Source organism: Paracholeplasma brassicae, from assembly GCF_000967915.1.
GTDB lineage: Bacteria > Bacillota_I > Bacilli_A > Acholeplasmatales > UBA5453 > Paracholeplasma > Paracholeplasma brassicae.
This window is the reverse complement of record NC_022549.1, coordinates 1-57671: the sequence shown is the minus strand read 5'-3', so window position 1 is coordinate 57671 and position 57671 is coordinate 1. Positions and strand designations below refer to the sequence as shown.

The 57671-nt window shown below is 36.4% G+C and carries 42 protein-coding genes and 1 other annotated feature (1 of these 43 running past the window's edge); of the genes, 4 read left to right on the top strand and 38 right to left on the bottom strand.

What is annotated here, in order from left to right:
- The 8 genes from BN853_RS00210 to lplA form a co-directional block, all read right to left on the bottom strand.
- Positions 1 to 118, bottom strand: the beginning of a protein-coding gene (locus BN853_RS00210; protein WP_030003937.1) for a DUF1667 domain-containing protein. It extends 227 nt beyond the left edge of the window; only the first 118 of its 345 coding nucleotides appear in the window; the start codon lies at positions 116 to 118; the stop codon falls past the left edge of the window.
- Positions 115 to 1371, bottom strand: coding sequence for an NAD(P)/FAD-dependent oxidoreductase (locus BN853_RS00205; protein WP_030003936.1), 1257 nt, complete (start codon positions 1369 to 1371; stop codon positions 115 to 117). Before BN853_RS00205 ends, BN853_RS00210 begins: the two co-directional genes overlap by 4 nt.
- On the bottom strand, positions 1368 to 2807 hold the full coding sequence (locus tag BN853_RS00200; RefSeq protein ID WP_030003935.1) for an NAD(P)/FAD-dependent oxidoreductase: 1440 nt from the start codon (positions 2805 to 2807) through the stop codon (positions 1368 to 1370). Before BN853_RS00200 ends, BN853_RS00205 begins: the two co-directional genes overlap by 4 nt.
- 186 nt (positions 2808 to 2993) lie before the next feature.
- On the bottom strand, positions 2994 to 4451 hold the full coding sequence (gcvPB, locus tag BN853_RS00195; RefSeq protein ID WP_030003934.1) for an aminomethyl-transferring glycine dehydrogenase subunit GcvPB: 1458 nt from the start codon (positions 4449 to 4451) through the stop codon (positions 2994 to 2996).
- Positions 4435 to 5757, bottom strand: coding sequence for an aminomethyl-transferring glycine dehydrogenase subunit GcvPA (gene gcvPA / locus BN853_RS00190; RefSeq protein WP_030003933.1), 1323 nt, complete (start codon positions 5755 to 5757; stop codon positions 4435 to 4437). Before gcvPA ends, gcvPB begins: the two co-directional genes overlap by 17 nt.
- A 9-nt stretch (positions 5758 to 5766) precedes the next feature.
- Positions 5767 to 6144 (bottom strand): glycine cleavage system protein GcvH, encoded by a 378-nt coding sequence (gene gcvH / locus BN853_RS00185; protein WP_030003932.1) that lies wholly within the window; start codon positions 6142 to 6144, stop codon positions 5767 to 5769.
- On the bottom strand, positions 6137 to 7231 hold the full coding sequence (gcvT, locus tag BN853_RS00180; protein WP_052591077.1) for a glycine cleavage system aminomethyltransferase GcvT: 1095 nt from the start codon (positions 7229 to 7231) through the stop codon (positions 6137 to 6139). The genes gcvH and gcvT overlap by 8 nt, the downstream gene beginning before the upstream one ends.
- A complete protein-coding gene (lplA, locus tag BN853_RS00175; RefSeq protein ID WP_030003930.1) occupies positions 7209 to 8207 on the bottom strand; it encodes a lipoate--protein ligase in 999 nt (332 codons plus the stop codon). The genes gcvT and lplA overlap by 23 nt, the downstream gene beginning before the upstream one ends.
- A gap of 122 nt (positions 8208 to 8329) precedes the next feature.
- Here lplA and BN853_RS00170 point away from each other — a divergent pair, with 122 nt between their 5' ends.
- Positions 8330 to 8743 carry an acyl-CoA thioesterase gene (locus BN853_RS00170; protein WP_030003929.1) on the top strand — a complete coding sequence of 138 codons (414 nt, stop codon included), beginning with the start codon at positions 8330 to 8332 and terminating at the stop codon, positions 8741 to 8743.
- Positions 8744 to 8795: 52 nt separating this feature from the next.
- On the opposite strand, the gene BN853_RS00165 is transcribed toward BN853_RS00170, so the two are convergent.
- From BN853_RS00165 to BN853_RS00110, 12 genes are all read right to left on the bottom strand, one after another.
- The gene (locus tag BN853_RS00165) at positions 8796 to 12491 is read right to left on the bottom strand and encodes an AAA domain-containing protein (protein ID WP_030003928.1); all 3696 of its coding nucleotides are present in this window, start codon (positions 12489 to 12491) and stop codon (positions 8796 to 8798) included.
- Between the two features lie 146 nt (positions 12492 to 12637).
- On the bottom strand, positions 12638 to 14014 hold the full coding sequence (glmU, locus tag BN853_RS00160; RefSeq protein ID WP_030003927.1) for a bifunctional UDP-N-acetylglucosamine diphosphorylase/glucosamine-1-phosphate N-acetyltransferase GlmU: 1377 nt from the start codon (positions 14012 to 14014) through the stop codon (positions 12638 to 12640).
- A complete protein-coding gene (locus BN853_RS00155) occupies positions 14011 to 15321 on the bottom strand; it encodes a phosphohexomutase domain-containing protein (RefSeq protein ID WP_030003926.1) in 1311 nt (436 codons plus the stop codon). The genes glmU and BN853_RS00155 overlap by 4 nt, the downstream gene beginning before the upstream one ends.
- A gap of 10 nt (positions 15322 to 15331) precedes the next feature.
- Positions 15332 to 17110, bottom strand: coding sequence for a glutamine--fructose-6-phosphate transaminase (isomerizing) (gene glmS / locus BN853_RS00150; RefSeq protein WP_030003925.1), 1779 nt, complete (start codon positions 17108 to 17110; stop codon positions 15332 to 15334).
- Between the two features lie 43 nt (positions 17111 to 17153).
- Positions 17154 to 19016, bottom strand: coding sequence for a polysaccharide biosynthesis protein (locus BN853_RS00145; RefSeq protein WP_030003924.1), 1863 nt, complete (start codon positions 19014 to 19016; stop codon positions 17154 to 17156).
- 428 nt (positions 19017 to 19444) lie between these two features.
- Positions 19445 to 20713, bottom strand: coding sequence for an adenylosuccinate synthase (locus tag BN853_RS00140; RefSeq protein WP_030003923.1), 1269 nt, complete (start codon positions 20711 to 20713; stop codon positions 19445 to 19447).
- 1 nt (position 20714) lies between these two features.
- On the bottom strand, positions 20715 to 22136 hold the full coding sequence (locus BN853_RS00135; RefSeq protein ID WP_052591073.1) for an NAD(P)/FAD-dependent oxidoreductase: 1422 nt from the start codon (positions 22134 to 22136) through the stop codon (positions 20715 to 20717).
- Between the two features lie 232 nt (positions 22137 to 22368).
- Complete coding sequence (locus BN853_RS00130; RefSeq protein ID WP_030003921.1) at positions 22369 to 23292, bottom strand: mechanosensitive ion channel family protein; 924 nt, start codon at positions 23290 to 23292, stop codon at positions 22369 to 22371.
- 1 nt (position 23293) lies between these two features.
- The gene (locus BN853_RS00125) at positions 23294 to 24259 is read right to left on the bottom strand and encodes a hypothetical protein (protein ID WP_030003920.1); all 966 of its coding nucleotides are present in this window, start codon (positions 24257 to 24259) and stop codon (positions 23294 to 23296) included.
- Positions 24260 to 24378: 119 nt separating this feature from the next.
- Positions 24379 to 25296, bottom strand: a complete 918-nt coding sequence (locus tag BN853_RS00120) for a D-2-hydroxyacid dehydrogenase (RefSeq protein WP_030003919.1) — start codon at positions 25294 to 25296, stop codon at positions 24379 to 24381.
- 1 nt (position 25297) lies between these two features.
- Positions 25298 to 28372: an AAA family ATPase gene (locus tag BN853_RS00115; RefSeq protein WP_030003918.1), complete on the bottom strand. Its 3075-nt coding sequence runs from the start codon at positions 28370 to 28372 to the stop codon at positions 25298 to 25300.
- The gene (locus tag BN853_RS00110) at positions 28362 to 29549 is read right to left on the bottom strand and encodes an exonuclease SbcCD subunit D (RefSeq protein ID WP_030003917.1); all 1188 of its coding nucleotides are present in this window, start codon (positions 29547 to 29549) and stop codon (positions 28362 to 28364) included. Before BN853_RS00110 ends, BN853_RS00115 begins: the two co-directional genes overlap by 11 nt.
- A 127-nt stretch (positions 29550 to 29676) precedes the next feature.
- Here BN853_RS00110 and BN853_RS00105 point away from each other — a divergent pair, with 127 nt between their 5' ends.
- Positions 29677 to 32073, top strand: coding sequence for a PD-(D/E)XK nuclease family protein (locus BN853_RS00105; protein ID WP_030003916.1), 2397 nt, complete (start codon positions 29677 to 29679; stop codon positions 32071 to 32073).
- Positions 32063 to 35320 (top strand): UvrD-helicase domain-containing protein, encoded by a 3258-nt coding sequence (locus BN853_RS00100; RefSeq protein ID WP_030003915.1) that lies wholly within the window; start codon positions 32063 to 32065, stop codon positions 35318 to 35320. The genes BN853_RS00105 and BN853_RS00100 overlap by 11 nt, the downstream gene beginning before the upstream one ends.
- 53 nt (positions 35321 to 35373) lie before the next feature.
- Here the strand turns inward: BN853_RS00100 and BN853_RS00095 are convergent, their stop codons facing one another.
- From BN853_RS00095 to BN853_RS00055, 9 genes are read right to left on the bottom strand one after another with little or no spacing between them, the layout of a single operon-like run.
- Positions 35374 to 35742 (bottom strand): hypothetical protein, encoded by a 369-nt coding sequence (locus BN853_RS00095; protein ID WP_030003914.1) that lies wholly within the window; start codon positions 35740 to 35742, stop codon positions 35374 to 35376.
- Between the two features lie 47 nt (positions 35743 to 35789).
- Positions 35790 to 39218: a transcription-repair coupling factor gene (mfd, locus tag BN853_RS00090; RefSeq protein ID WP_030003913.1), complete on the bottom strand. Its 3429-nt coding sequence runs from the start codon at positions 39216 to 39218 to the stop codon at positions 35790 to 35792.
- Between the two features lie 39 nt (positions 39219 to 39257).
- Positions 39258 to 39830 carry an aminoacyl-tRNA hydrolase gene (gene pth, locus BN853_RS00085; RefSeq protein WP_030003912.1) on the bottom strand — a complete coding sequence of 191 codons (573 nt, stop codon included), beginning with the start codon at positions 39828 to 39830 and terminating at the stop codon, positions 39258 to 39260.
- Positions 39830 to 40804, bottom strand: a complete 975-nt coding sequence (locus BN853_RS00080; RefSeq protein WP_030003911.1) for a ribose-phosphate diphosphokinase — start codon at positions 40802 to 40804, stop codon at positions 39830 to 39832. Before BN853_RS00080 ends, pth begins: the two co-directional genes overlap by 1 nt.
- Positions 40805 to 40844: 40 nt before the next feature.
- On the bottom strand, positions 40845 to 41669 hold the full coding sequence (gene ispE / locus BN853_RS00075; RefSeq protein ID WP_030003910.1) for a 4-(cytidine 5'-diphospho)-2-C-methyl-D-erythritol kinase: 825 nt from the start codon (positions 41667 to 41669) through the stop codon (positions 40845 to 40847).
- Positions 41666 to 42478 carry a 16S rRNA (adenine(1518)-N(6)/adenine(1519)-N(6))-dimethyltransferase RsmA gene (gene rsmA / locus BN853_RS00070; RefSeq protein WP_030003909.1) on the bottom strand — a complete coding sequence of 271 codons (813 nt, stop codon included), beginning with the start codon at positions 42476 to 42478 and terminating at the stop codon, positions 41666 to 41668. Before rsmA ends, ispE begins: the two co-directional genes overlap by 4 nt.
- Positions 42459 to 43004, bottom strand: a complete 546-nt coding sequence (rnmV, locus tag BN853_RS00065) for a ribonuclease M5 (protein ID WP_030003908.1) — start codon at positions 43002 to 43004, stop codon at positions 42459 to 42461. The genes rsmA and rnmV overlap by 20 nt, the downstream gene beginning before the upstream one ends.
- On the bottom strand, positions 42997 to 44205 hold the full coding sequence (locus BN853_RS00060) for an HD domain-containing protein (protein WP_030003907.1): 1209 nt from the start codon (positions 44203 to 44205) through the stop codon (positions 42997 to 42999). Before BN853_RS00060 ends, rnmV begins: the two co-directional genes overlap by 8 nt.
- A 36-nt stretch (positions 44206 to 44241) precedes the next feature.
- Positions 44242 to 44832 (bottom strand): phosphate propanoyltransferase, encoded by a 591-nt coding sequence (locus BN853_RS00055; protein ID WP_030003906.1) that lies wholly within the window; start codon positions 44830 to 44832, stop codon positions 44242 to 44244.
- Positions 44833 to 44929: 97 nt separating this feature from the next.
- Here BN853_RS00055 and BN853_RS00050 point away from each other — a divergent pair, with 97 nt between their 5' ends.
- Complete coding sequence (locus tag BN853_RS00050; RefSeq protein WP_030003905.1) at positions 44930 to 45346, top strand: HIT family protein; 417 nt, start codon at positions 44930 to 44932, stop codon at positions 45344 to 45346.
- Here BN853_RS00050 and BN853_RS00045 read toward each other — a convergent pair.
- The 9 genes from BN853_RS00045 to dnaA all read right to left on the bottom strand — a co-directional run bounded on the left by BN853_RS00045 (position 45330) and on the right by dnaA (position 57596).
- On the bottom strand, positions 45330 to 46670 hold the full coding sequence (locus BN853_RS00045; protein WP_030003904.1) for a sensor histidine kinase: 1341 nt from the start codon (positions 46668 to 46670) through the stop codon (positions 45330 to 45332). The two genes, BN853_RS00050 and BN853_RS00045, sit on opposite strands and share 17 nt — an antisense overlap.
- Entirely contained in the window at positions 46670 to 47323 is a 654-nt protein-coding gene (locus BN853_RS00040) for a response regulator transcription factor (protein ID WP_030003903.1), read from the bottom strand. Before BN853_RS00040 ends, BN853_RS00045 begins: the two co-directional genes overlap by 1 nt.
- A 162-nt stretch (positions 47324 to 47485) precedes the next feature.
- A complete protein-coding gene (gene serS / locus BN853_RS00035; protein ID WP_030003902.1) occupies positions 47486 to 48763 on the bottom strand; it encodes a serine--tRNA ligase in 1278 nt (425 codons plus the stop codon).
- 66 nt (positions 48764 to 48829) lie between these two features.
- Positions 48830 to 49030 (bottom strand) — a binding site (T-box leader).
- Positions 49031 to 49069: 39 nt separating this feature from the next.
- Positions 49070 to 51640, bottom strand: coding sequence for a DNA gyrase subunit A (gene gyrA / locus BN853_RS00030; RefSeq protein WP_026661151.1), 2571 nt, complete (start codon positions 51638 to 51640; stop codon positions 49070 to 49072).
- 12 nt (positions 51641 to 51652) lie between these two features.
- Positions 51653 to 53581 (bottom strand): DNA topoisomerase (ATP-hydrolyzing) subunit B, encoded by a 1929-nt coding sequence (gene gyrB / locus BN853_RS00025; protein ID WP_157869915.1) that lies wholly within the window; start codon positions 53579 to 53581, stop codon positions 51653 to 51655.
- A complete protein-coding gene (gene recF / locus BN853_RS00020) occupies positions 53556 to 54614 on the bottom strand; it encodes a DNA replication/repair protein RecF (RefSeq protein ID WP_026661141.1) in 1059 nt (352 codons plus the stop codon). Before recF ends, gyrB begins: the two co-directional genes overlap by 26 nt.
- The gene (yaaA, locus tag BN853_RS00015; protein WP_026661137.1) at positions 54611 to 54820 is read right to left on the bottom strand and encodes a S4 domain-containing protein YaaA; all 210 of its coding nucleotides are present in this window, start codon (positions 54818 to 54820) and stop codon (positions 54611 to 54613) included. The genes recF and yaaA overlap by 4 nt, the downstream gene beginning before the upstream one ends.
- Positions 54821 to 54967: 147 nt before the next feature.
- The gene (dnaN, locus tag BN853_RS00010; protein WP_026661132.1) at positions 54968 to 56098 is read right to left on the bottom strand and encodes a DNA polymerase III subunit beta; all 1131 of its coding nucleotides are present in this window, start codon (positions 56096 to 56098) and stop codon (positions 54968 to 54970) included.
- Positions 56099 to 56231: 133 nt separating this feature from the next.
- Positions 56232 to 57596 carry a chromosomal replication initiator protein DnaA gene (gene dnaA / locus BN853_RS00005; protein ID WP_026661123.1) on the bottom strand — a complete coding sequence of 455 codons (1365 nt, stop codon included), beginning with the start codon at positions 57594 to 57596 and terminating at the stop codon, positions 56232 to 56234.
- Positions 57597 to 57671: the final 75 nt, after the last annotated feature.

Below are 57671 nucleotides of genomic sequence, written 5' to 3'. Positions count from 1 at the left end.
AAAGTTCTTGTCGTGCGTACTCGTAGCCTCTTTTACAACGATTGCCTGTGATTTCGTTATCGTGAATCATTAATTGACAGCCGATTGGGCATCTGATACACGTCATGGTTTTAGTCATTTAATCACCTCAAGGGTCATCTTAATTGCTTGTTTACTTTTTAGTGCTTCTTTCTCGATCGTGATTTTTTCCATTTCCGATGGTATAGCGAATTTGATGCGTTTGTCTTTTATTTTCAGCTCACCTTGAAAAACATGAATGAGGATTTCTTCGTGTTTTTCTTTGACCCTAAAACTGATCTCAAAGTCCTCATTTAGGTCATTTAAATCAATGGTTTGCGGGACAACGTAGGTTAGATGATCATCGATATCAATCTCTATTTCTTCTTTTTGATGAAGCTCTTTTTTTAATACGTACTTTTTAGCGCTTCTTCCAGCAATCGTCCCTTCCTTAGAAACAAAGTCCACCAAATCGTGTATTTGTAGGCTGTTCCCGCAAACAAATAGACCATCAATTGATGTTTGGTAGGTTTGATTAACGATGACACTTCTTGTTTTTGTGTCTTTTTTTGGCTTAATTTCATCTAAAAGAGAGATCTCTGGAATTAAACCAACCGAAAGTAGAAGTGTGTCACATTCAATTAGAAATCGATCCGCTTCTATTGGCCTTAAGTGCTCATCGACTTTAGATACTTCAACCGCTTTTAAGGATTTATCCCCATAAATGTCACTGATGGTGTGCGATAAATAAAGTGGGATATCAAAATCTTCTAAACAAGAAACAATGTTCCTTGTTAGACCATTTGAGTGTGCCATTAACTCAACGACGGCTTCTACCTTCGCCCCTTCTAGGGTCATCCGTCTTGCCATGATGAGCCCGATGTCACCTGAACCTAAAATGACTACTTTTTTACCAACCATGTAGCCTAACTGGTTCATGTATCTTTGCGCACTACCCGCTGAAAAAATGCCTTTTAGGCGTTTACCAGGTAGATTAATTTGACTTCGTGTTCGTTCGTAAGAACCCGTTGAGATGATCACTGATTTGGACTTAATCATTTGAATACCCTCTTGTTCACTTGATAAGGTCAAATGAAACAAATTGTTTTCTTTGATTAGACGAACAACTGAGGTGTTTAATGAAACCTCAATGTCAAGGGTTAGCTCGTTTTGAATCCGTTCTGCGTACTCAGGACCCGTTAATTCTTCTTTGTAGTGGTGGATACCAAACCCACTGTGGATGCACTGATTAAGGATGCCACCAAGCTCATTGTTTCGTTCAATGAGTCTGATTTTTAGACCCTCTTCATAGCTATTTTTCGCACTAGCGATACCGGCGGCACCGCCACCAATCACACACACGTCATAGATCATTTTTCCACCTTCAATTCTTCAATTAAAATTGGGGTATCTTCTTCATAGTAATTGATTTCACTCAAATCTTTATTGGTTGCTGCTGCGATAATCTCCAAGATTCTTGACTCGCAGTACCCACCTTGACAAACCCCGGCGGTCGCCCTGGTTCGTTTTTTAATGGCTTTGATTGAGGTTGCAGGAATTAACCCCGTTACCTCATTGAGTATTTCTTGTTTCGATATTTTCTCACAGCGACAAACAAGTTCACCATAACTTGGTTCTTTTTGCCATCTCTTTTGCTTATTTTCTTCACTGTCTAAGAAAAAAGGTAGCGCTCTTTTTCTTGTTTTTACGACGTTTTGTTTTGGTTGTAGCACGTAATCTTCTTTGATTAAATCAATGACGTATTTGCCTATGGCTGGTGCGGCGGTTAATCCAGGGGAATCAATACCCACCAAGTGATAGACGTGTTTGTTTTTGGTTGAGCGATTAATGTAGAAATCATCACCCTTTATTTTGGCTCGTAAGCCGGCAAAGTTTTTGATGTTTTCTTTAAACGGTAGTTCGGTAGACAAGCGCATCGCTTGGTTTTTAATATCATTTAATCCTTTAATCGTCGTTTGGTTGTCCTCTTTATTTAATACATCTTCTGCGTTTGGACCGACGAGTAAATGCCCATCGGGTTGTGGTGTAATTAAGACACCTTTACCTAGCTTCGATGGTACTGGGTAAATGACCTTATTAATAAACCCCTTCACCTCATGAGAAAGGGTGTAATATTCACCTCTTCTTGGGTAAATCTTGATTACGTCATCTTCTAACATCGCCATCACCTCATCACTATAAAGCCCCCCCGCGTTGATAATGCCTTTGGTTAAAATCGGCGGTTGGTTTTTAAAATATACCTCGTAATGATCCAATCGCTTATTAATCCTAGTGACCTCGTGATTTAGTTTTAGTGTTAACCCATTCGTAATTGCATTTTCAAGCATGGCTCTAGCGGCTTCCCATGGCACCGTGGTTTTGGTTGAGGGAAGTGATAGACTACCTAAGAGTGTTTCGTTCAGGTTTGGCTCAAGACTTAGCGTTTCTTCTTTAGTTAGAAAACCCACTTCTTTTACCCCATTGTCTTTCGCTCTTTTGTATAAAACGTTTAAATAATTCATCTCTTCATTGGTAAACGCAACAACGAGCGCACCAGTTGTAAGAAGCGGAAAATCGAGCTTTAATGCTAAATCCTCATAAAGCTCATTTCCTTTCACACAAAGCCTAGCTTTTAATGAACCTACTTTTGGATCATGACCACTATGAATGATTCCACTATTGGCAATCGTCTGTCCATTGGTAATGTCTGATGATTTTTCTACTAAGCAAATAGCACCTTCAAAGAAGGAAAGTTCTCTTGCGATGGCACTTCCAACGATGCCAGAACCAATGATTAAATAATCGTACATAATGAACACTCCTTTATCACTTATAGTTTATCATGAATGCGCTTTCAAGTAAACATTTCATACCAATAGATTACTTCTAGACTGCGATTTTAATCTAGCTAAATAAAGAAAAAACCAAGATTATTGCATCTACTTCATATGCAAATAACCTAGGTTTTATTCATTGATTATGGTTGTAAAAATTCTTTATACAATGTCTTTGTATTTTACAATTGGATTTCTTGCGGCTTTAACTTCATCTAAGCGTCTAACGACGGTATGATAAGGCGCATTTTTTACCAATTCTGGTGTTTCTTTTGATTCTTTAGCGATTTGTTTTAGGATATCAATAAACTCATCTAAGGTTTCTTTTGATTCGTTTTCGACGGGTTCAATCATTAAGGCTTGGTGAAACACCAGTGGAAAATAAATCGTTGGTGGGTGAATCCCAAAGTCTAGCATTCGCTTAGCGACGTCTAAGGTGGTAATGCCACTTGATTTGTCTTTTAATCCATCAAAAACGACTTCATGCATGCAATGTTTTTTGATTGGCAATTGATAATCGTCTTGAAGTGATGCTTTAATGTAGTTTGCATTTAATACCGACAAACGACCGACTTGCTCTAAGTTTTCTTTACCAAGGCTTCTAATAAAGCTGTAGGCTTTTAAAACCACCGAGAAATTGCCATAATAGCCTGAGATTCTACCAATGGTATGCTTTGGTTTTTCAAACACGTATTTGCCACGTTTTTGATTGACGGCTGGGTAGGGTAGGTAGTCTTTTAACTTCTTTACCACACCAACAGGACCTGAACCTGGTCCACCACCACCGTGTGGTGTTGAGAAGGTTTTATGAAGGTTCAAGTGGATGATGTCAAAGCCCATATCCCCAGGTCTTGCCACACCAAGCAAGGCATTTAGATTAGCCCCATCGTAATAGAGTAACCCGCCTACCCCATGGATGAGTTTTGAGATTTTTAAAATGTCTTTTTCAAAGATCCCTAAGGTGTTTGGATTAGTAAGCATGATCCCAGCGACTTCATCACTTAAAACTTCTTTTAGTGCTTTTAAGTTAACTGTGCCATCTGGATTTGATTTTACTTCAATGATGTCAAACCCACAAACCGCAGCGCTCGCAGGATTTGTGCCATGTGCACTATCAGGAACGATGATTTTTGTTTTATGCGTATTGCCTTGATGCTCATGGTAAGCTTTAATGATCATTAAACCCGCAAGCTCGCCTTGAGCACCGGCAAACGAATTCATACTAAATGCGGCCATGCCTGTAATTTCACTAAGCATTTCTTGGGTTTGATAGTAAAGTTCAAGGCTGCCTTGCGTACTTTGTTCTGGTTGAAGTGGGTGAATGTGCTTAAACCCATCAAGGGATGCCATTTCTTCATTAATTTTTGGGTTATATTTCATCGTACAAGAACCCAGTGGATAAAATCCGGTTTCAACCCCATGATTTTTTCTTGAGACATTTGAGTAGTGTCTAACCACATCAAGTTCAGAGACTTCTGGTAGATTTGCCTGTGCTTGACGTTTAAGGTTTATAGGTAGTTCATCTGCTAAATTAAACGACGTTTCTAGCGGTTTATCGAGTTGATAGCCAACACGACCGGTTTTAGATAATTCAAAAATTAATTTATCGTAGGGTGTCATGTTCAAACCTCGCAATCTCACACACAAATTGGTCAATTTCTTCTTTTGTTCTTCGTTCAGTGACGCTAAAAATCAGTTGCTTTTCTTCCAGCATAATGCCTGATAAAAATCCTTTTTTAATTAGATAGGTTTCTAGTTTGTTACGGTCAAGCGTGGTTTCAATCACAAATTCTTTGATGTAGAACCCTTGATAGACACGCTTGAAGCTTTCTAGTTTTAAGAGTTGTTCTTCTAAATAGTGACTATTCTTATAGCATTGTTCATTGACTTCTTTTAGACCCTGTTTACCCATCAAAGAAAGATAGACGGTTGCCCAAAGTGCCATTAAGGATTGATTTGAACAAATGTTCGAGTTGGCTTTTTCTCTTCGGATGTGTTGTTCTCTGGCTTGTAGTGTTAAGACAAACCCACGTTTGCCATCGATGTCGTTTGTCAGTCCACAAATACGGCCTGGCATTTTTCTGATGTGTTCTTTGGTGGTTGCTAAAAAGCCCGCGTGAGCACCACCAAAAAACATTGGCATGCCTAGGCTCTGAAGATGACCGATTGAAATATCTGCGCCCATCTCTCTTGGTGATTTGATGAGACTATGAACTTGTAAATCACTATTGATAATCATTAAGCCTTTATGTTCTTTAACTTTTTGTGCAATCAAAGAAAAGTCCTCAATTAAGCCGTATTTATTAGGCAGTTGTACGATTAATCCGGCAATGTCTTCTAAGTGTGATAGATCAAGAGCTAAATGCCCCTCTTTTGATGGTACTTCAATGACCTCAATTTGGCGGTATTTGGCGTAGGTTTTAATGACTTCTTTGACGCCATCAAATAACGCCTCACTGATTAATATTTTTTTACGTTTGGTGATTGCTGTGGCCATAAACATCGCCTCGGCTGATGCGGTTGCCCCATCGTACATCGAAGCATTTGAAACGTCCATGCCTGTAAGTTCACAAATCATGCTTTGAAACTCGAAAATGTATTGAAGCGTCCCTTGCGCAATTTCTGGTTGGTAAGGCGTATAAGACGTTAAGAATTCTTCTCTTCTGACAATCTCACTAATCGCCGATGGGATATAGTGATCGTATATGCCACCACCTCTAAATGTAATTAAGGGTTGGTTCTTCTTTTCTAATTGTTTAAAATGGCTTCTAAGCTCATTTTCAGACATCGATCTTGGTAGGTTATAGTCGTATTGGTAGCCTAGCTTCGAAGGTATACTGTTAAACAGTTCATCTACCGAAGCAACGTTTGTGACTTCTAACATGTCTTTAATGTCTTTTTCTGTGTGTGGAAAGTACTTAAACATGTTCTTTTCCTAGTGACTTTCTTTTAAGTAGGTGCTTGCGTCCATCAATGAAGATAAGTCAGGTGCGCCTTCAAGTTCAACCTCTAGAATGAAATTTAGGTAAGGATCTTCATTGAGTAACTCCGGTTGATCTAGTAGTGCTTCATTGACGCTAGTGACTTTACCCTTAATAGGCATTAGTAAGTCAGAAGCCGCTTTAACGGATTCAACAGCCCCAAACACTTCATCTTTTGAAAACGAATCACCAACGCTTGGTAGGTCAACAAAAACTACCGCACCTAGGGATTCTTGTGCGTAGTCACTGATACCCACAAACGCTTTATTCCCTTCAATCTTAACCCACTCATGGGATTTGCTGTAAAACAATCCTTCAACTACTTTAGCCATTTTTCTTTTCTCCTCTAACGTATTTTTTATCGTAAAATTTGCGATTTCTTAGTTTTGCTTTTACCATTTTATTTCTGATTTGAACCTCAACAACCTCACCTAGTTTTACTTGTTGATCAATGTAAGCATTCGCGTATACATTTGATGTGCCTGGAATCATATACCCCGTGGTGATGTAGCCAATATTGATGCCATCTTTATAAATCATATAGCCTTCTCTTGCGATATTTCTTTCTAAAAGTTCAATGCCGATTAAACGCTTAGTGATGCCTTCTTCTTTTAATTTAAGTAGCGCTTCTTTACCGATAAAATCTTTATCATACCCACAAAAACTATCTAGTCTCGATTCGATTGGTGTGGTAAATCCATTGATTTCATGACCATACAAGGGCAGCCCTGCTTCAAACCTTAAAGTATCTCTTGAACCGAGCCCACATGGAGTCACTTGGCTTGTTTCATATAGACGTTGATAAATTGACTTTATCACTTGTGGTCCACCATATATTTCAAAGCCATCTTCACCCGTGTAACCACTTCTTGAAATCAAGCAAACCTGATTGTTATATGTAAACTCATCAAAACTCATGAAAGGTAACTGACCAACACCAGGTATCAGTGCTTCAAGAACATCTTTGGCTTTTGGTCCTTGTAATGCAATTAATCCGTAAGCCTCAGATACATTTTTCAAATTTACCTCAAATACTTCCTTTAATTTGTTTAACTGTTTAAAGTCTTTATCAATGTTTGAGGCATTAACAACAAGCAGGTACTTATTTTCAGCTAGACGGTAAACCATCAAATCATCTAAAATAAACCCTGATGAATCAAGTAATAAACTGTAACGTTCTTTTTTTACCTCAAGGTCATCAAACTGGTTAGATAATACGTAATTTAAAAACTTCAGTGCGTCTTTTCCCTCAACGACAAATTCACCCATGTGTGAACAGTCAAACATACCTGCCTCACTTCTAACGGCTTGGTGTTCTTTAATAATAGAGCTAAATTGCTCAGGCATTAAATAGTTGGCGTACTCAATCATTTTTGCGCCATAAATTAAGTGTAAATCATAAAGTGGTGTCTTTTTCATCTTGACCTCTTTCTATTGGAAACAATTCATAAAATTCGTTATTTGATAACCCGTTGATGTAATCCGATACTTCAATGTCTTTAAAGAGTTCTCTTGCCTTTAAAGATTTAAAGGGTTGTCCAATCAGTATTTGTTTGATCTCATCTAATTCTTGATTTAAGAAAAAATCCCCATAAAAGAACACATCGGTGATGATTTCTTTTTTAACCTCGATGGTTAAGCCCACACTCCCACAGCTAAATCGTTTTTCTTTTTGGTATTGGTAAGGTGGGTTTTTCTGAAAAATAAATGCCTCACTGTGGTAAGTTTTTTCTAACGCTTTAATCCGTTTTATTTGATCTTCTGTTAATTCAATGACGCCATCGCATAGTCGATTAACTAAAATCATTTCAAAGTCCTCTTGGTTAAGCCCAACCACGTCTTTCATATTAATGACTCGGCTTCTAACAGATGTTATACCCTTAGAAATCAGTTTTTCATCTGAAGGACTAATCGAACGAACCAGTTTTTCAAAGTCAGTATCATATAGAATCGTGCCATGCAAACATGACCCGTGCTTCGTACGGTAATAGGCGTTGCCTGAAAATTTCTTGTTCTCATACAAAACATCATTTCTGCCTGAGATTTCTACAGGAATTTTTAAATAATCAAAAACGCTTTTTATTCTTTCTAACTTATCTTTAAAGACGGTCTCTTTATTAAATTCTTTTGTTATAAAACTGTATTTGATGCATCCGCGATCTGAGAAGACAGCGCCTCCACCAGATAAACGTCTAAAAATCTTTATCTTATTTTCTGTCGTATACGATTGATTCACTTCATTTTGTAGGAGTTGGTGTTTCCCAATAATCACCGCATCAAACACGCGCCATATAAAGAAAACATCGTCATCTAAATCTTCTAATAAAACCGATTCTACGGCAAAGTAAAAGGGATCTTCCCTTCTGCCATAGGAATCCAACTGCACGTATTTCATAAGCATATCCTCCCTACATTCATTATACAATAAAAGTGCTTACAAGAAACCCATAAAACACAAGAAACTAAAAGGGATTATTTACTGATTTTGTGTTATCATAAAATTAAAGAGGTGGTAGTATGGACAAACACATGACCCTAAAAAGCTACAGTGAGGCCATACAGGTTCGCTTTAAAGACATTGATATATTCGGACACGTCAATAACGCCGTTTATAATGAATATTATGAAGCACCCAGGTTATCTTTATTAATGTACCAACAAGAGCCACTTGTTGATATTGGTGCCTATTACGTATTAAGACACATTGAAATTGAGTTTATTAATGAAATTACTTACCCAAGTACCTTAAGAAGTTTTTTATACATTAAATCCATTGGCAACACCTCCATCACGTTTAACCAAGCACTCTATCTTGGCGATGTCATGGTCTCAAGAGCTGTTTCAACAGTGGTTCAACTTAACAAAGAAACAAAGAATAAACAACCCTTAAGCCAAACATTAAAAGAAAGATTAATGCCCTACCTATTCTAGATTATGTCCTTCATTTATAAGTAAAAGTCAAACAGAAGTTTGACTTTTTTTGTTAAATTGACTTTAATTTGTCTTTGATTCGTTTTAATTCCTTGTTTTGATCTTCATACCAGTTACTATGGAAGATTCTAACGGTTTGCCAACCCCTGGATTCTAAAAATTTCTCATGGTGTAGAAGTGAAAGTCTTGCGTTTGATGGGTTTTCATCTAAATCACAAATCACCCCTAAGACGTATTTATTTTCGACTGGGTCTTTAATTGCTAAATCAAGTTTGAACTGTCCAATGCCTAAGTCATGTTCTACGATGTACCCAAGCTTCTCAACACGCGCTTTTATTTCTTCAGTCATTCTCTTTTCGATGACAACTTTGGTACTTGACTCACTACTAGATAGTTGTAATAAGACTTCTTTAGCTAATTCTTTTTTCCCAGTTGATATGTAGTAACAATACCGCATAAAGTCTTTGAGAAGTTTTGGACCCTTGCCACTTAAATCGTCTACTTTTAATTCTTCTGGGTATAAAGAGGATACAAAATAGATTTTCTTTTTCGCTCTTGTAATCGCAACATTTAACCGGTTCTGTCCACCTTCATGGTTTAACCATCCAAAACGACGTTTGACAACACCCTTGTCGTCTTTAGCATACCCCATCGAAAAAATGATGATGTCACGTTCATCACCTTGAACGTTTTCGATGTTTTTGACAAAGAGCGATTGATCTTCTTGATCGCTTTTACGGTAAACTTCTTTTTCCAGTAGTTTTTGATAACCGTTGCCTTTAAAGAGTTCTTCATCAATTAAATCGGATATGACGTCTCTTTGTGTTGAATTAAACGTAATGATACCAATCGTTTCTTCTGGCTCTTTTTCTTTAAGAATCTTCTTTAAAAGTGTGATGACTTCTTTGGCTTCTATTGGGTTTCTCTTATTGATAAAAGAACCATCCTTCGCATAAACGTATTCGATTGGTGGTTTTTTAGGTGTCTCTACGTTTGGAGAAACAATCAACTTTGAGTCATAAAAGGCATGGTTTGAAAATAAAATCAATTCTTCATATTTAGATCTGTAATGGTAGTTTAGCAAGGTTTCTTTATAACGATATCTTGCAAGGTCTAATAAACTTTTCGCATCAATTGTGATGTCTTTTAAGAGTTCACCATCATCTAAGTCGTCATCTTCTTCAATACGACCAACACCAAGTGAGGATGGTCTTAACTGTTTAGGGTCACCAGCAATAACGACCTTTTTCGCTCGGTAAATCGCAGGAATACCGCGTTCAACGTATAGCTGTGAAGCCTCATCAAAGATGACCAAATCAAACAGTCCTGTTTGAAGTGGTAGTAACGCACTGACCACCTCAGGCGTTAATAACCAAACTTTAATGTTTGAGGTGAGTTCTAAGTGAAAGACATCAAAGAAGGCTTTCATACTTGGCTTTTTATCCGCTTCTAAAATACGTTTGATGTCCATGATGCGTTTGGTATTTGATAATTTAAGTGCGTTTTGATAAAGAGACATCACAAACGACTCTAAGGACACTTGTCTTTTTTCTTCAATCAATACGCGAAGCTCGTTAATTCTTTTTTCATAATCATCAAAAATATACAAGTACTTTTGATTCAGTGCTTTCAAGTTTTCTAAGTATCCAGTGTAATATGCATCAAATAAATAGGTTCTTAGTTTGTGGGTATCACTTAATTCTTTAAGACGTGAATCTGCGACAAACAAATGTAAGAACCTGACTTCTTTTTTATTAAACCCTAGGTAAACGGTTCTTAGTTTGTTTAGCTTGTTCATCATTTCTTTAACGTAGGTGACAAAACCAAGGTCTGATTCAAATGCTTTAATTAGTTTTTTGTCCTGATTTTTCTTATTGGTCAAATAACTCAATTTTGTTTGATTTTCTTTGATGAATGCTCTTTTCAAACGTCTTTTCTTAAAGTATCTTGAGCCTACTTTTTCTTCATGATAACTTAATATGGTTTGATACAAGTCATTAAATTCCATTTTTGAGGATCTCGATATTTTAGTTTCTAAGGTTAAGAACCAAGGATATTTGATCAAATACCTGTGGTAATCAATGTATTCTTTTAGTTTAGAATCTTTATCAAACGTTTGTTCAATTTGATCTAGTTCTAAGAATGTCGGTTTCTTTAACCCTTCTTTAAATAACTCCAAGACTATCTTTGGGGTAAGGGCTAAATTAATGTCTTTGTCTTTTAAATAACGTTCATAAAAATGATAGACTTCTTTATGTCCAAGCTTGTCTTGGTATAGCAAGCGAATTGATTGATTAAAGGTTTCGTTTAGTTGATCAATTTGTTCTTCTAATTTATAGGTGTCATTGTTTTTGGTTCGTTTGGGTGGGTTATGATCAATCATGTGAGAAAGTTTTTCATAGAATGGTTGTTTATTTGATACATCATCTAAGAACATCGTATATTTTTTCGCTTCTTCAAGCCGGTTATAAATGACTTCAAGCGCTACTTTTTTCTCGCTGACGACTAATACGTTTTCACCTTTTAACACACTTGAGGCGATTAAACTTGTGATGACTTGGCTCTTACCAGTGCCAGGTGGCCCCCAAATAACCATTTTCTTTTCACTGTTGATTAGTTCAATCACTTTTTCTTGTGAGAAATTTAAAGGGTTGATGTAGGTAATGTTTTTTTCATTAATATCTTTTTTCGAAAGCGTCGTGTCCGTTGGTTTTTCTGGGGCATCCAAGTTTTTTTCATCGATTAACCCTTCTAATAGGTCATTGTATTTTTTGTCATTCAATATTTGAGCCATATCTTTTTGAATCATCGATGAATACAGATGATACCTGCCTAAGGTAACGTAAGGCAGGACTTCAAAGATACCTTTCTTACGTTTAAAAAAAGATTCTTTTCGTTCATTAACAAATGGCATAAACGGATTGAAGTCGTCAATTTTTAGTTCAATGCCGTGGTTATTGTAAAATGGCAAGATAATTTCGCTCAACGTTTTTTTAGATATATTATCTATAAATGGCATGTCAAAATCAACCTGATTCTTAGCGATCTTAGAAGCCGCAAGTAACAAGTCACGGTTTAATGTGATGTCTTTTGAGAGATCACGATCAATCGTAAATGTTTGCTTATTTCTTGTAAGTGTCACCGGAATATAACAAAGCGGGGCTTTGATTGTAAAGTTATCTTTCTTAAAAATACCTGTGACATAAGGATAAGCGACGTATAAATGATAACCACCTGTTTCTTTATAGTCTTTTAATAATTCTCTATGTAGCACAACTAAGTGTTTGTATTCAGATTCTTTAAGCGGTAGCGTCAATTGATTTTTCTTTGATGAAACAAAGTGATAAAGCTCTTCTTTGATTTCTTCAAATGCCAAATCAAAACTTCTAATTTGATCAATGCGTCCCATGTAGAGATTTGGGTTAGTTCTTGATATATTGGACAATCGGTCTTTGTAATGATCTAAGACCTTATAGGCTTCTTTTGATAATTTGACGGTTTTAGATTTTTCACTGTTGTGTTTTTTGATCACACTTAAAAAATCAATCGCATAGACCTCAATGAAATTCGAGTCTAGTCCTTGAATGGCTAAAAAATCACTCTCTTTAAGCGGGTGTTCGTTACTCATTTCCAACAATGCATCATCGCTACAAATGGAAGGTACCTTTATGCCAGTTGTGTGTTTAATTCTAAGTTCTTCTCTTAATTTTAGAAGATCATCTAGTAATTTATTTCTTTTAAATGCCATCGTTAAATCCCCCTTGCAGTCTACTCTAATTCTACCATAGATGGGCTAAAGAAACATTAAATTTCATTCTAAGTTAAACGTAGGACTGGGCTTGTTTGAATAGAAAAAAAGATGCCTAAGCGAAAAGCCTAGACACCAAATTAATTTTATTTATCGTTTTTTGGTTTAATCAAATGTTTGTAGTAATCTTCTTTATTGATTTGCTGGTTTCTCGCGATAGAAAGCGATCCTTTAGGAATGTCTTTGGTTACCGTAGACCCAGCGGCAATAAACACTTCATCTGAAACCGTCAGTGGCGCAACCATGTTGACGTTACAACCAATAAAGACGTCATCACCAATGTTGGTCTTGTGTTTGTTTACCCCATCGTAGTTGACGGTAATTGAGCCACAACCAAAGTTGACACGGTTACCAACGATTGCATCACCAATGTAGGATAGGTGTGCCGCTTTGGTGTCTTTACCGGTCGTCGAATTTTTCACTTCAACGAAGTTACCAATTCGGTTATGTTCGCCAATGTCTGTGTGGCCTCTTAAATGAGCAAATGGTCCAACGGTCGTGTATTTACCGACCTTTGAATCAATGACAAGTGAGTGTCTAATTTCCGCGTACTCATCAATGATGGAGTCTCTTACCTCAGAATTCGGTCCGATTTTCGCGTACTTTTTGATGATGGAATCCCCAACAATCGTTGAGTTTGGATAAATCCATACCCCTTCTTCGATGATGACGTCATGACCGATAGTCACCGTCTCAGGGTTAATAATTGAAACACCATTTAACATGTGAGACTTATTAATGTGATCTCTAAGAATCTTTTCTGCAATTGAAATGTTGTATAAGTCGTTAATGCCCATCGTCACACGCGGATCACGTACCGTAAATGTATTTACCTTATGTGTTTGGTGCATCAATTCAACAATATCCGTTAAATAGTATTCGCCTTTTCGGTCGTTCTTTTTTACTTTTTTTAGTGTTTGAAATAACGCTTGATTATTAACCACATAGACCGAAGAGTTCACTTCCTTGATTTGTTTTTGTGCGTCATTACAATCAATTTCTTCGACGATTGAAGTAACCACACCATACTCATCTCTAACGACTCGACCATAACCTTTCGGGTTATCAAACATCATCGAAACGATGGTAAGATCGTTCCCCATTTCTTCGTGAGAACGAATGATTTTATCCATCAACGGGTACTCCATTAATGGCATATCACCAGGTAGAATAAACGTAACACCTTCTTTATCCTCTAAAAGGCTCGCGGCTTGTAGAGTGGCGTGACCTGTTCCTAATTGTTCTTCTTGTATGGCGTAAGTTGAACGTTCTTTAAGTAGGTCAGTAATGACTTCCTTTTTGTGTCCGACAACCGTGACAATTTCATCGATTTGTGATTTTTCTAGGTTTTCAACGATGTATTCAATCATCGGTTTACCTAGAATTGGAAATGCACATTTTGGTAACTCCGTTTTCATTCTGGTGCCTTTACCGGCAGCTAATATTAATGCGTACTTTTTCATGATAGGGTTCCTTCTTTCTTAATTAAATCAACGAGTTTATCCACACAGTCATTGACAAGCGCGGTATTTGGATGAGAGATGGTGACACGAACGAGGGGTTCGGTTCCACTTGGTCTAATCAAGACAAGTGAATCTTCGCCTAAAGTCTGTTTAACCTCTTCAATCAGCGCTTTAACCACTGTTTTTTCCAAGACTTTTTTATCGATGTTCTTTAAGTTAACGAGTGTTAATGGATAAAGTTCAATGTGGTTAATTAAGTCTTCGAGTTTGATTTGTTTTTCTTCTAAGATTTTAAGTAAGTATAAGGATACTAACAACCCGTCGCCTGAATGCATCAAATGATTTAAGATGATGTGTCCAGAGGCTTCCCCACCAAGTGAGTATCCATAGTCATTCATTTCTTTAAACACGTATTTATCACCTACGTCAGTTAGACTAAAGGTGATGCCTTGATTTTTTAACTCTTTTAACATCCCTGGGTTACTCATCTTCGTAACTACCAAATGGTTTTTATTTAGTAAGCCTTTTTCTTTCATATAGGTCGCAAACACATACATCAACAAATCCCCATCGATGAGTTTGCCATTTGAATCACTAACCAAACAGCGATCACCATCCCCGTCATAGGCAAAGCCAATGTCAGCTTGTTGTTCAACGACTTTTTGACTGATGTAGTCCATGTGTGTTGAGCCACATGAAACGTTAATGTTATACCCGTCTGGTGTGTTATTGTATTGTATGGCATTTGGGTAGTAGCGATCAAATATCGTTTTTGCGATTTCATAGTTTGCGCCATTCGCGCTATCGTAAACGATTTTTAGTGTGCTTGGTTTTAATCCTAATCCTTCATAAAAATCCAGATAGGCTTTCCTTACGTCTTCTGTGAGTGTTAACTTACCAAAGACAGCTGAGGGCGTAAATGGCCCATGATCGATGACGTGTTCTAATTCTAGTTCAAGGGCGTCTACTGTTTTATATCCCTTATTAAATACTTTAATACCATTATCCATGTAAGGGTTATGTGAGGCCGTAATCATCACGCCAATGGTTTGATGTATTTCGCTATAATAAGCAATCATCGGTGTAGAGACAACCCCAGCAAATAGCACATCAACACCTTGACTCATTACCCCTGCGGATAAGCTGTAAGCAAGCATGTCTTTTGATTTTCTGGTGTCTGTCCCTATCACAATTGTTTTAGGTTTGATGACTTGCCCAATCGCTACGCCAACTTTAAAAGCCAACTCAGCGGTGAGTTTTTCAAACGCGACCCCACGGATGCCATCCGTTCCAAAATATTTTCCCATAATTTTACCTCTATTCTACCGTGACACTTTTAGCTAAGTTTCTCGGTTTATCAATATCATAACTACGGACAAGTGCCGCATAATAACTAAATAACTGTGTTGGTACGACCATCACCATGGGCGATAAGAGTGGATACACGTCATCAAGCACAATATCATCGTCTTTTTGACTTGCTTCTTTCATTGAGATAATCAATGTTTTTGCGCCTCTTGCTTCAACTTCTTTTAAATTACTTCTGGTGTTTGAACTAATCGAAATATCTGAAATAATCGCAACCACTGGTGTGTCTTCTTCGATTAAGGCAATCGTGCCATGTTTTAATTCCCCTGCGGCAAACCCTTCGGTATGGATATAGGAGATTTCTTTTAATTTAAGTGCGGCTTCTAGTCCAATGTAATAATCGACGCCTCTACCAATATAGAAACACTCTTTTTTAGTAAACATTCGTCTCGTGATGTCCAACGTTTTTTCTTCACTTAGGAAGTTCTCAATCGCAAGCGCGACTTTGGTTAATTCTTGATAAAGATTAATTGGACGAGCCCCAAGTTCATTGGCTAATATCGCAAGAAGGCCAACTTGAGCAACATAAGCTTTTGTTGATGCCACCGCAATCTCAGGTCCTGCAAATAACTCAAGTGCGTAGTTGGCTTCTCTTGCTAAGGTCGAGGTGATGACGTTTGTGATGGTTAGAATTTCGTAATTGCGTTTCTTGAGTTTGACCAAACAAGCCCGTAAATCCGCGGTTTCACCACTTTGTGAAACTAAGACAAAGAATGGATTTTTGGTCAAAAGAGGCATTTGATAGGCAAACTCACTTGCGATGTGAACCTCGGTAGGAATACCCGCAAGCGATTCAAACAAGCGTTTACCGATGAACCCGGCGTGCATCGATGTGCCTGCCGCAAGTACGTAAATGCGATCGGATTGTCTCATCTTTTCAATTAGGTTTTGATCAAATGTGTAAGTATCGTTTAAGTAGTTAGACACAAGTCTTCTTACCACACTCGGTTGTTCATGGATTTCTTTTAACATGAAATGCGCGTACGCACCCTTTTCAACACTTGATTCATCGAGTTCTATTTTTTTAAACGTCGGATGGATTAAATGGTGATCCAAATCATAAAACCTCGTCGTTGTTTCATATGACACAATGAACGTTTTGTCTTCGATTGGTACGTAAGTGTCCGCATAACCAACTAAGGCCATCAAGTCACTAGCAATTGTGATGCCTTCGTTTGATTGTCCTAAGATTAGCGGACTCTTATGTTTTGCTGCATACAAAACTTCTGGACTGGTTGTGTCTAGAATCAATAACGCGTAAGATCCTTTTAGTAATTTTAGGGTAGTTAGGATTGCATTTTCGACGTTTAAATTTTTCACAAACGTCTCAATTAACTGAGCAATGACTTCGGTGTCTGTTTCACTTTCAAAGATTGTATTGGTCAAATACTGAGCTTTTAACTCTTGGTAATTTTCAATTACCCCATTATGTACAATCACAAACCGTTTGGAATGTGACTGGTGTGGGTGCGCATTTATCTTGCTTACTTTGCCATGCGTTGCCCACCTGGTATGGCCGATACCAATGTTTGAAAATGCACTCGATTTTGATATTTCTCTTAGTTGATTAACTCTTCCTATGTCCTTATAGATATCAAATATTTGATGTCTTTGATTAAATATCGATAACCCCGCCGAATCATAACCACGATACTCTAGTCTGGTTAATCCCTCAAGGATGATTTCTTTTGCCTGTCTTTTACCTACATAGCCAACGATTCCACACATATTATGCCCCCTTTTATAATTAATATTTCACAAAAGACGCAAACTAATTTGCGTCTTTCCCATTCATTTTATACGTCTTTACAATCGATTGAACCATTTGTTTGACTTCATCGACGTTCATGTCTTCTAATTTTTCTTGAATCAACTCTAATTGTAACTCTTCATGAGTCACTTCTCTTTGTTCCTCAACAAAAATCTTTTTATTTTCTGTCCGTTTGTTCGTTGAATGATCAATTAACAACTCTTCGTATAATTTTTCACCAGGTCTTAGCCCAGTAAATTCAATTTTAATATCAATATCAGGTTTTAATCCCGCCAAACGAATCATCTTCTTCGCTAAGTCCGTAATCTTCACAGCCTCGCCCATATCAAGGACAAAGACTTCCCCACCATCCGCGTAAACCGCGCATTGGAGGATTAGACTTACCGCCTCAGGGATCGTCATAAAGTATCTCGTAATCTCAGGGTGTGTGACCGTTACAGGTCCACCATCTTCAATTTGTTTTTTAAATAGCGGAATCACAGACCCATTTGACCCAAGAACATTACCAAAACGCACCGAGGCAAACTTTGTCAGATTTAAATTGTTATGTGATTGAATAATTAGTTCTGCAAAGCGTTTGGTTGCTCCCATGACGTTGGTTGAACGAACCGCTTTATCACTTGAAACTAACACAAATTTTTTCACGCCGTATTTGTTAGATAGTCTTGCTGCGTTGTTTGTTCCAATCACGTTGGTACGAACCGCTTCCATTGGGCTATCTTCCATTAGTGGCACGTGTTTGTAAGCCGCTGCGTGAAATACCACGGTTGGGCGATACGTCTCAAACACATGTTCTAATCTTTTTTCATTATAAACAGAGCCAATCAACACAAGTAAATTCAATTCACTTGGGTCACCATTTTTCTTAAACTTTCTTAATAATTCTTGTTGAATGTCATATGCGTTATTTTCATAGATATCAAAAATGATCAATTGTTTTGGCTTAAAATCCGTAATTTGTCTGCAGAGCTCACTACCAATCGATCCCCCACCACCTGTGACTAAAACAACCTCACCCTTAATAAAGTCATGAATCAAAGCGTTATCAAGTACGATTGGTTCACGGTTTAATAAATCTTCAACTTTAACATCAACGATTTTAGGGCTTTTATTAGATACGTCACTGTAGGTAATTAAGCGACTGATCTTAACATTCTTCTCCGAGATTTCTCTCATTAAACTGATGATGCGTTCTTCATTGCCGTGATTGATTGCGATGATGACTTCTTCAATTAAAAGTTCATCAATGTATTCTTTAATCCTTGAGCTTGGCCCAACAATTGGGATGTTATTTAACTTAGAACCGATTTTAATTTGGTTATCATCGATATAGGCGACCACATGATTCGTTAAGTCTCTGTTACGATAAATTTCTCTTAACGTCAATTCGCCTGCAGAACCTGCACCGACAATCAGCGTACGTCTACCTTGGTTTTGATTGATCACGTTCATCTTAAAATAAAGTATCATTCGATTAGCCACACGTGGTATGGTAAGCAAAATTGCTTCAAGTGCCGTAATGTAGATAAATGCCGTTTTAAACATAAATAAGTTTTTACTAAGTGCAATATATAAAACAATTAGGATATTCGTCAAAGCTACCACAATCGAAATTCGCATCACATCTTCAAAACCCACGTGTTTTGGTAACATTTTATAAAAACCAGTAAAATAGAAAATCACTAATTTAAAGATAACAATGAATGGCAATGTCATACCGATTATTTTGATATCCAATTCTATATTAATCACGTTAAACATAATGACGATAAATAGATAACTCATGATGATCATAATGGTATCTAGAGCCATGCCGCCTAACGTCTGAACGATTTTCTTTCCTTGATAATAATTGCCACTCATTATTAATTCCTCCAGTTCGATAAAAAACAAAAAAATGCCTGTAATAGACACCTTAAAGACACTTAATTTCCTTGAAACGGAAAAGGGGCTTTGATAGGCGTCTTTTGGACTACTTTCCTATAATATACAAAAAAAACAATCCAAAATCATTTTTTAAGCTTTGTATCCCCACTAATACTTAATCATTATAGCACACCTATCTACTAATTATCAAAATCGAACAAATTGATGGAAACGCTTACAGCATAAATTTTTATAAATAGTATTTCATTTATACTTCAAAAATGAAAAATCGATAAGTATTTAGACTATTAATAATAATTCTATTTAAAAACGAACAATTCTGTCACTTCATTATTTTTAAGGCTTTTTCCTGTCATTTCCTAAAAAAAACGTCACTCAACTTGATGAGTGACGTTCTTTCTATATTAAAAGATATTTTTTCTAAAAATCGTTTGTTTACGGTCTGGTCCCACTGAGAATATGTCGACTGGAACACCCACTTGTTCTTCAATAAATAACAAATAATCTTGTGCGTTTTTAGGTAGTTCGTCAAACGAAGTCACGTGTGTGATCTCTTCTTGCCAACCAGGTAAGGTTTGATAAATTGGTTCAACCCTCTTTAAATCATTGATGTCGGTTGGGATGTCTTTTAGTTCTTTGCCTTCCAACCGGTAGGAAACACAAACCTTAAGTTCATCAAATCCAGAAAGAACATCCAGTAACGTTAATGCAATCGAACTTAAACCTGAGGATAAGGCGGCGTGTTTGATGATCATCAAATCAAGCCAACCCACACGACGTCTTCTGCCGGTGGTTGTTCCGTATTCGTGGCCACGTTCAACAATTCTTTCACCTATCTCATCAAAGAGTTCCGTTGGCAGTGGTCCTTCACCAACGCGTGTGGTGTAAGCTTTAGTGACACCCACAGCACCCTCGATGAGCCATGGCGCTAAACCTGTATTGATTGGTACGCTTGCGGCGGTTGGACTAGATGAGGTGACAAACGGATAGGTCCCATGATCTAGACACAACAAGCTGCCTTGCGCGCCTTCAAATAATAGTTTCTTGCCTTCTTTGACGTAGTTGTTTAATAAAAGTGAGGTGTTACACACGTAAGGCTTTAAGGCTTCTGCGTAAGCTTTGTATTCAAAATAAACGTCTTGGACCGATAGCGGTTCTAATCCAAAGTTTTTTAATTGTTCGTTTTTGTAAGGAATCACTTCTTCGAGACGTTTTAAGAAAAGTTCAGGATTGATGAACTCACACATGCGTATGCCACTTCTTTCGGCTTTATCTGTATAAGCCGGTCCGATGCCTTTTTTTGTTGTACCGATTTTTTGTTTAAGTTTGTTTTCTCTTGCCCCATCAAGCAGTAGATGGTAAGGCAAAATCACATGGGCACGATCAGAGATGTGCATGTGGTATTCTCTACCTTCTAATTTTTTCATTTCTTCTAATAAACCTTTTGGATTAATGACCATACCGTTAGCTAAAACGTTATGAATGTGAGGTGACAAAATTCCCGATGGGATGGTGTGAAGTGCAAACTTTACGCCATCTAAGACAATGGTATGACCGGCGTTATTCCCGCCTTGATATCTCACCACCACGTCAGAACGTTGAGCGAGAAAATCAGTAATTTTACCCTTACCTTCGTCGCCCCATTGTGTACCAAAAACCACTAATCGTTTCATGTTAATTATCCCCTTTTAATCTCATGATGTGTCTGGCGATGTAAACGCCATTGGCGCCTGCTTGTGCTAGGCCTCTTGTGATACCTGCCCCATCACCTGCAACAAATAAGCCTTCAATTTTTGTTTCAAATTGATTGGTAATCTCTGGTCTTGCCGAATAGAATTTCGTTTCTACCCCATAAAAAAGTGTGTGTTCACTGGCAATCCCTGGTGTGATATGGTCAAGTGCTTCGACCATTTCAATCAAGGATTTCATGGTTTTATAAGGAAGCACTAAGCCTAAATCACCTGGGACTGCTTCTTTAAGAGAAGGTTGTACAAACCCCTCTTTTAAGCGTTTTTCAGTTGTTCTTCTACCGAGTTTAATGTCTCCATATTTTTGGACAATGATTGATCCCATGGAAAGTTTATTTGCCAATTGACCAATCGCGTGTGCGAATTCATTTGGTTGATCAAACGGTTCTTTAAACTGATGAGATACGAGTAATGCAAAGTTTGTATTTTCTGTTCCAAGTTGTTCATCTTTAAATGCGTGCCCATTCGCAAGCATCGTGCCGTTATGGTTTTCGACAACCACGTGACCAGAAGGGTTTGAACAAAACGTTCTAACTTGTGTGCCCACGGTGGTGTTAAAGATGAATTTCCCTTCGTATAAATGTTCATTAATTTCTTCCATGACGATGTTGTTAGTCTCTACCCTAACCCCAATATCGACTTGGTTATTGGTCATTTTTAAGTGATGCTTTTGACAAAGTCTTGATAGCCAAGTTGCGCCTTCTCTACCGACCGATAAAATCACTTTGTCGGCGTATATTTCTTCGTCATTTTTATCAAGGATAACGCCTTTGATTTGGCCATCTTTGACAATAATGTCTTTGACTTCGGTTTTAAATTTCATTTCAATCTTACCAATCATTGATTCGTAGATTGATTTCATAATAAGTAAGTTCTGTTCAGTCCCTAGATGCCTTACTCTGGCACGAAGTAGTTTTAAGCCTACCCCTAGTGCGCGTTTTTCGATTTGTTTGACTTCTTGAGTCGTTGGGTCTGTGATGTTATCGGTTGCCCCATGTGATAAATTAATACCATCGACGTATTGGATTAAATCCTCAACTTCTTGAGCTGCCAAATAGTCCGTTAACCAACCACCAAATTGGCTTGTGATATTAAACTTTCCATCCGAATATGCCCCTGAACCGCCAAAACCACTGGTGATTGAGCACGCTGGATAACAGCCCGCAACACCGGTTTTGTCAATTGGACACTTGGTTAATTTACCCATTAAAATCGGACATTTTCTGTGATATATATCATGTCCTTTTTCAATTAATAATACGTTCATGTCTGGTCGTTTATGCGCTAACTCATAAGCCGCATATAAACCAGCAGGTCCTCCACCTACAATAATGCAATCGTACTTCATAACCCACCCCGTCATCTATTTAATTTATTTTTAAAACCAAAACGGATTTTATCATATCTAGATGATTAATTCAATAGCGCGATTTAGGGGTTTGTTTAGATATTCAAACTTGTAATAACGATGTCGTGTTCTTGATGAGATTTAACAGAACACAGGTATTTTTAGTATTAGAAAAGCACCCACCTAAAAAAGGGTGAGTGCCTTTTGAAAAAGAGGGTATGAAACCACTAGACTATTCTTTCATATGAACGTCTAACTGATTAAACGGAATTTCAATCTTATTTTCATCAAAAATGAGTTTAACTTCTCTGTTTAAAAGTCGTCTGGCTTGATACTTATCAGTCTCTTCGGATTTGGCGTATATTCTTAAAATCACACTAGAGTTGCCAAGCTCTTGAACACCAAAGTAAAACGGGCCTTCTTTGATTTGTGGAATAGCTTTTTTGATGCGTTCTAGATTTGACTTGATGACCTCTTCTACCTTAACCAAATCTGCCCCATAACTAATTGACACATCACATATCACTGGTGAGTATTTATAAGAGGTATTGATTGCGCTTCTAATGTCTGAGTTATTGATGATTTGAACGTCACCATTGACGTCTTCAAGTTTGGTGGTTCTAACCCCCATCTCAATGACACGACCTCTAAAATCAGCGACTTGAATGATGTCGCCAACCACAAATTCTTTTTCAAAAATGATGAACAACCCAGCAAGAATGTCTTCAACCAGGCTTTGAGCACCAAAGCTAATGGCTAGGGCTAAAATCCCTGCTGAGGCGAGTAAGGTTGGTGATGACACACCCCAAGCAGATAAGATTAAGAAAATACCAATGATGACACTACCGTATTTGACGACTGATTGTAGGAGATCACCAATGGTTTTACTACGTTTGCCACGCTTAGTTACTACATTAATTAAGAGCGTAAACAAATACGCAACTACCCATAAAAACACTATGACTGCAAGTGTTTCTACAATGGGATCTACGTTGTTTTTGAAAAAATCAACGACACCAAAGAATTTACCGATGTTATCTCTGGATAATTCATAAAGTGTACTGCCTTCTTCAAAGATGTATTGTCCAAGACTTGCGAAAACCAAAAACAATAAAGCCAATCCTAAAAATACAAATTTTACCACGTTTTTTTTCATCTTAAATGCCCTCCTCTGTGTATCTTGTGATTTTTTGTTCATAAACTAATGTTCGTTTGTTAGAAACACTCACATAGACCCTAGCTACATAGTTGTCTTTTGTGTAACCAGGTAATTCATTAAAAATTTGAAACTCGGTATCTCTGTCATGTTCGATCAATTGAATTAATTGATTGTTTTGATAAATTTCTACGGTGATGATTGGTGAGGTGATACTTTCAAACAGATCTTCGATGTATAAGAAGTAATTGAGTACGTCATCCATCAGATAGAACTCACCATGAACGCTTGGGTTGGTTGAGGTTGTGATTGATTGTTCGTCTAGTAAAACATACGTCTCATTAATCGAGGCTTCTAATTTAATCTGATAGGTTGTAGCGCTTGGATCGATCGCTTCAAGATACCCATAACCACTTAGAATACCCTCGGTAAATACCTCTGGCACCGGGCCTTCTTGAATCAGTTGATTGTTTTTATATATACGCATTCGAACGTGTCCATCGATCCGATTGTAATAATCATAGACCTCATAGTTATAAGATAGGCTTGATCCAAATTGTTCTAGGTATGTTATGTGTCCAGTTGGCTCTTTAGTCAGTTTGTATCTGGTCTCTTTGATAGTCTGTATACCAAAACCCAGATCGGCTTTCACTTTAATCTCATAGTTTCTACCAACCACAAGCTGATCAAATACGAGTTGATTTTCACCTAGTGGTATTGTTTGTTGATACGTATCATAAAGCGAGGTAACCTCAACAATCACCTCACTCAAATCATCTTTTGTTTCGAGGTTTAATTCAATGTAGAGGCTCGATTCAAGGTTATATATGGCTAAAAAAGACACCTCAACTTGTTTGATCAACGTAAAAGAAGCGACAACAACGACGCTAACGGTCAAAAAGCCTGCAAGGAGTCTTTGATAGATTAAATTAAATCTTCTTTGATTGACTTTCGATGAACGCTTCATAGAAATCAACTCTCTTCACCCTCATTATATCGCTTTAAGTCAAAAAGAAAAGACAAAAAAAACAAAAACATATGCTTTTTTCATAAAACGACTGTTTTTGTTCTTTAAGTCAGCTAAATTTAGTAATTAACTTCATTGACCATTGGGTGATCGGTTAAATAGGCTTGAATGTTTTTTACAATCAACGATTGAAGCCTTTTTGATTGATGAATTGAAGATGGTGCGTTGTGTGGTGTTATATAGACGTTATCAAGTGTCCATAAGATGTGATCTCTTGGTAACGGTTCGGGGTAACACACATCAAGTCCTGCGCCTCTGATTTGTTTTGTTTGTAGTAATTCTATTAGATCATCTTGAACAATGACCTCACCACGGCCAACATTGATTAATAATGCACTATTTTTCATGTGCATTAAACGTTCTTTTGTCAGTAAACCATTGGTTTCTTCGTTTAATGGTAGGGTGACAATCACGTAGTCACTTTTGGTTAAGAGTAAATCTAGCCCGTTTTGATCGGTATAAATTTCTTGAAACTTTGGGTCTTTTTGAGTACTTCTACGATAACCTAAAAATGTGCAATCAAACCCTTCAAGCCGTTTAACTAGGGCATTAGAAAGCGAGCCCATACCAATGAAGCCAACGGTGGTGTTATATAGTTCGTACTCGTTTTTGTGTCTAACCCATGTACCTTCTGTCATTTGTTTGACGTAGTTTTTTACGTTTCTGTTTAACACGAAAATCTTAGTTAAAATGTCTTCAGCAATCGTATCTGAGTAAACGTCTTTTGCGTTATATAGGTTAATTCTATGTTGTTTTAACTTTGTAAGATCCATTTGATCATAGCCTGCAGTAACTAACTGTATATGGCTTAGATTAGGCGTTTTAGATAATTCATCATCGCTAACAACAAACGGTAACATCACCCTGTAGGTCACATCAGACGATAGTTCTTCGGTGATTAAATGACTACCAAATTGCTTTTTTAATTCATCAAACATACGTTGTCCGATGGCTTTTTTATCTAGGTGTATTTTCACTTTAATCTTCCTTTCGTATGGTACTGCCTGTTTTACTTACCTCAATTTCAATTTGCGTTTCAATCACGCTTTTTAAATCCCCGACGTGACTAATTAAACCAACGATGCGTCCTTCTTCATTTAGATTCATTAGAACATCAATCGCTTGGTCAAGAGACTCTTGGTCAAGTGTGCCAAAACCTTCGTCGATAAACATGGTATCCATTTCAATGCCACCACTGGTTTCTTTGATGACCTCAGCTAAACCTAAGGCCAAACATAGAGAGGCTTTAAAGGTTTCACCACCAGATAGGGTTTCAACGTCTCTGACTCTCGTGGTGTTTCGGTCATAAATTTGCAAGTCCAGTCCAGAGGTTTGGTTGCCCCTTGATTTATCTTCTTTTCGTTTGAGATAGTACCTGTTTGAAGTCATAAAGGCTAACTTCAGGTTTGCTTTTCTTAGTATTTGATCAAAGAAATAAGATAATACATAACGTTCAAAAGAGACCTTATTATAAGTTAGACCCCTGGATAAATCCGAAAGACGCTTAATTCTTTCAAAGGTTTTACCATAGGCAATGTAGGAATCATACGTGGTTTTAAACTCAACGACTCGCTTAGCTGTTTCTTCTAAATAGAAACCCTCGTTTTGAATAGCGACTTGATTATGCTTAAAGGATTGTTCAAGGGAAAAAAGTGATTCTTTTAGTGTCTCTAAATCAACTTTTTGATCGATGGTTATAAGTGACATCAGTTTATTCAAGGAAGTTTGGAGTTCAATTTCTTTTTTGGTGTATTCGTTGACTTTTTGTTGTTTTTCCTTAATGTCTTTGGTCGAAAGTATTTGTTTAAATGTCTCTAAACTCATCTGCTTACGCTCTAAGAAGCTATCTAATACTCGCTTTGATTGTTTGTTTTTCGTTTGTTGTTCTTCAGCGCGTTTTTTTGTGTTTGATAGATTCAACTCTACTTCTTTATAGATGAGCTCTTTCTTTCGATGGTCTTCATTTAGTGTTTTGATTGTTTGCTCAATTTGTTTGATTTGTTCATCAATCGTATTTAATTCTAAAACAACCATTTGATCGTCTTTATTTTTTAATTCATTTTGGTATTTTAAAATCAGTTCGTTTTGTTTTCTTATTTTTTCTTGACTCTTGGCTTTTAGAAGTTCGTTTTGATGAACTGAGTGATTAATCGATTCAATTTGGTTAAGTAGACTTTTTACCGCGCGATTTTGATTCTCAATTGTTTCTCTTAAGTGTTCTAAGTTTGTAATCTCTTGCTTAATTTTATTGACATGCGCTTTTTTAATTTCTAAGTCATTACTTATACTTTCTTTTTCGTTTGGAAGCTTCAATTCTAATGCTAAAATGACGTCTCTTTTTTCATTTAGGGATGTTTCTAAACGTTCTTTTTGTTTTAATGATTCTAAGTAAATCGATTCTGCTTTCATGACTTCTTCTTTGGTTGGAAAAGAGCGTTCTTTAGTTAATGCTTTTTGTGGGTGATTGGTTGATCCACAAACAGGGCATGGTTCATTATCGACCAATTCTTTTCTTAGCACGTCAACGAGCGAGTGATGATAGGCTTGTTTGGTTGTTTCATAAATTGTTCTTGTTTCTTTAAAGGTTTTATCTTCGATATCAAGCTTAGAAAGCAGTTGACTGTAACTCTCTTTTTCTTTAATATAGGTGTCATATATTTGACTTAGTTCTTCTAACTTTTTTTGTTCGTTTGTTTCTGTTTCAATTGTTTGATAAAGTGGCCCTATTTGTTTGATTTTCAGTTCTGATGTTTTTATGGTTTCTTCAAGCGCTTGTTGGGATTTTTTCTTAAGTGCGACATCTTTATTAAGTTCAAGACTTTGTTTTTCTAGTTGTTCAAGTTCATCGTTGAATCGTGTAAATTCTGCTTCATCGTTTTTTAAGTCTTTAAGCTTTTGAAGTTCACGTTTCAAATCACTTTCTATGTTTCTTTGATTATCTCTTTCTTTTTCAAGCGTTGTAACGGCTTTTTGTGCCTCTTCTGCTTGAAGAAATGCCTGTTTGGCTTCACTTAATTGTTTATGTAATGCCTCTACCATGATGTTCAGTCTATTAATCTCTTCATTTGAATTAACATAGTCTTGATAGGTTATGACGTGCGCTCTGGTTTGTTCGTATTGATCTAGTTCGATTTTGAGTGATTCAATGAACTGTGATTGGCTCTCTAAGCTATGTTTTTGTTGTTTTAGGGTTGCTTGTTCATCTAGGTATTTGTTTTGTTGCTCGTTGTATTGATATGATTGACGCGCTTGATTTAGAAGAACTTCTTCTTCTTTTAATGCGTCTTTCTTTATTTGAAGCGCTACTTGTTGTTTTTGTAAGTAGCTATCAAGTTCTTTTATCATGTCTTCATAAGACACAGCTTCATTATCTAAAAGTAGACTCAGTGGTTCTGATGAACTGCTTAGCTGTTTTTTGATGAGTTCTAGTTGGTTAATGTCTTTTTCGATTTGTTTGAATGCGTTATTTCTTTTTTCAAATAGTCGATTCTGAAATTCTTCAAAACTTTCGGTCTGAAATATTTTTCTAAAAATTTCAGTTTTATCGTCACTTTTTGACGTCAGTAGTTTTTGAAACTCACCTTGAGGTAGCATGACAATTTGTCTAAACTGTTCGTAGGTTAGACCGATGACTTCTAAGATTTTTTGATCGACTTCTTGTATTTTAGTTAAGATTCCGGTTGGTTGATTTAGGGATTTAAATTCGATGGTTTGATTTTTTGACACATAGCCCTTGGTCCGTTTTGAATAGCGTTGTTGTTTGGGATACCTTTTGATTTCATAAGTTTCTTTATTGACCTCAAAGATCAACCTGACATACGTATCGAGTTCTTCTATTGCAAAATGACTTCTAAGATTTTCAGGTTCATTTCGTTGTGAACCTGAGGTTTTACCGTATAAGGCGAAACAGACGCTATCAAAGATGGTCGTTTTGCCTGCACCGGTATTCCCGGTTATTAGGAATAACTGTTTCTTATTGATTTGTTTAAAATCGATGGATTCAAATCCTCCAAAAGGGCCAAACGCTTGAATATCTAATTGTTTAATTCTCATCGTTATTCCCCCTTATGAGTTCTTCGATGGTCTCTTCAACGATTTTTAAATCCACCTCGTCTAATTCTAGGTTGGCTTGTGTTCTTGAAAATTCGATAAAAAGTGACCTCATTGTTTTTTCCGGGTTTTCTTTATTTAACATATCTTTGGCTAATTGGTCAGTTACAGCCCCACCAAGTGAAACAAACTCAGCATCTTTTTGATAACTAAACTCCATCAGGTACAAAAATCGTTGTTTTAGTCTAGCTACCCCATCAGACACATCGATTTCATCCGTTAAACGAATACGAACATAGTCGTTTTGATGCTTACTGATTAAAGCCTCATTATTGATGATTTCATCAAAGCTCATCGATAACGTGTGCCATTCTTTTGACATATGTATTGGAATCAAGGTTTGTTTAATGTCTTCTTTTGAGTTGATTTCTAGTAGTAACATTGATTTTTGGTGTGTTTCCTCACTAAAGGAATATTTATATATCGATCCCGTGTATCTAACGTTGTCGTAATAAACCGATTGAGGCTTATGGATGTGCCCTAAAAGCGTATAATCGAAAGCTTCAAATAATTGACTATCAACAAAATCAAGACCACCCACTGCAAGTGTTTTTTCTGAGTCTGAAACCTCTGGATTAGTACCCGCATGACCAATAAATGCATGTGTCATCAATAGATTGATTTCGTTGTCATTTAACTCAATTGTTTTTAACATCGCTTCATAGCTCTTTTGAAAACAATCGATTGAATCATCGTTCAAGATTTCTCTAACATACTGATAAGGCATGAATGGGATTAGATAAAAACGATAGGTTTGATTACCTTCCTTAAGTGTGAATGAATCAATGGTTTGGTCAAACTCTTTTCCTATGAATAAAGAAGTGCCTTTTAAAACATCACTTAAAAAAGAGGTACGTTCGTAGGAGTCGTGGTTACCTGCAATATAGCTTACCTTAATGTTTTCTTTTAAGACGTCATTTAAGAAGTTATCAAAGACCTTTATCGCTTCTTTTGGTGGAATCGCACGGTCGTATAAATCACCTGTAATCATCAGTAAATCCACTTGATGATCTCTTAGCGCCTTTTTTACTTGATTCAAACTCTCTATTTGATGAGTAAGCAAGGAATACCCATTCACAATTTTGCCTAGGTGAAGATCACCAATTGAAAGAATTTTCATTTTAACACACCCTTTGTCTTATTATTTTAACACAAATCACGTGGTTTAATTCGTTATTCAAGTGAGAACTTGCCATTAAGTGACAAATAAAATGTTATAATAAGTAAAGAGAAAGTGGTGGCTATTCATGAATGCCTTTAAAGACTTATTAGAAAACAAACAAAAAACCTTGGTCATCTTAGATTTGTCTAAAAAAAATGACTATCTCAAACAAAAAGAGGCCATGCCTTTTTTCGTCTCTGTTAAATTTTTATGTACAACTGATTTGATTCAAGCGCTCTCGTTTTCTTATCACAAAACCACACGACTTTTTGTCTCAAAACATTTAAACGTCAATAGCGAAACAGCAGATCTTTATTTAAACGTCTTACCGTTTTACTATTTAAATCAAAGCTTACCACCGTTTTATCAGGCACTATTTGATGAACTAATAAAAAATAACCTGTTACACCTTAGTGATTTTAAATCGCGTTATGATGGTTATGTGGTGCTATTAACCGAAACCGTTGAACCGATTATTTTAATGACTTTAAATCGTCTTGGATTTGAAGTTATCCTACCTATTGATCCAAATAATCAAACAAACGATGTTCATCTAATTAAGGCACTCCACGCCAAAGATGAAGTTAACCAGGTCTTTGAACAAATCGCAAGAAAACTCGATTTTGGTGTTAATATCAATCAAATCAAACTCATCGCAGATCAAACCTATCATAGCCTATTTGAGGTTTATAGTGAGCTCTATCAAATTCCTGTTTCTATATCAAAAAACACATCACTTGTTCAGTTTCAACTGACCAAAGATGTGTTAAACAAAATAGCCATTCTTAGTGGAAATAACACCGAGGTATTAACGCAAATCAAAGACTATATTGTCTCATACTCATTTCATCAATCAACAAAACTTGATGAACTAAAAGAGAGAATTTTATCTGAATTAAATGACTACCTCCTTAGTTCATATAACTATCGCGACTGTTTAGATGAACTTTATTACCACTTCCAAAAAACCGCTTTAAAAAGCGATATATTAGAAGATGTCATTCAAGTTGTCTCAATCAATTATCCCTTTTTAGAAGATCACATCGTCTTTGTTTTAGGCTTTAATGCTGGCGCATATCCTACCATTACCTTAGACAATGATTTTTTAAGTGACGAACAAAAAAAATCACTTAACCTATTAACATCGATTGAGAAAACACAAACAAATAAAAAACAACTCATCCATAGTCTTTCTAGTATTAAACATCTAACCATTTCTTATAAAGTAGAAAGCCCACAAGGTGAGGCTTATCCTTCATTTATACTTCAAACATTACCTAAAAAAATCAAAACCTTAGTACCTGAGTTTTCTACAGATAGATACTCTATAAGAAAAGACAAACTATCCTATAAAGCACTGCTTGATACCTACCATTTGTATGGCATTAGAAGTCCTTTACTAGAATCATTTGAAAGAGAAAAGGAATTACAGCTTCCAAAATCATACGACCCAACGTTTAAAGGATTTAACGATCCAACATTTATTAATCAACTAACAACACTCTCTTTTACTAAACTAAATGACTATTTTTTATGTGGTTATCAATTTTACTTAAAGCACCTCTTAAACGTCAAAACGTCATTTGAAGAAAGCACCCAACTTCACCTTGGCAACTTTTTTCATGAGGTCTTAAAAGACTACCAACAAATCAACAATCAAAAAGATATCAATGATTATCTTACTACCTACCTTTTAAATCATCAGTTAACCCTTGAACAGCAGTTCTTTTTAAAGGAATCGATTATTCAATTAGAACAGGTCTTAACGTTCATTAAAACCTTAGAAGCACGTTCTAGTTACCTGCTTTATCAAACCGAACTTGAGGTAAGCATGCCTTTTGAATCAAAACAGACCTACCTTCTTTTAGGAAAAATCGACAAAATCTTACGTCATCATGAATTTAGTGAGAAAATATACGTCGTAGACTATAAAACAGGCAATGCCATTAAACCCCTTGATTACCTGCTTGATGGATTTAACTCGCAACTGTTGTTTTACTTGTTGTTTCTAAAGAAGAATCATTTTGAAAGTCCTTACTTTAGCGGCTTCTTCTATCAAAATATCTACACGAATGTTTTAAAAAAAGAAGAGGGAAAAACCTACGAAGAACTTCAAAAAGAAGCCTATCAGCTTTCTGGCTACAAATTAAATGACTTAAGATCAATTACAGAAATCGATCCTTTATTTCAAACAGAAAACACGCTTGCAAAAACTGGTGTTAATAAAGATGGTTCACTTAAGAAAAGTGCTTGGGTATATGAGCATCAAATGCTAAGTACTGTCCTTGATGACTTTGAGGCCTTACTTTTAAAGACCATTAAAAAGATTGAAGCCCATGATTTTGATATCAATCCGAAAATCGCTTCTTCGATTGATTCTTGTAAGAATTGTGCTTATAGAGACATTTGTTATCTAAATAAGCCAAAGACCCCTTTAGAAAAAAACAACCCATTCGAAAGAGGTGATGACCTTGATTCCTAAAAAACCCAAAGAGAGTTACTATACCGATCATCAGTGGCAAGCCATTCATCAAAAAAACTCAAACGTTTTAATCAGTGCTGGTGCCGGTTCAGGAAAGACAAGTGTCTTAACTGAACGTGTCCTACGAATACTTAATGAGGGGATAGACATCAACCGTTTATTGATCTTAACTTTTACCAAAGCCGCTTCACTCGAAATGAAAGAACGTATTCGCAAGAATCTAGAGAAGGCAATTAAAAATGCACCAAACCCTCACTTAGAAAGACAACTAGAGCTCCTAGATGTGTCTTTCATCACGACCTTTGATAGCTTTTGTCTATACTTAGTAAAAAAATACAACCACAAATTAGGCATCAAAAAAGACATTCAAATTGGTGATGAAAACTTATTCAAACAACAAAAAAAACGGATCATTCAAGACCTATTTCAATCGCTATATGAAGAAAACAATGAAGATTTTTTCGCGTATTTAAGAACCTACACCACCAAATCCGATGAAAAACTCGAAGATCAACTCTTGTTTTTGGCTGAACAACTCCAAAAGTACGACTTAGATGAAACGTATTTAGATACCTATGAACAAACTTACTACGGAAAAAACTACCAAGAGAAACTCACTCATGCGTTAATCGAAAAAGTAACTGAATTTAAACAAGGCCTACAAAAATTAAATAACGATCTTTCTTTACTAGCGCTTGAGTCAGAAAGTGGACAAGACACTAAAACTAGACTCGAAAATGAAATCGCAAGTTTGCTTAGCTTTGAAGATCTTACCTCTTTTAACCGTTACACAGAGGAAAAAGAATCCTTTAAAATTACCTTAAAAACCTCAAGAGATGACCGCTCTTTATTGAAGCCATACCTTGATTCGTTTAAAGACCTATTAAACTTGTATCAACCTTATTTTAGTCACTCAATTGAGACACACAACCAAACACACGAAAAAAACAAACCTCATGTATTATTTTTATTGAGCTTAGCTTTTCGCTTCTTAGCGTCTTATAGCGCATTTCAAGACCATCTGGGCATTTATGATTTTTTATCCATCAGTAGTCTATCGACCAAACTCTTAAAAGATCATGAAGACGTCAGAAACGAACTAAAACACTTTTATCACGAACTCTTAATCGATGAGTTCCAAGATACCTCACTCATTCAAAACATCTTCATTAGTCAAATCGAAAACAACAATGTGTTTATGGTAGGTGACATCAAGCAATCTATTTACCGTTTTAGAGACGCGAAACCAGAACTCTTCCAACAAAAATACGATTTGTTTAAAGCTCAACCAACCGCTGGAATTAAGATTGATCTCAATCAAAATTTTCGTTCACGAAAAGAAATCTTAGAAGACATCAATACCTTGTTTTACCGGACCATGAGTCCTCGTATCGGAGGGGTAACCTATGATGGTTTGCAGGCGCTCGTCTTTGGTAATCAAACCTATGAAAAACAAAAAGCAAATCAACCTTATGGCATTGAGATTCTTGAAGTCCTTTCAAAAGAGGAACTAGAAGACCATGAAAAGACGTATAAGACAGATGAATCACAAGTGTTTTCAATCATCAAAGACATTAAAGACAAAATGGCTTCTAAGTACCAAGTGCTCGATTCTAAGACCAATCAATTAAGAGACGTTAAATTTGATGATTTTGTGATACTGATCGACAGAAAAAGTCCATTTAGATTATTTAAGGCAGTGGCAGAGGCCAATCAAGTACCGATGTACTTGCACGCCACAGAACCATTTGTATCCAATGACGATGTGCTAGCACTTCGCAGCTTGTTATCGCTATTCTACTGTTTTAAAGACGCCTCTTATGGTAAAGATCATTTCACTCACGACTTCTTATCCGTCTTTCGCTCTTACTTATTTCAAATCAATGATCAAATACTTCATGACTCACTTAATGCACTTAAGAATCACTCGTACTTTGATTATAAGAAGGTCTTATCGAATGAAACTATCATAACGACCTTAGACAAACTAAATGCCTTAAATGTGTTAAGTGAAACCTTAAGTCTAGATCTATTTTTGATTGAAGTCACTAAAACATTTAATCTACTAGAAAAGGCACTTGTGCTAAATCAAATTGAGGCGATAGAGTCCAGACTATTCTATCTAATAGATAAGGCGAAATCCTTATCAAAGTTGAACTTCGGTTTGTTAGAACTCCTCGAATACTTCTCATTTATTAACGAAGAAGATCTTGATCTTGATTTTCAATCCTCATCAAAATTAAAAGAGGGCATGGTCAATGTCATGACGATTCATAAATCTAAAGGCCTTGAGTTTTCAATTTGTTACTACCCTATGCTTGACAAACGGTGGTCAAGTCCAAACTTATCAAATTTCTATTTTGATTTAACTTACGGTATCATCATGCCTTCATTTGATGAGGGTTTGACAGACAACATCGAAAAGCAACTCCACTTAGCACAAGAAAAACAAGAAATGATTTCAGAACGTCTTCGCTTATTCTATGTTGCCTTAACTAGAGCTAAAGAGCTTGCCGTTATTGTGGCTAATCCACCTTCAAATGAAACATTTATTAACGAAATTAAATCTGATGAACTTGTCGATGAATCCATTAGAAACAACTATAATAGTTTTAATCAATTGGTATATACGGTCATTGGACATTACGCAAAAAAACGTATAAAAGCACCTTATGATGAGATTATCTACAATGAAAATTATAAAGATAGTATTCAAAAACAGCGTGTGCATTTTAAAAAAGAACAAGTATTCAACTACAAGGCATTGAGTTATAAACCAAAGCAAATCAAAAAAGAACGTATTTCTGGAAATTTTGTAGAAATTAAGGACGAACAAACGCTAAAAGATATGGCTCTTGGCACGCTCATTCATGAACAACTAGAACGCCTCGACTTTTGTCTGCCTCTTAAAAATCAAATTGATCAGTTACCCGTTGATAACAACGTAAAAAAGTTTCTCTATAAACTTGATCGATTACCATTTTTACATGATTTAAAAGAGGCTTTCATCTACCAAGAATATGAGTTTATTGTTTCAACTGACGACCAAGTTAAACAAGGGATTATTGACCTCTTAATCGAAACAAATGAGGCGTTAATCGTCGTTGACTACAAATTAAAAGACATCAATAAACCTATCTACTTTAGTCAATTAGAAGGCTACAAAGATTATCTAAGTACTAAATCAAATAAACCGATTCGTGCTTATTTATATAGTTTAATTGATGGTGTATATCTAGAAGTCTAGAAAAAAGACAAACTTCGGCGGTCGCATTCGGCCTAAGAAGTTTGTCTTTTGTTTTATTTGTTATTAATGATTGTTGCCATCTCTTTTAAGACTTTTTTTCTAGCGTTAATGTTATACGCCTCTTTAAAATCAATCGTCTCAATTTTTAAAGAATACTCAATACCAAAAAACGCATTCTTTACTTGAAACTTCTTTAATTCATGTAGCTCAAATTGAATGACCTGTTTCAATACTTTTTTTTCTGGCTTTAAAATATAAACCGTGGTTCCTTTGATTGAAATCAATCTAGTTTTTGAGATTGATGCAATCCCAGCACCAATAGCGCCAAACCAAACACCGGCGTTATTTTTAATCACCGCGGTTACCCATAAATTGCGTTCATCAACGAAGCCGTCTTGTTTTAATTGTTCTTCAAATTTCATGTATATTTTCCTCCGTAAGTATATTATATGTGGTTATATATAATATATCAAGAAGTAATCAAACTTAAATATTCTATGAACTGATATAGGTAATGTTTTTCGCTTTGTTTAATGATTAGAGTAATTGAAACACGTTCGTGAAGATAGCCTAGTTGTATAGAGGCATCTATTTCATTCGTCGCAAGAAAGAGTTTTTCCCCGTTGACTTGTTTAGAGGCCTCAATTGAAAGTAGGATGGTTAAATCCGTTTTAGACTTAATCGTCTTTTCAACGCCTAGCTTACTACAATATTTCTTAAATAGTTTTTCATACATGTAAACGATGAGTTCTTGATCAACCCTACCAAAGCGATCTTCTAATTCAATTTCAAGGTTTTTCGCTTCATTAAGCGTATTAATTGAAGAAATACGTTTATGTATCTCAACTCTGACTTCATCGCTACTAATGTAGTTCTCATCAATATGACGCGCTGATAAAACGATGTCTTGTTGTTCCTTCTTAGCTTCTTTTTTGATGCCTTTTTTCTCATTGACGGATTCTTCAAGTAGTTTTAAATAGAGCTCCATACCTACGCTGTCGATAAAACCAGATTGTTCATCACCTAAGATATCTCCAGCGCCTCGGATTGATAAGTCTCTCATCGCGATCTTAAAGCCTGATCCAAGTTCTGTAAAGTCTTTAATGGTTTGTAGACGTTTGATGGCATCGTCACTCATGTCTTTATTCTTTTGATACATTAAATAGGCGTAAGCGATCTTGTCGCTACGACCAACTCTACCTCTAATTTGATAAAGCTGAGAAAGGCCAAGCCTGTCTGCATCATGAATAATTAGTGTGTTGGTGTTTGGGATATCTATACCTGTTTCGATGATGGTCGTTGAGACTAAAACATCAAACCGTCGGTCTATAAATTCAGAGAGTCGATCTTCAAGGACATCTTTACTCATCTTACCATGGGCAAACGTGATTTTTGCCTCAGGCACAAGTTTAAATAATTTCCTAACGACTGATTCCATGTCTGAGACCTTATTGTACAAATAAAAGACTTGTCCTGCTCTAGCAAGTTCACGTTCAATCGCTTCTTTAATGATCGCCTCGTGTCTTTCTAGGACGTAGGTTTGAATTGGATAGCGGTTTAAAGGTGGTGTTTCAATCATTGTTAAATCTTTAATGCCCATCAAACTCATTTGAAGCGTTCTTGGGATAGGTGTGGCTGAAAGTGATAAGACATCCACATTGATTCGCATTTCTTTGATTTTCTCTTTGTGTTCCACACCAAAACGTTGTTCCTCATCAATGATGAGTAAACCGAGGTCTTTAAACACGATGTCTTTGGATAGTAGTCGGTGTGTCCCAATGACGACATCGACCAGGCCTTTTTCCATTTTTTTTAGTGTCTCGTTTTGTTCTCTATCTGAGACAAAACGGCTCAAAAGTTCGACATTAATTCCAAATGGTTCAAAGCGTTTTTTAAATGCGTAAAAATGCTGTCTTGCAAGGACGGTTGTGGGCACTAAATAACAAACCTGTTTGTTTGCTACCACTGCTTTAAAGGCAGCACGCATAGCGACTTCGGTCTTACCATAGCCAACATCCCCAATTAATAAACGGTCCATCGGTCTTTTTGACTCCATGTCTTTTTTAACGTCTTTAATTGCTTTTAACTGGTCGATTGTTTCTTCGAATTCAAACGAATTTTCAAAATCTAATTGCATTTGATCATCCTTAGGAAACGAGAAACCTTCGGCATTTTCTCTTTCAGCGTAAAGTTTGATTAGTTTATCGGATATGTCATTGAGCTTTTCTTTGACTCTCTTTTTTGTGTTATTCCATGAAGCCGTGCCTAACTTAGTTAGCGTTGGTACGTGACCATCTCTTGATGAGTATTTTAAAATCATATCGATTTGATCAATTGGTATGTATAAAAAGTCAGTGCCTTGGTAAGCAATGTGTATGTAGTCTTTTTTATGCCCACCAAGTTCCATCGTTTGTAGCCCTTTATATTGACCAATGCCGTAATCATAATGGACAACAAAGTCGCCTACTTTTAACTCCTCTACTGATGATATTTTAATTGCTTCACTAATTACCGATTTGTATCGGATTAGTCTTTTATGACTCTTATAATCAAAGATGTCTTGTTCATTTAAAAAGTGAATGGCATCTTGTTGAAGGTAGGTGCTCGGTAAATTCATCGGGTAGAATAAGTTCATAATACCTTCTTCAATGATTCTGGGGTTACAAATATAGTCAATACCTGCTTCTTCGAATAAATCCTTAATTCGATCAAAGCGTTGTGGCTGGTTCATTGAAACCACGTAAGTACCTTTATTTTTCTTTATCTCATCAATAAACGCATTGACGTTACCTTGATAGATGATTTCATCTCTTGCATATACCGAATATAGGTGATCATTATTAAGCGGGGTAAACCCTGTGATTTCAATGTGAGGGTAACTCATTAACTCCTTCATCTTTAAATAGTACTTAAACTCATAAAAGACTTCACCTTTTAACTGCTTTAAATAGTCGGCTAAATCCAAATCCATTCGGTCGTAGTTTTTAGCCATTTTATGTTCATCCACGTAGATGATGGTCTTTTGGTCGGTAAAATCAAATAACGTTTCTGGGTTTGGGTTAAAAAAGTGGGTAAAGTAGGTTAGACTATCCAAGTCCCTACGATTATATAAGTGATCTAGATCGGTATTGAATTTCGTGTATTCTTCTTTTGAAAGCGTCTTTGTTTCTAAAAATGCTTCAATTTGTTCGATGACTTGATCCCGTTTGTGATCATTAAAAAAGAGTTCATTCATTGGTAATATTGAAATCTCGTTGGTTTCACCAATTGAAAGTTGTGTGTCTGGTTTAAAGAGTTTGATTCGGTCTACTTCATCACCAAAGAAATCCACACGATAAGGCGTTTCAGCCCCAATAGGAAAGATATCAAGGATTGAACCTCTTAGACCAAATTCACCGGTTTTTGTCACTGTATATTCATGTGAGTAGCCGTGACTGACCAGATAACCGATTAAATCATCACGATTGATTTCTTTGCCAACTTCTAATTTTCTCGTGGCATCCATCCAATCTTCTTTTGACAACTGTCTCTTCATTGCACCATTTTGATTTGTTACAACGATTCTTTTATCTTGGTTGATTAAACTGCCAAGCGTGTAAATACGCTCAATTTTAAACTCTTGACTCGATAAGGCCATTAAGGAGGACAACATTTCATCGGCTGGATAAAATAAGACGTTTTCTGCCCCACAAATGGTTGATAAGCCGTCGTAGTATTGTTGAGCCATATAAAGGTTAGGTAAGACCACAAAAACCGTCTCATTTGAGGTCAAATAAAGGGAAGAAACCAATAACTGGTTATAGCTATCGGTGATTTGATTTAATCTTAAGTTGTCCTTTTTCCCAACGATTGGTCGGTTTGTTTTTAAATTTAGAAATAGATCAAATAGTGAACTCATCGGCGCTTCTCCTTATTTTTGACGACAAAAACCGGACGATTATGAAATCGCCGGGGTGTTGTATCTTGTCATGATGTTTGAAAAAGGGGTATTTTTACTAAATAAGACACATGCGTCTTTCGCCAATTGAAAGGCGGGTTCTAAGACCTCAAGCTCTTTTTTCGAAAACTTTCCTAAGACGTGATTAATCAAGTCACCTTTTTCAAATTTGATGCCAACACGAATACGTTTAAATTCGTTTGACTGTAAGTGGCTAATTAGACTTTTTAGTCCATTATGGCCACCCGCACTGCCTTTTTCTCTTAATCTAAGTGCTGCTAGTTCAATGTTAATATCATCAACAACAATCAGTATATCATTTAGATCGACCTTATAATAATTTTTTACTTTGATGACGGATTGACCCGATAAGTTCATGTAGGTCGTTGGTTTTAATAAGATGACTTTTTCTAATCCTTCTTGATAGGTGGTAATTAGACCGTCGAAATTTTTGTCCAATTTGAATGTCACATTATTTTCTTTAGCTAATAAGTCTAGTACTTCAAACCCAACGTTGTGCCTCGTTTTATCGTAGTCTTTTCCTGGATTACCTAAGCCAACAATTAGTTTCATTATTGTTTGGAATCTTTGTAGATATTTTCAAATATTTGGCTGATTGGTTCGTCTTCAATGATATTTAGAATCGATTTACCTAAGAGTTGGCCAATCGATAGTTGTTCAATCTTGTCGTATTTATCGACGTCATCTAACACGATTGTGTTGGTGACAATGACTTTTTTGATGTTAGAATTTTGTAAGCGTTCAATCGCGTTATTAGAGAATATCGCGTGGGTTGCTGCCGCATAAACTGCGGTTGCGCCTGCTTCAAGTAGTGCATTTGCCCCTGCCATTAATGTACCACCGGTATCGATGATGTCATCAACCATAATACATGTTCTACCAGCGACATCACCTATGATGTTCATCACTTCGGCTTTGTTTGCCTCCGGACGACGCTTATCAATAATCGCAATTGGTGTACCAAGCATTTTAGCAAAACTTCTTGCGCGTGTCACACCACCATGATCAGGTGATACAACCGTGATGTTTTCTAGTTTGCTATCGACAAAGTAGGACGCAAGTAGTGGCATCCCTGGAAAGTTATCGATTGGAATATCGAAGAACCCTTGAATTTGAGCCGCGTGTAAGTCGATACAAATCACACGGTCAACACCGGCGACTTGAAGTAAATCAGCGACTAATTTTGCCGTAATTGGTTGTCTTGATTTGGCTTTTCTATCTTGTCTTGAATAACCATAATATGGCATTAAGATGGTGATGCTTGCTGCTGAGGCACGTTTTAGTGCATCGGTCATAATCAATACTTCCATTAACGATTCATTGACTGGTTTTGAGGTTGGTTGAACCACAAACACATGGTGACCACGGACGGATTCTGTGATGTTTACGCCAATTTCACCATCAGCGAATCTTGTGACTTCGCACGCTGAAATTGGAATACCTGAAGCTTCACTTACATCTTGTGCAAGTGATGGGTTTGCGGATAATGCAAACAATTTTACTTTCTTACCTTCGATAACTGACATAGTTTATATTCCCCCTGCTATAGCTATATTATATCAATTCTTAAAGCTGTTTTGTTTTTATTATTTGATAATTACTTGGCGTTAATTCTCTGAGTCTTTCTAATTCGTCTTGATTAAGATCTAGAAAGTAGATGACTGAGCCACTACCGGATAAATGTGGTTTTAGTCCCTGAGTCTGTAATGCTTTAAAATAGAGTCTTGATTCATTGTGTAGAATGAAGTTAGCATCTAACATGTCATTATATAGCGCATCTTTTAAGTCATCTCTTTTGTTTTCTATAAATGATTTCTTTATCTGTTCAAATTTCTCATTGTCGTGTTGATAAAACGTCACATGCTTAAACGCTTCTTTCGTCGATGTTTGATAATTAGGTACTACTAGCGTAATGTGCTCAAACTTCATCTCACTGTTAATGAATTCAATATACTCACCTCGACCTGTGATGATGGCAGGTGAGTTGTATAAACAAAATAATGTGTCTGAGCCAAGCTCAATTGAGAGTTTTCTCATTTCTTTACTGTCTAGGTTTAATTGCCAAAAACGATTAAGCCCTCGAATGGTTGCTGCAATATCAGCGGAACCGCCACCAAGGCCAGCACCAACGGGTATTTCCTTAATCAGGCTAATTGAGACACCCTCTTTAACGTTATAGCGGTTTTTCATGACTTCGTATACTTTGATAATCGAATTGTCAGCGATTGCAACATTTGATGCAAAATTAAGTCCGACTCCTTTTGTGAAAATAAGTTCATCTTTAAGTTCAATTGGAATCATCAATGACTTTAATTCATGATAACCATCGTCCCTTTTTCTGACGATTTCTAGGGCTAAGTTAATTTTTGCATACGCGTGTTCTCTAATCATAGTTCCCACCCATTCGTTAATTGAATGAATTGATCAATCGACATCTCCTCAGCTCTAGTGAATTCTGTGTAAGAGTCATCAATCAATTGTAGTTTTTTAAGTAATTCTTGTTTATTTAAATCAAAGGTTTGACTCAAGTTATTTAATAATGTTTTTCTCTTTTGACCAAACGATGCTTTAACGAGTTGTCTAAAGAGTTCATGGTTTCTACATTGTTCTTTATACGTGTTGTGTTTCGTTAATTCAATGACGGCAGAATCAACGGCCGGTATTGGATAGAAGCACCCACGTTTCACACTGATGAGTTTTTTAACTTCAGCCTCAAATTTAACTAAGACCGTAAATGCCCCATAGGCTTTTGTTTTCGGATTTGCAATCAAACGATCAGCCACTTCTTTTTGTATCATTAAAGAAGCATTTGTAACGTTATTTGTTTCTAATAACATAAAGATAATTGGACTAGTAATGTAATATGGAATATTTGCAATACAAGCCACACGTTGATCGTTAAATCGTTGTTCAATTTCTTCTTTGATGTTGATGCTCATCACATCTTGAAAGAGAATCTCTAAATTAGGATTATCCGCTTGTATCGGGATTAAATATGGTTTAAGTGTCTCATCAATTTCAAAAGCAAGTACGTGTTTAACGGCCTTAACTAAATGTTTTGTCAGTGCACCTCTACCAGGACCAATTTCAATGACAATCGAATCTTTATCAATCGCAGAACGACTGATGATTTCTCTTAAGACGTGTTCATCGGTTAAAAAGTTCTGTCCATATTGTTTTTTAGGTCTGTTGGTTTGCATCAAGTACCCCCTCTATGTCTTTAATCGAAATTGAAAACATGTGTAGTCGTTTTAATAATCCTTTTGAGTTAACATAACCAATACGCAGTTGGTTACAAACCATTAATCTAAGTTCTTTTGAGTAAGGTTGATTGATTAATCCTCGATCAACTAAGTAGTCAAATGTTACGTCAGAGCGTTTTTCTATCGTCTCTTTAGACAACTGAAGAGCGGTCATTATTGCCTCTTTTGACGCGTGTTCAATTCCTACTTTTTTATGATTCTTCGAAACGCCTTCGTCGTATGTGATAAACGCGTGTTTAACGTTTAAAATGCGTGTTGAAATGATTCGTCTGATGCGTTCACCAGCCGAATCCGGGTCAAGAAACAAGATTAGATCTCTTGTTTTGGCTAATTGTTCTAAGGATTCAAGTAACGCCTCACTGACTTCTGATCCGTTGGTACTGATCGTATCGATGTCACTAAATATTTCTTTTAGGCGTAACTCATCATGAATCCCTTCAACAACTACGACTTCTTTAAACATGTCTAAAGAAGAGTTTACAATCTGTTTTTATACCTGAAACAGACAACCCTTTGACGATTGGTGAGACTTGATCAAGTTTCTTAATTTCGCCATCTTTCATTAAAATATTGATGCGATTGATTACGATGTCAAATTCATTCAATAAGTAGGTGACTTGAGACACTTGATCGATTTTATAAAAATAGTTATTATCATTAACGAGTGCTTTAATTTCAAGGATTCTTTCATCTGACGTATCTTTGATCGTTTCATAAGAAAATAAGTGTCGATCTAGAAAGTCGTTACAAAGTGTGTTTAATATTACGTCTTTGTGATGCCTGTAACGCTTGATTAACCCGTTCACATAGTAGTCATCTAACTCTAGATACGAGGTAATGTCTTCTTGGTTTTCAATGACATTTTTTAAATATAAACTGTAGTCATCATCTAATTGTTTGTCTTTTATCAAATCAAGCATACGTAGATAGATTTGTTCTAAGATGATTTCATAAGACCTTGCTACTGGGTGATAATAAACCTGCCAGTACATGTGATAACGACTAATTAAGTAGTTCTCGATTGCGTGAATCGCACCTTCTTTAAAGACGATAATGTCGTCTTTAATCGTCATCATTCGAATGATTCGGTCTTTATCAATGTTTCCATATTTTGCCCCTGTGAAATAAGAATCACGTTCTAAGTAGTCCATTCGATCAACGTCTAATTGACTAGAAATCAGTTGTTCGATGATTTTAAACTTACCTTGTTTTAATATCACTGAACAAACGTCTTCTTTTAATGATTCACTCACTTGATCTAGAATAGAGGCAATGCCTGTTGAATGTTTGATAATTTTAGCGGAGTAAGCCTCATGTGATAAGCCAAAGACATGCTCAAATGAATGCGAGTATGGGCCATGACCAATGTCGTGTAATAGTGCAGCAGTTAAAAAAACCACCTGTTCGTATTCATTTAAATAGTTTTTGATGACTTGTTGTTCTTGCAAGACTTTATACGCAAGACCATAAACTCCGATCGAGTGTGAAAAACGTGAATGTTCTGCCCCATGAAAGACCATCGAGACACCTGAGAGTTGTCTAATACGTCTTAGACGTTGAAACTCATTAGAGTCAATCAAGTCACTGATGAAGTCGTATTCAACGTTAATATAACCATAAATCGGGTCACGAAAAACCTTTTTGTTGTCGCGTTTTCTTATCATGAATAGCCTCCGCAAAAAAAGCCTTAATAAAAAGGCTTATTCGATAATTTGATATTTTTTAACTAAAGTAACCGAGTCGCCAGTTTGAACTTCAAACGCAGCGCCATCGTCTGTGTCAATGTGACAGTCAAGTGCAAACTTGTCTGAAACACGGCATAAAACATTTTCTAAAATACCAGGCTTAGTGCCATCGATTTTAATCGAAACAACGTCACCATCTTTGACGTTAAATTCACTTGCATCTGTTAAAGAGAAATGAATGTGTCTGTCGGCAACAATCACACCTTCAGTTAATTCTACTTGGCCTTTTGGACCAACTAATGTACATGCCCCGCTACCTTTAACATCGCCTGATGAGCGAACCGGTGCAACAAATTTACCTCTAATTGCATCGCTTCTTGAAATCTCAACTTGTGATGCTTTTCTTACTGGACCTAAGATACGCACACCAGCCTGAAGCTTACCCGCTGGAGAGATAACGTCGATCTTTTCTTCTGCCGCGTATTGACCAGGTTGACTTAAGTCTTTCATCACCGTCAACTCATAGCCTGGACCAAAGAGTATTTCTAAATGTTCTTGCGATAAGTGAGCATGTCTACCTGACACACCGATAGGAATTTTTTTCATAACTTATACCTCCTATTATTCCAACTAATTATAACATTTAATATAATATATTACAATTATTTATGCTATACTAAAATTATAAAGGGGGCATGAACTCATGCAAACAATATTTGAAAAAATTATTTCTAGGGAAATTCCCGCTTACATCGTTTATGAAGACGACGTTGTGATTGCATTTTTAGATATTACCCAGGCAAGTAAGGGACACACATTAGTTTGTCCGAAAGTCGCTTATAAAGACATCTTTGAATTACCGCTTGACGTGGCATCACATTTGTTTTACGTCGTTGCGAAACTATCAAAGACAATAAAAAAAGCATTCAATCCAGATGGATTAAACACTTTAAGTAATAATGGTATACTCGCTTCACAAAGCGTTTTTCATTTTCACATGCACATTATTCCTAGGTATGAAAATGATCAATTAGAGAACTTTAAATTTGTGAATCACATGGCTGATTTAACAAAAGATGATTACATCAAAACCAAAGAACAAATTATTGCTCTTTTATGATAAACACGACACCTGGGTTTGCATTTTTAACTGTTAGACTTAATCCAAACGTGTTAACCGTCTTTTGTACAATACTCATCCCAAGGCCAAATTGACCTTTAGAGCCTTTTTCATACGGTTTAAATAACGATTCAATATATTTTTCTTCAATATCAGGACCGTCATTGTAAAATGACAGTTCTTTATTTTTAAGCTTTATGATCAGTGTCGATTTTGCGTATCTAATAGCGTTATCAATGATGTTTTCTACCACCGTGTGATAGTTTTCTTTGATACCTTTAAACGTTGAATCATCGAGATCTAAGATGACATCAAATGCTTGAAGTCTTAGACGGTTGTTATTAACCACGTTTTGAATCACATTCTTTAATGCAATATCTTCGTATTCTGATTTATCTGAGATGTACTCAAGTTTATTGATATCTAACATCATTTTTACTTTTTGTTGAAGTTTATCTGCTTGTTTCATAATGATTTGAGCATCAGATATATCAGTGACACCATCTCTAATCGCTTCGGCATAGGATGAGATAACCGAAATGGGTGTTTTTAAATCATGAGATAAATTTTGAAACATTTCTTGTTTTGTTTTTTCGTTTCTTAAAATCTCAATTCTTAAACTCTCTACTGCATCTGCTAACTCTTTAATCTCATCGTTTCCTTCTAAGCGTAGTTCGTTTTGATAACCAGAGCTTGTAAAATGTGAGACTTCATTTTTGATTTTTTTTACACGATTTGCAACAAAACGACTCCATAAAACAAGTGAGATGTTTCCAATCAATGTGATGATGGCAAATGCCACGAATGTGCCATAAAACGTAAGTAGTACGTCTTCTTGCGCAGTCGTCCCTTTTAATGCATTAATGTAGGAATCATCCATAACACCAATAATATATCTATCTTCTTGAGTGATTGGATTTTTTGAAACCGATCTGATTAATACATAAAACGTTTGTTTGTCTTTGGTATGAACTTCAAATTGATCACCAGCATAACCTTTTTCAAGTATCTCTAGCATGATGGCTTCATTATTATTCGTCATTTCTTTGACGTTGTCTGAATAGATGGGTTGACCAACCAAATTGACTTTAAACAATCCTTCTCTTTTGACAATAAAGTCAATGTAACCTAAGTAAGATTTGTTGTCAACTTCTCTTGGTTGATACTTAATCGTTTCAATGTAGGTTGAGACTTCATTTTTAGCCAAACCCATATAAACGGTTTGATAGTTTCTATAACTAATTAATCCAAAAACGAGGGACGAAAATAAGGTCACAGTAGAAAACAGTATAATCAACTGCGTCGATAATTTAAACTTCCTCATTACAACAACCTATAGCCAAACCCATAAATGGTCTCTATTTTTAACAGAGGCATTTTTTGTCTAAGACGTCTAAGTAAGTCATCAACGACACGGTCAGACCCAAAATAGTCTACGCCCCAGACGTGTTGTAAGATTTGTTCTCTTGAAAATGCTTGGTTTGGATTTTCAAGAAAGAATAGTAAAAGTTCAAACTCTTTATTGGTTAAATCAATTAATTCTTCATTCGCACGAATCGTACGCTTTTCAATATTGACTTCATAGATGTCGTAATTTAATGTCGTACCTGCTTGTTTTTGAGTTCGTTTCAATATTGCTTTTACTCGTAAAATCAACTCTCGTGGTGAATATGGTTTTGCAAGATAGTCATCACTACCTAGTTCTAACCCTCTGATTCGATCAAGGTCATGATCTCTTGCTGAAGTAAATATGGTTGCGGCATAAGGACGGTTTTTCTTAATCGATTCGATTAAATCATACCCGTTAATTTCACCCGTCAACATAATGTCTAAAATCCAAAGATCGATATCGTCTTTGGTGTGTTTTATTGCGGTTTCACCATCATGGAAAACCGTTACTTCAAACCCTTCTTTTTCAAGGTATTTTCGAATGATTTGTGATAGGTCAAATTCGTCTTCTACTAAATAGATTCTCATGGTATGTACCTCCTAAGAATAGTTTTAAAGTGCCCTTTGGAGTAGGGGCACTTTAATTATATCATATTGAGAAAAAAGGAGAAAATAAGTTAGAAATGAACTTATGGCTCTATTCTAACTTATCTTTATGGGTGAATTATCAAAGAAATATGTAAAACTGTGTTATTTGATAATGGTTGTGTGCATGTATTGTACAAGCACATCCGGAATGGTAATTGACCCGTCTTCGTTTTGGTAGTTCTCCATGATCGCAATCATGGTACGACCGATGGCTAAACCAGAGCCATTTAAGGTATGTACATACTCTGTTTTTGATTCTTTATTACGTTTGAAACGAATATTTGCTCTTCTTGCTTGATAGTCTTCAGCATTTGAAATTGAACCAATTTCACGGTAAGTATTTTGACCTGGTAACCACACTTCAATGTCGTAGGTTTTAGCCATTGCAAACCCCATATCACCACTACAAAGTGTTACCACACGATAAGGTAGTTTTAAGAGTTGAAGAATCTTCTCTGAATTCTTTAACATGTAGTCTAGTTCTTTATAGGATTGTTCCGGTTGTGTGAACTTAATGAGTTCTACTTTATTGAATTGGTGTTGTCTTAAAATACCTTTGGTGTCTCTACCAGCAGAGCCGGCCTCACTGCGAAATGCGGTGGTGTATGAGACGTATTTGATTGGTAATTGATCCCCCTCAATAATTTCATCGCGATGAAGGTTAATCGTTGGTACTTCTGCCGTTGGGTTTAAATACCAAGCGCCATCACCACTAATGACTTGATAAGAATCTTCTCTAAATTTAGGAAACTGACCGGTCGCATACATGCTTGCTTCATTAACGATGTATGGTGGAATGATTTCAGTATAACCGTGATCTTCTGAGTGCGTATCCATCATAAATTGAATGAGTGCACGCTCTAATCTTGCACCTAAGCCTTTATCAACAACAAATCTTGGGCCACTGATTTTAGCGGCTCTTTCAAAATCAAGGATACCAAGTGCTTCACCGAGTTCGGTGTGATCTTTGACTTTAAAATAAAATTGTTTTGGTGTGCCCCATTTATATAACTCGACATTTTCTTTATCTGTTAATCCCACAGGAACAAAGTCATTTGGGAGATTCGGGGTAATGAGTAACGTTTCTCTGATTTGTTCGTCTAAGATGGCGATTTGATCGTCTAAGACCTTAATTTGATCGCCGATTTGACGCACTTCTTCTTTAAGTTCTGTGGTATCAACTTTGGCTCTTGCAAGTTCACCTATTTTTTTCGAATCGACGTTACGTTTATTTTTTAATTGTTCAACTTCTGCGATGAGTTCTCTTCGTTTGTCGTCTTGATTGACTAGTTCTTTTAAATAAGAAAAGTCTTTTCCTCTGGTATTTAATCGTTTGATTGCTTCATCTAAGTTGTCTCTTATCCATTTGATGTCTAACATAATTATTCTCCTTTTTACGTTTGGTTTTTTAGAAAAAAAAGTCCTTAAGAAATCGTTAAAAAATTTCCTAAGGACGAATGTATTTCCGTGGTACCACCTTAATTCCAATAACGTAGGTTACTGGCTCTTCTCATTTTAACGCTTTCTAAGCGGGTGGGATTAGCACCTATCCAGAGTAGATTTCATTTATTGTTACGATTAATTTGCACCGACCATTAACTCTCTATGACGAACAAATAAACTACTTATCTCTATCAACTATTTGTATTGTTATTATATCTTATTGTGTGTATTTTGTAAATACCATCAAACCTCAGTTGGATTTTCGCTAACAACTTCTGGTGTTACATCTTTACTATCCGTGATTCTTTCTTCGGTTATTTCTTCAATTAGATCGTCTTCGTGTGGGACTGCCGCTAATGTAACAACGGTTTGATCACCCTTAAGGTTAATTAATCTAACGCCTTGTGTGGCACGTTTGGTTTGTGAAATTTGTAAGACGTGTAAGCGGATGACCATACCTTTATCTGATACGATGATGACGTCCATGTCTTCATCGACACTCTTAAGACCTTTAAGTTTTCCGTTTTTATCGGTGACATTTAAGGCTTTTACCCCTTTACCACCACGGGTTTGTAGACGGTATTCACTTGCGTAACTTCTCTTACCATAGCCATTTTCAGTCACCACAAGAATTTCCTCATTGTCGTCATGGATTGAAGTCATTCCGATGATTTCATCGTCATCACCTAAGCTCATGCCACGCACACCAGATGCGGTTCTACCCATGCTTCTAGCATCGTTTTCATCAAAGCGAATGGCTTTACCATTGGTTGCGCCAAGGATGATGTGTGATTTGCCATCGGTGACTTTAACTGAGATTACTTCATCGTTTTCTTTTAGACCTAAGGCAATGATACCGTTGGTTCTAATGTTTTGATATTCGTTAACCATGGTACGTTTTACAATGCCTTTTTTGGTTGTAAAGAATAAGAACTTATGTTCGTCTTGGAAGTCTTTGATACAAGTGAATGTGACTAAGGTCTCGCCTTTTTCAAATGGCAAGATGTTCACAATAGGCAAGCCTTTGGACTGTCTTGTGCCCTCTGGTATTTCATAGCCTTTAATCTTATAAACACGACCGGTGTTGGTAAAGAATAAATGGTAGTCATGCGTTGAGGTCATTTGAATGTGTTCAACAAAATCGTCGTCGTGCATTTTAATTGAGGTCACACCAACGCCGCCTCTGTTTTGAGCTTTGTATTCATCCACGCTCATGCGTTTGATGTAGCCATTATGTGTGACCGTAATGATGACGTCTTCGACTGGAATTAAGTCTTCATTATCGATTGATATTTCTGTTTTTAGATTCATTACTGACATACGTCGATCACCAAAGCGTTCTTTAATTTCTAAGAGTTCTGTGCGGATAATGTCGTTTTTACGTTCATCACTTGCGATGATGTCTTTGTAATCTGTAATTTTAATCGTTAAGTCATTATTTTCTTCTCTGATTTTCTCAATTTCCATGCCGGTAAGACGTTGAAGTCTCATGTCTAAGATGGCTCTTGCTTGTATTTCAGATAAGAAGTAGGTTGACATTAAGTTCGCTCTTGCTTCCTCAGCGTTAGGGCTCTTCTTAATTAATTCAATCACCGCATCAATATTTTCTAAGGCAATGACTAACCCATCTAGGATATGTTTACGTTCTTCTGCTTTTCTAAGATCGTAGATTGTGCGTCGTTGAATCACTTCAACTTGGTGTTTTAAGTAATAGTATAAAGCGTCTTTTAGGGTGATTGTTTTCGGTTGATTATCCACCAAGGCAATCATGTTGATCCCAAATGAGCTTTGAAGTTGTGTGTACTTAAATAAGTTATTAAGCATCACGTGAGGGTTGACGTCTCTTCTTAATTCAATGACGATACGCATGCCTTTTCGGCTTGATTCATCCCTTAAGTCGGTAATTCCGTCAACGATTTTTTCTTTTGCAACCTCAGCAATACGTTCAATCAATTTGGTTTTATTGACTTGATATGGGATTTCAGTAACGATTAATGACGTTTTACCGTTTTTATGTTCAACGATTTGAGTTTCAGCACGTAGAACAATTGAGCCGTTACCGGTATGATAGGCTTGTTTTAAACCGTTCATCCCAAGAATTTGACCACCGGTTGGGAAGTCTGGTCCTTTAATGTAATTCATTAATTCATCGATTGAGATTTCTGGGTTATTCATTAATGCCATAATACCATCAATCACTTCATTTAAATTATGAGGTGGAATGTTCGTTGCCATACCGACCGCAATCCCTGTGGCACCATTAACGAGTAAGTTTGGGTATCTTGCAGGTAGAACGAGTGGTTCTTGTTCTGAGCCGTCATAGTTGTCACCAAAATCAATGGTTTCTTTTTCAATGTCTCTGATTAATTCCATTGCGATCTTAGACATTCTTGCTTCTGTATAACGCATCGCTGCGGCACCATCGCCATCAACGGAACCGAAGTTTCCGTGACCATCAACGAGTGGATAACGATAGCTAAATGGTTGAGCCATACGAACCATCGCCTCGTAAATTGAAGAGTCACCATGTGGGTGATACTTACCCATAACGTCCCCAACAATTCTAGCTGACTTTTTGTGAGCCTTATCTGCGGTATTCCCAAGTTCGTTCATCCCGTAAACAATACGTCTTTGAACTGGTTTTAACCCGTCTCTAATGTCTGGTAGTGCACGTGATACGATCACGCTCATCGCGTAGTTTAGGAATGAAGTTTTCATTTCTGTAGCGATATTGATTTCTTTGATTTTACCGTGGATGTAGTCTGAATTTTCGATATCCGGTAAAATTACATCGATGTCTTTATTATCTTCCATGATAGCTCCTTCCTATGCGTCAATATTCGATGCATAAATTGCATTTTCTTGAATAAAGTTCTTTCTTGGTTCGACTTCTTCACCCATCAACATTGAAAACACTTGATCGGCGTTCATTGCGTCTTGAAGTGATACTCTAAGTAAGGTTCTGGTGGTTGGATCCATAGTGGTTTCCCAAAGTTGTTCTGGATTCATTTCCCCTAGACCTTTGTAGCGTTGGATTTGTGGTCTACCACCAAAGGCTTCTAAGACTTTTGGTAGACGTTCTTCGTCGTAAACGTATTCCACTTTTTTACCTGATTGTACTTTATATAGTGGTGGTTGCGCGATGTAGACATAGCCCATATCGATTAAACCTTTTAAGTGACGGTATAAGAACGTTAGTAGTAGCGTACGGATGTGCGCGCCATCGACGTCGGCATCGGTCATGATAACAATCTTATGATATCTGGCTTTTGCTGCGTCAAAATCTTCACCAATACCTGTACCAAACGCTTGGATCATTGATAAGATTTCTTTATTGCTTAAAATCTTGTCAAGACGCGATTTCTCAACGTTTAGAACTTTACCTCTTAGTGGTAAAATTGCTTGAAATTCTGAATCTCTACCTTGTTTTGCAGACCCACCCGCGGAGTCCCCTTCCACGATGTAAATCTCAGAAATTTCAGGGCTCTTGTTACGGCAATCCGCAAGCTTACTTGCGAAACCTAACATATCAAGTGGTGATTTTCTTCTGGTTGCTTCTCTGGCTTTTCTAGCGGCAATTCTGGCGCGAGAAGCCATTAAAATTTTCTCGATGATTGCTTTCGCATCCGCTGGATTTTCCATTAGGTAACGTTCTAAAATTTCACCCGTGATTTGGCTGGTGATTTGACGGACTTCAGGGTTACCTAGTTTGGTTTTTGTTTGACCTTCGAACTGAGGATCTGGGTGTTTAATTGAGACAATTGCTGTTAATCCTTCTCTGGTATCTTCACCAATGAACGATTCGTCTTTTTTAAGAATATTTTGTTCTTGGGCATAACGTCCTAACACACGAGTTAAGGCTAGTTTAAAGCCATCTTCATGCATCCCACCTTCATGGGTATGGATGTTATTGGCAAAGCTAAATAAGTTGGTTGAATAGTCGCTATTGTATTGAAGTGCTAATTCGACGGTGATGCCATCGATTTCTTTTTCGATGTAGATGACCGTTTTATTAACTTCTTGTTTGCTGGTGTTTAAGAAGTGAACGTATTCGATGATACCACCTTCGTATTGATACGAGTAATAAACGTGCTTTTCTGTTTTAGGATCTCGTTGATCACTGATGTTGATTTTAACGTTACGATTTAAAAAAGCCAATTCTTGGATACGATTTCTTAAACGTTCAAAGTCGTAGGTGTTAACTTCTTTAAAAATTTCATCGTCTGCTAAAAACTCAATAACAGTCCCGGTGTGTGATGACTCACCAATGACTTTTAAATCGTATTGTGGGACACCACGTTTGTATTCTTGTTGATAGAGTTTGCCATCTCTTGCGATGGTTACTCTAAACCAAACCGTTAAGGCGTTAACCACTGAGGAACCTACCCCGTGTAAGCCACCTGATACTTTATAAGATTTGCCATCAAATTTACCGCCGGCATGTAATACCGTAAGAATGGTTTCGACCGCTGGTCTATGTGTCTTCGGGTGAAGATCGACTGGTATACCTCGACCATTGTCGGTGACTTTTACGATGTTGTTTGGTAATAATTCGATCGTAATTTCATCCGCATAACCGGCCATACATTCGTCAATTGAGTTATCGACGATTTCCCATACTAAGTGGTGTAATCCTCTTTCACCAGTTGATCCGATGTACATCCCAGGACGTTTTCTAACGGCTTCTAAGCCTTCTAGAATTTGGATATTTTCTGCATTGTAATTGTTGTTATTGTTGATTTGATCCATGTTCATTTTCTCCTTCGTTTAGATTAATCGCTTGAATCTCTTTTTTATTTCCGTAAAAACTAACGCCAGAGATGATCACCTGGTGCTCGTTTGGTAAATGGGTAATGAGTTGTTGTTTCTTTAAATCATCAAGTTCGCTTAAAACATCATCAAGCAGTAGAACTACTTCTTTTTGTTTATCTTTAATTAAATCGAGTAAAGCGAGTTTTAGTGATAATACCATCAAACGCTGTTGGCCTTGTGAGGCGTGAGTCTTTGCGTCTTGCTTATTTAGTTTTAAGCTGAAGTCATCGCGGTGTGGCCCGTAGTTCGTTGTTTGTGTGACGATGTCCTTATCTTTTTTTTCATTTAAGACACGTTCTAACGTTTTTAAGGGCGTGTTTGGTTGGTAGACGATATCAACTTCATCTTGTTTATTAAATCGGGTGAAATGGATTTTAAACGCTTGATTTAATGCCTCAATGAACTCAGTCCGCTGAGAGATTAACTGATCGGCTACAACACTTAACTGACTAGATAGTATTTTTAAGAATGTTAAATCGTCTTTGAGTGTTAGATTTTTAAGTAAAGCGTTTCGTTGTTTCAAGATTTGTTTGTATTTTGACAAAACGAACAGGTATGACTTATCCTTTTGTGACATCTCGATGTCTAAAAATTGACGTCTCACGGATGGAATTCCTTTAACTAACTCCAAATCTTCTGGTGAAAACATGATGGCGTGATAACCACCCACATAATCACTTGTCTTATGAACGGCCTTTTTATCAACGAACATTCGTTTTCCAAAAGGTTCGATGACAAGCTCGTACAAATGTTTGTCTGTCGTGATTGATATATTCGAAAATAAGGTGTTATTTTTAATCAAGAAGCGATCTTCTGTGGTCCGATGTGACTTTGTAAGGGAACCATAATAAATGGCTTCTAGAATGCTTGTTTTCCCTTTGCCGTTATCGCCATAGATGAACGCTTTGTTTGAATGGAATTGCAGTTGTAGTTTATCGTGATTTCGAAATTGCCTTAGAACGACACGTTTGATCATTTGATAATCATGTAGTGTTCTTGACCAATTTTTACTTGATCCCCGTCGTATAATTTTTTTCCACGTCTGGCTTCAAGTTCGTCATTGACAAAGATTGCATTATCCTCTAAGAATGGTTTGACCATGCCACCAGATGAAATAAAATCCGCTGCTTTTAGAAACTGACCAAGCGTAATATAGTCTTCTTTTAGTTTAAATTTCTTCATATTTCATACCTCGTTTGATTATATTATATCATAATATAAGAAAATAAGGCCATTTTTCTCGCACTTTTTTAAAAATTAATGTCTACTTAATCCAAACGACAAAAAAAGCCTTAAAACAAAAATTTAAGGCTTTTATGAAAGAGACTATTATTCAATTCGAACTGGCAAGATTAAGTGAAGCATATCTGGATCTAAGTCACCTTTAATAACAAACGGCTTAATTTCTCCAGCAAAATTTAATGTAATTTCATTTGATGTGAAAGCTTTTAATGCTTCGGTTAAATACTTAGAACTAAATGCGATTTTAATCATTGGTCCAACCACATCATCGGTTGGAATGATTTCTTCTAATGCGTCACCGATTTCATTGTTGGTTGAACTAATTTCAACGATGTAATCTGGACGAACGTTTAACTTAATGATGTTATAGTTATTTTCTTTATCTCGTGGCGAAAGAAGACTCACACGTTCGACTGATTTTAGTAATTCTTCTTTGTTAAATTTAATCACAATTGGGAATTCGGTTGGAATAATTCTTAATGTGTCAGGATATACCCCATCAAGCAGTCTTGTTTGATACATGATATTTCTAAATTTGAATAATACTTTATTTGGGTTAATAAAGACTTGAACGTCTTCGTTTAATGAGTCTAAAATACGACTTAACTCATCTAAGCTGCGATTTGGAATAACAATATTAAATGGATCAACCTCGCTTGAGAGTTCAATCACTTTTTGGCTTAGTCGATAAGAGTCAGTCGCAACACAATAGAGTTTTTCATCCTCATGTTTAAAGTTAACACCGGTTAATATTGGGCGTTTTTCATACACTGAAGTGGCGTAGTTTGTTTCTTTGATAATCGCCTTAAGTGTTTTGGCATCTAAGGTAAGTGGAGCCACAGAATCAAGGAAATCAACGTCAGGGTAGTCTTCAACTTCCATCACGTGTAATTTAAATTCTGAACGATCAGCTTTAATAACTAAGATTTTGTTTTCGATTAACGTCAGTTCAATACGGCTTGATGCAATTTTTCTAACAATGTCAATTAGGTATTTACCTGGAATAACCACACGGCCAGGTGAAGTAACTTCTAAGGATTCATCTTCAACAACTGTTTGAATTGCGATATCCGTGTTGCTCGTCGTGAATATTAGTTTGTCTTCAAATACTTCTAATTTAATGCCATTTAAAATTGGTAGTGGTGTTTTAACTGGTAACCCTCTTTGAACCACATTAAGTGTATCTAGTAGAACATCTTGATTAATACTGAAAATCATAAGCTCAGCTCCTTTATGTTTTATTTCTTTTTCTTTAAATTATTGTTGTTAGTCACTGTGGGTTTGTGGGAAACACTCACGATGGCTTTAATACAATATTATTATACCATATTATACACATTTATTCCACAAGTTAATTTGAATATTTTTCGATTTTTTTTAAGATTGTATCAACTGCGATTTTCATTTCGTTGTTGTGTTTTAGTTCGTTTTCGATTTTTTCACACGCGGCTAAGACAGTTGAGTGATCACGGTTACCAAAGAGACTTCCGATGGTTTTATATGCGATGTTATATTTATTTTTAATTAAATACATTGCGATATGACGCGGTAAAGTGTATTTTGAGTTACGTCTTTTACCAATCAAATCATGAACGCTAATTGCGTAATAATCAGAGACGACACTTTGTATTTTATCGTAGTTATTTTCAGTTAAAGCTGCTGTTTTTTTCCTGGTTTTAATTAGACTATCTAAGGCTTCAGTAGCGGTGTCAATACTAATATCGATGTTATTAGTTACACAATAGAATAAGACGCGTTTTAAAGCACCTTCGAGTTCTCTTACGTTAGTGTTAAAATAAGAGGCAATGAATTCTAAGACATTTAAATCAAGATCATTGACATCTGGGGCTTCGGTCGTTAGTTTTTTCCTTAAAATCTCGACTCTGTGTTCTAAATCAGGCACACCAATATCAACTAATAAGCCTTGTTCAAACCGAGAAGTTAAACGACTCATGATGTTTTTAAGCTCAGAGGCAGGTTTATCGGATGTGATAACAATTTGTTTGTTTTGCTGGGTTAAGAAATCAAAGACTTTAAAGAATTCCATCTGTGTTTTTGGTGCACCAGACATCATTTGAATGTCATCGATTAACAGGACATCAACGTCTCTGTATTTCTCATTAAATTCATCAATGGTTTGATTTTTTAATTGGTTAGCAAATTCTTCAATAAAAGCAGAAGCCTTTATGTATAAGATATTCTTTGTAATGTCGTTATCTGCGATGTAATTACCAATGGCTTGCATCAAGTGGGTTTTACCTAGCCCAACGTCCCCAAAAATATAGAACGGGTTTGCGACAACACCTGGTTGATCGGCAACTTTTAAGGCCATTTGAAAGGCAAATCGGTTGGATTTACCGACAACGAAGTTATCGAAAGATAGGGTTGCATTAAGGTCGCCATGACGGTATTTATGCTCTAAATTTTTCTCAGGACCGACTAAGGATGTCTCACCAATCAGCTCCTCAGCAAGAACGAACTTGAATTTAACTAATTCTTTCTTGTAGATGGTACTTGCAATGTGATTGATTCGTCCGAGATAAAGACGTTCGATACGGCTTTTTGTGTATGGATTAGGGGCAATCACATAGATGTAACCACCACTGTGTTTTTTTACATTTGACAACTGAGAAAAGATCTCATCAAAAATATCTTCTGAATAAAATTCATGCAAAGATGATAAGACTTGTTGCCATAAATCTTCGTATTGTTTCAACTTAAATCACTCCAAACTTCTAGTATTAAAATAGTAACATAAAAGCGTCTCTCCTGGGGGATAAAGTTATCCACA

What these genes read in the sequence shown, in the direction of transcription:
- BN853_RS00050 (WP_030003905.1), top strand. Translation starts at nt 44,930, where the DNA reads ATGCAAACAATATTTGAAAAAATTATTTCTAGGGAAATTCCCGCTTAC.
- glmU (WP_030003927.1), bottom strand. Translation starts at nt 14,014, where the DNA reads ATGAAAAAGTACGCATTAATATTAGCTGCCGGTAAAGGCACCAGAATG.
- yaaA (WP_026661137.1), bottom strand. Translation starts at nt 54,820, where the DNA reads ATGAAGAAATTTAAACTAAAAGAAGACTATATTACGCTTGGTCAGTTT.
- gcvPA (WP_030003933.1), bottom strand. Translation starts at nt 5,757, where the DNA reads ATGTTTAAGTACTTTCCACACACAGAAAAAGACATTAAAGACATGTTA.
- BN853_RS00115 (WP_030003918.1), bottom strand. Translation starts at nt 28,372, where the DNA reads ATGAGAATTAAACAATTAGATATTCAAGCGTTTGGCCCTTTTGGAGGA.
- gyrA (WP_026661151.1), bottom strand. Translation starts at nt 51,640, where the DNA reads ATGGAAGATAATAAAGACATCGATGTAATTTTACCGGATATCGAAAAT.
- pth (WP_030003912.1), bottom strand. Translation starts at nt 39,830, where the DNA reads ATGAAACTAATTGTTGGCTTAGGTAATCCAGGAAAAGACTACGATAAA.
- serS (WP_030003902.1), bottom strand. Translation starts at nt 48,763, where the DNA reads ATGTTAGACATCAAATGGATAAGAGACAACTTAGATGAAGCAATCAAA.
- recF (WP_026661141.1), bottom strand. Translation starts at nt 54,614, where the DNA reads ATGATCAAACGTGTCGTTCTAAGGCAATTTCGAAATCACGATAAACTA.
- ispE (WP_030003910.1), bottom strand. Translation starts at nt 41,669, where the DNA reads ATGATTAGAGAACACGCGTATGCAAAAATTAACTTAGCCCTAGAAATC.
- BN853_RS00140 (WP_030003923.1), bottom strand. Translation starts at nt 20,713, where the DNA reads ATGAAACGATTAGTGGTTTTTGGTACACAATGGGGCGACGAAGGTAAG.
- BN853_RS00055 (WP_030003906.1), bottom strand. Translation starts at nt 44,832, where the DNA reads ATGAAAAAAATTCCTATCGGTGTGTCAGGTAGACATGCTCACTTATCG.
- lplA (WP_030003930.1), bottom strand. Translation starts at nt 8,207, where the DNA reads ATGAAATACGTGCAGTTGGATTCCTATGGCAGAAGGGAAGATCCCTTT.
- glmS (WP_030003925.1), bottom strand. Translation starts at nt 17,110, where the DNA reads ATGTGTGGAATCGTTGGCTATGTAGGTAAAAGACAGGCAAAAGAAATC.
- BN853_RS00105 (WP_030003916.1), top strand. Translation starts at nt 29,677, where the DNA reads ATGAATGCCTTTAAAGACTTATTAGAAAACAAACAAAAAACCTTGGTC.
- BN853_RS00145 (WP_030003924.1), bottom strand. Translation starts at nt 19,016, where the DNA reads ATGAGTGGCAATTATTATCAAGGAAAGAAAATCGTTCAGACGTTAGGC.
- gcvH (WP_030003932.1), bottom strand. Translation starts at nt 6,144, where the DNA reads ATGGCTAAAGTAGTTGAAGGATTGTTTTACAGCAAATCCCATGAGTGG.
- BN853_RS00165 (WP_030003928.1), bottom strand. Translation starts at nt 12,491, where the DNA reads ATGGCATTTAAAAGAAATAAATTACTAGATGATCTTCTAAAATTAAGA.
- BN853_RS00205 (WP_030003936.1), bottom strand. Translation starts at nt 1,371, where the DNA reads ATGATCTATGACGTGTGTGTGATTGGTGGCGGTGCCGCCGGTATCGCT.
- BN853_RS00060 (WP_030003907.1), bottom strand. Translation starts at nt 44,205, where the DNA reads ATGATAAGAAAACGCGACAACAAAAAGGTTTTTCGTGACCCGATTTAT.
- BN853_RS00040 (WP_030003903.1), bottom strand. Translation starts at nt 47,323, where the DNA reads ATGAGAATCTATTTAGTAGAAGACGAATTTGACCTATCACAAATCATT.
- BN853_RS00125 (WP_030003920.1), bottom strand. Translation starts at nt 24,259, where the DNA reads ATGAAGCGTTCATCGAAAGTCAATCAAAGAAGATTTAATTTAATCTAT.
- BN853_RS00095 (WP_030003914.1), bottom strand. Translation starts at nt 35,742, where the DNA reads ATGAAATTTGAAGAACAATTAAAACAAGACGGCTTCGTTGATGAACGC.
- mfd (WP_030003913.1), bottom strand. Translation starts at nt 39,218, where the DNA reads ATGAGTTCACTATTTGATCTATTTCTAAATTTAAAAACAAACCGACCA.
- gcvPB (WP_030003934.1), bottom strand. Translation starts at nt 4,451, where the DNA reads ATGACACCCTACGATAAATTAATTTTTGAATTATCTAAAACCGGTCGT.
- gcvT (WP_052591077.1), bottom strand. Translation starts at nt 7,231, where the DNA reads ATGAAAAAGACACCACTTTATGATTTACACTTAATTTATGGCGCAAAA.
- rnmV (WP_030003908.1), bottom strand. Translation starts at nt 43,004, where the DNA reads ATGTTTAAAGAAGTCGTAGTTGTTGAAGGGATTCATGATGAGTTACGC.
- BN853_RS00200 (WP_030003935.1), bottom strand. Translation starts at nt 2,807, where the DNA reads ATGTACGATTATTTAATCATTGGTTCTGGCATCGTTGGAAGTGCCATC.
- BN853_RS00130 (WP_030003921.1), bottom strand. Translation starts at nt 23,292, where the DNA reads ATGAAAAAAAACGTGGTAAAATTTGTATTTTTAGGATTGGCTTTATTG.
- BN853_RS00170 (WP_030003929.1), top strand. Translation starts at nt 8,330, where the DNA reads ATGGACAAACACATGACCCTAAAAAGCTACAGTGAGGCCATACAGGTT.
- BN853_RS00135 (WP_052591073.1), bottom strand. Translation starts at nt 22,136, where the DNA reads ATGAAGTACGATTGCATTATTGTAGGTGGAGGACCTGCTGGTTTATAT.
- BN853_RS00110 (WP_030003917.1), bottom strand. Translation starts at nt 29,549, where the DNA reads ATGAAAATTCTTTCAATTGGTGATCTTCACCTAGGCAAAATTGTGAAT.
- BN853_RS00045 (WP_030003904.1), bottom strand. Translation starts at nt 46,670, where the DNA reads ATGAGGAAGTTTAAATTATCGACGCAGTTGATTATACTGTTTTCTACT.
- dnaN (WP_026661132.1), bottom strand. Translation starts at nt 56,098, where the DNA reads ATGATTTTCAGTATTAATCAAGATGTTCTACTAGATACACTTAATGTG.
- BN853_RS00080 (WP_030003911.1), bottom strand. Translation starts at nt 40,804, where the DNA reads ATGTCAGTTATCGAAGGTAAGAAAGTAAAATTGTTTGCATTATCCGCA.
- BN853_RS00155 (WP_030003926.1), bottom strand. Translation starts at nt 15,321, where the DNA reads ATGGGAAAATATTTTGGAACGGATGGCATCCGTGGGGTCGCGTTTGAA.
- gyrB (WP_157869915.1), bottom strand. Translation starts at nt 53,581, where the DNA reads ATGAACATGGATCAAATCAACAATAACAACAATTACAATGCAGAAAAT.
- rsmA (WP_030003909.1), bottom strand. Translation starts at nt 42,478, where the DNA reads ATGCAAACCAACAGACCTAAAAAACAATATGGACAGAACTTTTTAACC.